The organism is Burkholderia sp. AW33-5, from assembly GCF_053427615.1.
In genome coordinates, this window is the sequence record NZ_JBSAXA010000033.1 from 1 (window position 1) to 43,037 (window position 43,037).

General features: G+C 65.8%; 30 protein-coding genes. 4 read left to right on the forward strand and 26 right to left on the reverse strand.

What is annotated here, in order from left to right:
* Positions 1-285: 285 nt before the first annotated feature.
* From ACV22V_RS30110 to tssJ, 18 genes are read right to left on the reverse strand one after another with little or no spacing between them, the layout of a single operon-like run.
* Entirely contained in the window at positions 286-963 is a 678-nt protein-coding gene (locus tag ACV22V_RS30110) for a hypothetical protein (protein WP_448016362.1), read from the reverse strand.
* A 1-nt stretch (position 964) separates the two neighbouring features.
* Positions 965-5,596, reverse strand: a complete 4,632-nt coding sequence (locus ACV22V_RS30115; RefSeq protein ID WP_448016363.1) for an RHS repeat-associated core domain-containing protein — start codon at positions 5,594-5,596, stop codon at positions 965-967.
* 21 nt (positions 5,597-5,617) lie between these two features.
* Positions 5,618-6,883 (reverse strand): hypothetical protein, encoded by a 1,266-nt coding sequence (locus tag ACV22V_RS30120; protein ID WP_448016364.1) that lies wholly within the window; start codon positions 6,881-6,883, stop codon positions 5,618-5,620.
* 15 nt (positions 6,884-6,898) lie between these two features.
* Complete coding sequence (tssI, locus tag ACV22V_RS30125; RefSeq protein ID WP_448016366.1) at positions 6,899-9,103, reverse strand: type VI secretion system tip protein TssI/VgrG; 2,205 nt, start codon at positions 9,101-9,103, stop codon at positions 6,899-6,901.
* A complete protein-coding gene (gene tssH, locus ACV22V_RS30130) occupies positions 9,100-11,772 on the reverse strand; it encodes a type VI secretion system ATPase TssH (protein WP_448016367.1) in 2,673 nt (890 codons plus the stop codon). Before tssH ends, tssI begins: the two co-directional genes overlap by 4 nt.
* Before the next feature lie 12 nt (positions 11,773-11,784).
* Positions 11,785-12,909 (reverse strand): type VI secretion system baseplate subunit TssG, encoded by a 1,125-nt coding sequence (gene tssG / locus ACV22V_RS30135; RefSeq protein WP_448016368.1) that lies wholly within the window; start codon positions 12,907-12,909, stop codon positions 11,785-11,787.
* Positions 12,906-14,777, reverse strand: a complete 1,872-nt coding sequence (gene tssF / locus ACV22V_RS30140) for a type VI secretion system baseplate subunit TssF (protein ID WP_448016369.1) — start codon at positions 14,775-14,777, stop codon at positions 12,906-12,908. The genes tssG and tssF overlap by 4 nt, the downstream gene beginning before the upstream one ends.
* A 4-nt stretch (positions 14,778-14,781) precedes the next feature.
* Positions 14,782-15,330 carry a type VI secretion system baseplate subunit TssE gene (gene tssE, locus ACV22V_RS30145; RefSeq protein WP_448016370.1) on the reverse strand — a complete coding sequence of 183 codons (549 nt, stop codon included), beginning with the start codon at positions 15,328-15,330 and terminating at the stop codon, positions 14,782-14,784.
* A gap of 16 nt (positions 15,331-15,346) precedes the next feature.
* Entirely contained in the window at positions 15,347-15,838 is a 492-nt protein-coding gene (locus ACV22V_RS30150) for an Hcp family type VI secretion system effector (protein WP_059525502.1), read from the reverse strand.
* Between the two features lie 59 nt (positions 15,839-15,897).
* On the reverse strand, positions 15,898-17,415 hold the full coding sequence (gene tssC, locus ACV22V_RS30155) for a type VI secretion system contractile sheath large subunit (RefSeq protein ID WP_448016372.1): 1,518 nt from the start codon (positions 17,413-17,415) through the stop codon (positions 15,898-15,900).
* Positions 17,408-17,962: a type VI secretion system contractile sheath small subunit gene (gene tssB, locus ACV22V_RS30160; protein ID WP_059525499.1), complete on the reverse strand. Its 555-nt coding sequence runs from the start codon at positions 17,960-17,962 to the stop codon at positions 17,408-17,410. The genes tssC and tssB overlap by 8 nt, the downstream gene beginning before the upstream one ends.
* 59 nt (positions 17,963-18,021) lie before the next feature.
* Entirely contained in the window at positions 18,022-19,146 is a 1,125-nt protein-coding gene (gene tssA / locus ACV22V_RS30165) for a type VI secretion system protein TssA (RefSeq protein WP_448016374.1), read from the reverse strand.
* Positions 19,133-21,487: a protein kinase domain-containing protein gene (locus tag ACV22V_RS30170; protein WP_448016376.1), complete on the reverse strand. Its 2,355-nt coding sequence runs from the start codon at positions 21,485-21,487 to the stop codon at positions 19,133-19,135. The genes tssA and ACV22V_RS30170 overlap by 14 nt, the downstream gene beginning before the upstream one ends.
* A 58-nt stretch (positions 21,488-21,545) precedes the next feature.
* The gene (gene tagF / locus ACV22V_RS30175) at positions 21,546-22,241 is read right to left on the reverse strand and encodes a type VI secretion system-associated protein TagF (RefSeq protein ID WP_156437139.1); all 696 of its coding nucleotides are present in this window, start codon (positions 22,239-22,241) and stop codon (positions 21,546-21,548) included.
* Positions 22,223-25,852: a type VI secretion system membrane subunit TssM gene (gene tssM, locus ACV22V_RS30180; protein ID WP_448016377.1), complete on the reverse strand. Its 3,630-nt coding sequence runs from the start codon at positions 25,850-25,852 to the stop codon at positions 22,223-22,225. Before tssM ends, tagF begins: the two co-directional genes overlap by 19 nt.
* 1 nt (position 25,853) lies before the next feature.
* Complete coding sequence (locus ACV22V_RS30185; protein WP_448016378.1) at positions 25,854-27,173, reverse strand: DotU family type VI secretion system protein; 1,320 nt, start codon at positions 27,171-27,173, stop codon at positions 25,854-25,856.
* A 15-nt stretch (positions 27,174-27,188) separates the two neighbouring features.
* Positions 27,189-28,571, reverse strand: coding sequence for a type VI secretion system baseplate subunit TssK (gene tssK, locus ACV22V_RS30190; RefSeq protein ID WP_059690086.1), 1,383 nt, complete (start codon positions 28,569-28,571; stop codon positions 27,189-27,191).
* Positions 28,568-29,083, reverse strand: coding sequence for a type VI secretion system lipoprotein TssJ (gene tssJ, locus ACV22V_RS30195; protein ID WP_448016379.1), 516 nt, complete (start codon positions 29,081-29,083; stop codon positions 28,568-28,570). Before tssJ ends, tssK begins: the two co-directional genes overlap by 4 nt.
* Before the next feature lie 631 nt (positions 29,084-29,714).
* Here tssJ and ACV22V_RS30200 point away from each other — a divergent pair.
* On the forward strand, positions 29,715-30,101 hold the full coding sequence (locus tag ACV22V_RS30200) for a TssQ family T6SS-associated lipoprotein (RefSeq protein ID WP_448016380.1): 387 nt from the start codon (positions 29,715-29,717) through the stop codon (positions 30,099-30,101).
* 47 nt (positions 30,102-30,148) lie between these two features.
* The gene (tagH, locus tag ACV22V_RS30205; protein ID WP_448016381.1) at positions 30,149-31,561 is read left to right on the forward strand and encodes a type VI secretion system-associated FHA domain protein TagH; all 1,413 of its coding nucleotides are present in this window, start codon (positions 30,149-30,151) and stop codon (positions 31,559-31,561) included.
* A gap of 168 nt (positions 31,562-31,729) precedes the next feature.
* On the opposite strand, the gene ACV22V_RS30210 is transcribed toward tagH, so the two are convergent.
* The 8 genes from ACV22V_RS30210 to ACV22V_RS30245 form a co-directional block, all read right to left on the reverse strand.
* Positions 31,730-33,175 carry an NAD-dependent succinate-semialdehyde dehydrogenase gene (locus ACV22V_RS30210; protein WP_059690083.1) on the reverse strand — a complete coding sequence of 482 codons (1,446 nt, stop codon included), beginning with the start codon at positions 33,173-33,175 and terminating at the stop codon, positions 31,730-31,732.
* Positions 33,176-33,336: 161 nt separating this feature from the next.
* Positions 33,337-34,656, reverse strand: a complete 1,320-nt coding sequence (locus ACV22V_RS30215; RefSeq protein WP_448016383.1) for a c-type cytochrome — start codon at positions 34,654-34,656, stop codon at positions 33,337-33,339.
* 15 nt (positions 34,657-34,671) lie between these two features.
* Positions 34,672-36,894: a molybdopterin cofactor-binding domain-containing protein gene (locus ACV22V_RS30220; protein ID WP_448016384.1), complete on the reverse strand. Its 2,223-nt coding sequence runs from the start codon at positions 36,892-36,894 to the stop codon at positions 34,672-34,674.
* 1 nt (position 36,895) lies between these two features.
* A complete protein-coding gene (locus ACV22V_RS30225) occupies positions 36,896-37,351 on the reverse strand; it encodes a (2Fe-2S)-binding protein (protein WP_059525474.1) in 456 nt (151 codons plus the stop codon).
* Between the two features lie 136 nt (positions 37,352-37,487).
* Positions 37,488-37,787, reverse strand: a complete 300-nt coding sequence (locus ACV22V_RS30230) for a putative quinol monooxygenase (protein WP_059525472.1) — start codon at positions 37,785-37,787, stop codon at positions 37,488-37,490.
* A gap of 93 nt (positions 37,788-37,880) precedes the next feature.
* The gene (locus ACV22V_RS30235) at positions 37,881-38,939 is read right to left on the reverse strand and encodes an NADP-dependent oxidoreductase (protein ID WP_448016386.1); all 1,059 of its coding nucleotides are present in this window, start codon (positions 38,937-38,939) and stop codon (positions 37,881-37,883) included.
* Between the two features lie 203 nt (positions 38,940-39,142).
* On the reverse strand, positions 39,143-39,763 hold the full coding sequence (locus tag ACV22V_RS30240) for a TetR/AcrR family transcriptional regulator (protein ID WP_059525468.1): 621 nt from the start codon (positions 39,761-39,763) through the stop codon (positions 39,143-39,145).
* A gap of 123 nt (positions 39,764-39,886) precedes the next feature.
* Entirely contained in the window at positions 39,887-40,897 is a 1,011-nt protein-coding gene (locus tag ACV22V_RS30245; RefSeq protein ID WP_448016387.1) for a DNA-binding protein, read from the reverse strand.
* An 815-nt stretch (positions 40,898-41,712) separates the two neighbouring features.
* Between ACV22V_RS30245 and ACV22V_RS30250 the strand changes: the two genes are divergently transcribed.
* Positions 41,713-42,159 (forward strand): hypothetical protein, encoded by a 447-nt coding sequence (locus ACV22V_RS30250; RefSeq protein WP_448016388.1) that lies wholly within the window; start codon positions 41,713-41,715, stop codon positions 42,157-42,159.
* A gap of 271 nt (positions 42,160-42,430) precedes the next feature.
* Positions 42,431-43,037 (forward strand): hypothetical protein (locus ACV22V_RS30255; RefSeq protein WP_448016389.1); only part of this gene is annotated, 607 nt, incomplete at its 3' end.

Sequence of the window (43,037 nt, forward strand, 5' to 3'; positions counted from 1 at the left end):
GTTCTTCGTCGGCGAATTATTCACGCCGGTTGTTGTCGCGACGAAGCTGGACATTTGCTCTTGCAGCTCGAACTGGATCACATCGGCCATCACCGTTGGCTGTACATCGAAGATCTGCCCTGCATCCTGATGCTGCAGCGACTGGACCGGCGTGCGGTTCACGCTTTGGTAGCTGATGAGCGTTGCGGACGGTCCCTGCCTTGAGAGTGAACGTCGGTCGCCTCGCAGATCATGATCGCTACAGCCAGGCTATCAGGGCCAAACCGTTGCTCAAGAATTAACTACTCATACAGCACCTTTTGATGCCCAAATTGTGCTTTCGCCTGATTTTATTGTTTTTAGTGTTCCATCGGTGTCGTAGTAAAAATCATAATTTGATTGTGCTGAGGCGCCAGTCGTCCATAGGTGAACGGATTTTATTAGGCCAAGGTCATTGCGATAATATAGATATATGCTTTTTGCTTCATTTCTGCCGATTGTAATGGCGGCTTGCGTATTTTTGTCCAGATAAAATATTGAGCTAAGGCTAATGAGTTTTGCTGGCTTTAAAATGTTAAAATTTGAGTCGATATAGTGATAACCATGGACAATTGTCACTTCTCCATTTGACCTGTTAAATCTGGATGTGTTGATGGGGCTATTTTGTGGTTTTGATGGAGCTACTGTTATTAAGTGTTGATTGTCAGAAAATCCAGAGCTATACGCGCCATGAAGTCGTGCCTCGAAAAAATTCGGGTATTTCTTCTTTAACAATTTCCCGCTCGAGAAACCCATGAGCTCCATCTGATATGGAGGCTCGTCAAAAACGGGGCCAGTAGAATATCTCCAGTCATCTACTGTTGAAAGTGTAATGCGGCATTCTTCCATGAGAGCCAAATCATTGCCATTGGCATTATATTTTTCCTGAATTTCTGCTGATTTCATCTGGATGAAATCTATGTTCATGATGTCAGTCGTTGCCATGCTATCCTCCGCAACCTTTAAATGTATCTCTCCAAGAGCCCGCCTCCATTCTTCGACCGATGCCCTCGAGAATCGCAGAAATATCGAGCCCCTTCTTCTCCGCATTACTTAATATGCGGTGCAGGAATTTCTGTTGTTTTGGGCCATGGAGATGATCGCCTCCATGGTAAGCGCCTGTCGCTCGCGCAAGAGATCTATTGGGTGTTCCACTGTTATATGCGGGGTGAGATGGCACCGAAACCTGGGTGGCTGCAGTTCCCCAAAGTCGCGCCCCATTCTCCGCTGCATCTATGTCAACACCATTTCGATCTAATATCTCTCGATTGAGCCTCGAGTATTTTGATTTTCCACTATTTTCCTCGACTATATGGTGCGGCGTTTGCCCGGCAGCAACAACTCGCCCCGCGGCCGCCAAATTTCTGGCTAGTTTGTCAGCCGTTAACCCAAGCGGATCGATCCATCCCATTATGTTGGGTGAAAATTGATAGGGATTGATGCCACTGTATAGGCCAATCGGATCTTGTGAGATAAAGCAATCTACTTGCGGATCAAAATAACGGTATCGATTGTAATGCAATCCGATTTCTTCGTCGTGATATTGCCCTTGCAATCTGATCGGCTGGCCGACAAATTTGGAGTTGGGATATGCAATTTTCTCTGTTGAGTTGCACTCCCAAACTACGTTCCCGCTGGCATCGTGCATGCGTAATGGTGCTCCATTCCGATCGTTCTGGTGGAAATACATCGTCGACGTGAAGTAAATCGGCTGCTCAGTTATATTCGCCGACATTCCACTTGGCGCTACTTGACTATGTACAACCCCCAGTGGCTCGAACGTTTCTGGATAATAGATCCACTCACACAGGTGGTCGATGGTGGCGCGCGATCCACCGCACTGATCTATTTCGAGGTCAGCGATGGCCTTTTCGCCTTCAGCACTGCTGTGCTCCCCTAGAAGCGTATTGCCATCCCAGAAAAATCGGGTGATACGCGAAGGCGCTCCGGCGGCCGTTGTACCTGCATATACGATCTTGCGAACTCGCCGCTGGAACGGATCATACTCATACTGTGCGTAGATATGGCTTTGGTCACTACCAGTTGACATCGCAGTTCTTCGAACTGCCACTGTTTCCACCAGTTGCCCAAACGCATCCCAACTCAGTGTTAGATCCTGCCTAGACTCCTGCCGACGCGTTAAATTTCCTGCGCGGTCATATGAGTAATAGCAGCCATCATATTCACCTTCGCGCACCCATGTATTAGACTGGAGTACATCGACTGCACCAATCGGGCGACGCTCGCGGATACGGGTTTTTAGCAGGTCACCGGCAGGATCACGGAGGAATCGACGCAGCTGTCCAGTAGGATCGATGCGCGCAGTGACCCGGCCCATGGGATCGTAAAGGAAGCGCTCCGTACCTAGATGTGAATCGCGCTTTTCAATCAGTTCGCCGTTCGCGTCATACGCATATTCACTCGCAAACAGCACACCGGTATTCGCCAGCACAGTTTGCTGCGAGGCGAGTTGACCACTTGCCTCATATGATAGCTCTCGACGCAAATCTGCATTCAATTGCTCGACGCACACCTGCCCGATTGTATTGCGCTCAAGCATGATCGGCATGGCATCGTCTATCTTGATCGACGTCGCGGCATCCAGCACGTCGTATTGGTAGCGCACTGTGTGCTCGACGACGCCGCTGCCTACGATGAGCCGCGTCCTGCGTTCTGTCCTGTTTCCGGCAGCGTCATAATCGTTTTCAATCGTGAAGTCGTTACCCTGCCGTTCCACGATCACTCGGCCGTCCACGTTATAGCGAAACTCAACGCGGCAAGATGGGTTCTCAGCGAGTACGAGATCACCGTGTCGGTCGTACTCAAACCGATCGATGTGCTCGGCGGCCGCATGCGCCGCTATGGGTGTTCGCCGTTCCGTCAGTCGGCCGAGCCGATCGTATTGGTATTGGATCGTTCGCCCGAGCGGATCGATACTGTCGAGCAATTCGTCCGTCGCGCCATACCGATAACGTCGCGTTTGTCCCCAGTAGTCAGTCTCTCCAATGATGCGCCCCAACGCGTCCCGATCTAACGAGTACAACTCGTCGCGTTCGTTGACGACGCCGATCAACTGCTCCTCAGTGTTGTACTGATATTCGATCGAAGTACCATCCGGCGCAATGCGTCGAGTGACCTGCCCAAGCGCAGAATAAGCCATCTGTGTCACGTGGCCCATCGCATCGCGATATTGAATCAGATTCCCATCCGGGTCGTACATGCAATGCACGTCGCACCCGCCCAGTTCGATAGCTCGTATCAGGTTACCGTTGCGGTCGCACTCGTAGCGACTCGTCCGCCCAAGCGCATCGACAGCCTCGACGACATTTCCACGCGCATCGTATTGGTACTGCGTGCGATGACCGAGTGCATCTGTCAGCGCAGCCAGATTGCCATGCTGATCATATTCCAGAAGCGTCAATGCACCCCGCGGCCCTTTGTACTCGACAGGCTGCCCGTAGATGTCATACGCGTAGCGTGACGTCGCCCCCGATGGGGTGATCCGTGTAAGCAAATTGCCGTGCCCATCCCACTCGTAGCGCCACTGCCTTCCGCCTGGTAACGTCACGCAGACGGGCCAGTGATCTGCATTGCATTCCGTGCGGATCGTGCTGTTATCGGGCAGTGTCTGCGTGATGAGATTGCCATACTGATCGTAGGCCCAAGCGGTCGTGTGGCCGGCGGGATCGATTTTTGCGGTCGTTCGCCCCTGCGCGTCGTACCGGAAGCCGGTTACGCCGCCGAGCGGATTGATTTCGGCCACGGGCATGACGCGTTCATTCAATTGTATTACCGACATATGTCCGCGTGAATCGACAATGCGCGTCTCCATTCGCTCGCGATCGTATCCGAAGTGATAGTCTAATAGTCCGCCGTTACCCCACGCATGATCTACGCGCCAAACACCGTCAGAACCGACACTGTGATGGTAGTAGAACGATACGCCTCGTGCGCTCGTGTGGCTCACCATCCGGTGATTGTTTTCATAGTCGAAACGGTGTGGTTGCGCCATCGCGTCAACGGAGGCGCGCAAGTTCCGTTCGTCATCGTGCTCATACGTGACCAGCGGATGAGCTTGGCTCTCGCCATCGAGAAGCGTCAAGCCGATCACCAGATTCACATTACCCTGACTGCTCGCATCGGCATGTGCAAAGTCTCGTAGGTCGCACTTGATTACGCGTTGTGTCGCCCCGCCGCACGTCCATTCCACAATATGCGTGACGAACCCATGTTCATCTCGCTCAAACAACCATGCGTTCTCGTTGAGGTCGGAAATACGTTCGACATACAACGTCAATCGAGCGTTGTCTTGCAGGGCCGCGATCATCTGCACCCACTGCCGCGAGAACGAAAATCTATACTCGACGCTCTCTCGCGTACGCAACACTAATTGACTGTCTTGTCTGTACAGAGCATATCCATACTGCCAGTCATACACGCGTGCCGACCATCCCTCTGATGTGGGTAGCGTATCGAATGCAGTTGTGTGGTCCTGAAAATAGGCTACCGTGCCCGTCTTGCCGTCGTGCCGCGTCAGTTCCAATCGAATGTCAGCCGGCGTCTGCCAACCGACACCGACTGCTCCATCATGAACGTTGTGACTCGTGTAATGCCTGTCCCATACGAGCGGCAACCGCCCTGCCACCGTGAAATCCCGCTGCTGAACGACAACCTCCCCCGTCGTAACATCCACCGGTTCAGCCTTCAACACATTGCACCGCAAGAACCCCGACTTCAATTTCAGCTTATCCGCCAGCGCTTTCGCCCACTTCGATCCCTGAAACGCCTTGAACAACCCCTTCGCCGCCGCAGCCATGTTCATGATCGGCGGCCCGCCTACCAACACCGGCCGCCCTGCCGGAATCGGCAACATCACCGAACTCGGCATCGACGGATAAGTCCGATCGGTATGCGCGCTGTTATGCGGCGGCGGCTCCATTCCGACCGACCAGCAACTCAACGCCTCCAGCGCCATGTACGACATCGGATCGTTGTTGGCGAGCACCGTCTTGCTGCCCATGAACGATTCCCCGTCGTTCGACGGTTCAACTTTGTCAGGCGGAGCAAACGATTCTCCAAGCGGGAAATGCAACCCCGGTACGTGATAAGCATGCGTCCCGGCCGTGGCCCGCATCATCCCGTTCACAAAAATCGGCCTGCCGCTGCTTCCCCCCGACCCGACGTTCGAACCAAGATCATCGCTTATGCGGTTCTTGATCTTGTTGGCCTCTTTCGCCAGCCGGATCCCCTCAGCGACAGTGGGGTCGTCCTTGAAGTCCGGCAGCTTGCCGCCACCCATCAAGTCATTGACCTGCTGGTTCGCCTCATCGGCCAGATGCGCCAGCTTCTCCACATCTTCGGGATGATCTTCGATGTATTCGGTCACCTTCTCCTGCACGATCATCATTGCAATGCAGCCGACCACGGCCTTTGCCGCTTGAACGTACTCACGCAGATCGAGCATGAACCCGACATGAGGGTGCGGCAGGAACACCGGCGGTGTCCCAGGAGTAACCAGCACCGAATGAACGTCGACGCCGACGACTGGATCGAGATGCTTGACGGCCGGAAGTGCCACGATTTCAGCCCTCGTTCGCGCTCAGCGCCCACCACGCAACGCCGCGACTTTCTCGCTCAACGCGTTGCGTCGCCGGTCACGCACATCCAGCTGCGACACCATCCATTCGACGACCATCGGCAGATTGCTGTTCGCCCGCATCGGCTCGTCGATCATCAATCCCGCATCGAGCGCATTGAATCCCGCCTCCAGCGCATGTTCGCGCTCCCCTGCGCGCGCCCAGCACACGGCGCTCATCCGCCACGCCTCGACCGTCATCAGTCCATCCTTCGCCGCCGTGGTCGACGCGACCGCACGCTCGTAGCAATAAGCCGAGTGCGCATAGTCCTTATGCGTCAAATGCACGCTCGCCTCGCCGAACAATCCGTTCGCGACGAGCTTGTGTCCGGCCGGATGCCCAGCCTCAACCGCGCGCATGCCGCTGCTGGCGGCGCTCTGGTAAGCCTCGATCGCCCGCTCCCGATCCCGCCACTTCAGATACGCGGCACCCGCAATCAGATGCACGACGACGCATTGATCAAACCACTGCTCGCGCTCAGCAACATTCAGTGCCGCCGCGCGCAATTCCTCCAGCCGAGCAGGATTACCGCCTTCGATCATCTCGGTCAGCATCACGAAATGCCGTCGAAATTCACCGCTCGGCCCGCGCTCGCCCGACTCCGCCAGCAATTCGCGCGGAACGCTCGCCATCGAATACTTGCCATGTACGACGCGCACCGCCGCGCGATGCCGTTGCACCAACGCAGCAAACGGCGCGATATCGATACGAGGCACAACAAAACGAACGCGCTCGCCAAGCTGCGGCGCGACCGCCATGACCGACAACAAGCCATCCATCCACTGCACCCAAGCCGCTTCATCCCGCACTTTCGTCGGTTCCAGTACGAACACCATCGCCGGAAAAACGTCCGGATGGTGCTGCATCAGGCTGTCGGCAACCGCGAACAGATACAGCAACGGATCCTTGTCATCGTCGTACGGCGCTTGCCAATCGGCCCGCACACCGTGCGCTTCGGATCCTTCACGCCGGCTGTCATAGAACGCAATGAGTTCGTTCGTCAGCGCCTTCGCATACCCCGCTTCATTGACGAACGATGCCCGCATCGTCCTGACCGCACACGACGTCTCGTCCTGAACCTGGAAATACAGCCGCACGAGCTCCGCATCCGTCTCGTCGGTCTGCCAGATCATCAAGCGCGCGTCGCGTTCCTTCGCGAAACTCATCCAGTCGGTGTGCGCGTCCATGAACCTGCGCTCCACGGGGTTGGTCGGCTGCCAGTTCTGCATTCGTGCGCGCCTCCGTCACGGATTCAGTTTCAGGACGGCGCCTTCGACCGTGTGCTCGGCAGTCGCCGACGACGTCACCGTCTTGCCGTTTACGATGTGGCTGTTGGTGCCGGTCGATGTGACGTTAACACCCTGGATCGTGATCGTTCCGTCGCGCTTCATCACGATGCTCGAATTCCCGCAGACGAGCGAAAGCTGATCGCCGGCGTTGACGGTCACCTGATGCTGCACGTTCGTCGTATGGTTCGCGCCGACGTTGACGGTGTGTTCGCCGCCGACCGTGTGCGTATGGGCTTGGGCGATCGTGGAGGTCCGCGTACCGATCTCCTCGGTATGCGCCGACGCAACCAGTGTCTTCATGTCGTGCGACGTCGTCTGATACATCTGGCCGACGCTCAGTGTCTTTGCTTCGCCGATCGTTTCGGTTTTGCCATGCGTGACTGTTTCAGTGTGGCTGCCACCAATGGTCGCTTCGCGATCCGACGCGATCGTCACGGTCTCCTTCTTCCCGACCGTTCGCGTCCGGTTTCCGCCCACCCCATGCGTCTCATCAACCCCGATCTGCGCGACCCGGTTCTTGCCGATATTCACCGTCTCGTTCTGCCCCACACTCCGTTGCCGGTTGTTCTTCACCTGCATCGTTTCGTCGTTCCCGACGGTATGCGTATGGTTGTTCCCGACGGAAAGTGTGTGATCGGCCTCCGTCTCCGCATCGAAATTCCTTTCCGCATGCATCCACAGCTGCTCGGCGCCCTTCTTGTCCTCGAACCGGAATGCGTTGGCATGGTCGGTCGTCCCGCCCGGTGACGACCGCGATAACAATCCGCTCTGCGTCGCACTGCCCGGCAACCCCCACGGCGGCATCTTCTCGCCGTTGTACACACGCCCCGTCACAATCGGCTCATCCGGATCGCCGTTGAGAAAATCGACGACAACCTCATCGCCGACACGCGGAATCTGCACGCCACCAAACCCACCGCCGGCCCAAGGACTCGACACTCGCACCCAGCATGACGAATCCTGATTGCTCTGCCCGTATCGGTCCCACCGGAACTGCAACTTCACCCGCCCATACTGATCGGTCCAGATTTCCTCCCCCGGCGGCCCGACCACGGTAGCCGTCTGCGGCCCGTTCGTCCGCGGCCGCGGCGTTTCACGCGGCGATCGATAAGGCAGGCTCGATGGCTGCACGAGCATCATCGTCTGATGCACCACAGCCTCCGCGCCCTGATCGCTTGCATACGCGTTCTCCTGGAAACGGTACCGACACCGCACGATCAGGTACTCGCGGTTCTGATCGGCACGCGGGCAATGCGCAAGCGTGAACAGATAGCCCGGCGCGGCGCCGCGCACGTCGGTATCAGCACTCGCCCGCTCATGTTCGGCCTGCTGCTCCTCGAGCCGCACGCGGCTGTAATGCGCACCAGGCGCATCGTCGCGATACCCGCCCGGCCATTCGAACGACGCAAAACTGTCGTGATCATGCCCACGCGGATCGACCTTCTGCGCGGAAAGATCCGCACGCGGCTTCGTATAGTCGTAGTCGGTGGTCTGATGCTTGCCGACGCTCACTTCCTGCGCGGGCAGCCAGCCGTCGATGTGCTCCTCGTCGGCGATCGCGGTGCGATCCTGCGCGATGTACGGGATCGTTTCGTAGCCGGGCAACGCGACGTGCGACGACATCGCGTCGCACAGCACGAGCGTGTGATTGTCGGCCGCGTGCCGGAAATAAAAATAGATGCCCTCGAACTCCATCAATCGCATCACGAACGCGGCGTCGGTCTCGTTGTATTGCACGCAGAACTCACGCGGCACGTACGCATCGGTCAGCTTGTTTTCGATGGGGAAGCCGTAAGGCGCGAGCACCTCCTGCACGATGTCGGGCACGGTGCGATTCTGGAAGATCCGGCAATCGGAGCGACGCGTCGCGAGCCACAGCCACGGCCGCACGACGAGTTCGTAACCGTAGTGCCGCTCGGCACGCCGGCCGACCAGCGTCGCGCGCGCGACGATGCCGTTCAGGTAGCGCATTGACAGGTCCTGCTGCTCGATCCGCACGGTCACGGGCTTGCCGAGCATGTCCTTCAGCGACAGGCTGTGGCTGTCAGCCAGCGCCTCGATCCGGAATTCGAACAGGCGGCCGAGTTCGTCGCTGCCGTCGAGCGTGTGGAACTTCAGGTCGTCGCCGTGCGGGCTGTCGAGTGTGAATACGCGATTCACGTCGTTCCCTCCTCGTCGAACCGGTAAGCGAATTCGCCGCCGGCGGCGCTCACCTCGATCGACGTCAGCGCGCGACCTTCGAGCGTGGCTTCGAGGATCGCGCGGCCGATCCGCGGCATCACGGTATGCGTGAGGATCGCGTCGACCATGCGGCCGCCGGATTCGATCGTCCTGCAGCGCGCGACGATCAGCGCGGTCGCCGAATCGGTGCAGCGCAGCCGGATCCCGTGATGTTGGTCGATCCGCTTCTCGAAGCGCCGCAACTGCAACTCGACGATGCGCGCGAGCGTTGCATCGGTCAGCGGGTAGTACGGCACGACGGTCAGCCGGCCGAGCAGCGCGGCGGGGAACACGTCGAGCAGCGGCGCGCGCAGCGCATCGGCAAGCGTCTGCATGTCGGGCAGGCGCTCGGGGTCGCGGCACAGCTGCATCACGCGATCGGCGCCGACGTTCGACGTCAGCAAAATCACGGTATGCCGGAAATCGATGTCGCGCCCTTCGCCATCTTCCATCCAGCCCTTGTCGAACACCTGGAAGAAGATCTCGTGCACGTCGCGATGCGCCTTCTCGATCTCGTCGAGCAGCACGACGCTGTACGGCCGCCGCCGCACGGCCTCGGTGAGCACCCCGCCCTGCCCGTAGCCGACGTAGCCGGGCGGCGCGCCCTTCAGCGTCGATACCGTGTGCGCCTCCTGGAATTCGCTCATGTTGATCGTGATCGCGTTGCGCTCGCCGCCGTACAACGTGTCGGCCAGCGCGAGTGCGGTCTCGGTCTTGCCGACGCCGGACGGCCCGCACAGCAGGAACACGCCGTGCGGTTTGGTCGGGTCGTCGAGCTTCGCACGTGCGGTCTGAATCCGTTCGGCGATCAGTTCGACCGCATGGTGCTGGCCGACGACGCGTTCGCCGAGCGTCTCGGCGAGCTTGAGCACGGCCTGCGTCTCGTCGCGCACCATCCGGCCGAGCGGGATGCCGGTCCAGTCGGCGACGACGGCGGCGACCGCATGCGTGTCGACGGCGGGCAGCACGAGCGGTGCGTCGCCCTGCATCTCGGCGAGCGCCTGCTGCGCGGCAGCGAGGCGCGACAGGACATCGGCGCGTGCGTCGTCGGTGAGCGCGCGCGACGGTGCGTCATCGAGCAGCGCGGCGCGCGATTCGACGATCGAGGCCAATGCGTCGCGCTCGGCTTGCCAGCGCGTATCGAGCCGATCGAGCTCCGTCTGCACGGCGGCAAGCTCGGCATCGATCGCATCGCGCCGCGCGGTGTCGCCGCTGCCGAGCGCGCACTCGCGCGCGATCCGTTCCCGCTCGACGCGCAGGCCGTCGATGCGTCGGCGCGCATCCTCGATCGGCGCGGGCACCGCGTGCTGGCTGACGGCGACGCGCGCGCAGGCCGTGTCGAGCAGGCTGATCGCCTTGTCCGGCAACTGCCGCGCGGGAATATACCGATGCGACAACGTCACGGCGGCCTGCAGCGCATCGTCGAGCACCAGCACGCGGTGGTGGGCTTCGAGCTTCGCGGCGAGGCCGCGCAGCATCGTCACGGCGGCGGCCTCCTCGGGTTCGAGCACGTGGACGAGCTGGAAGCGCCGCGTCAGCGCGGGATCCTTCTCGATGTACTGCTTGTACTCGGACCAGGTGGTCGCGCCGATGGTGCGCAGCAGGCCGCGCGCGAGCGCCGGTTTCAGCAGGTTCGCGGCGTCGCCGGTGCCGGCCGCCCCGCCCGCGCCGACGAGCGTATGGACTTCGTCGACGAAGAGGATCGTCGGCCGCTCGGACGACATCGCTTCGTCGATCACGCCGCGCAGGCGGCTCTCGAATTCGCCCTTCACGCTCGCGCCGGCCTGCAGCAGCCCGATGTCGAGCAGGTACAGCGCGACGTCTCGCAGAGACGGCGGCACGTCGCCGGCGGCGATGCGCAGCGCGAAGCCTTCCGCGACGGCGGTCTTGCCGACGCCGGCCTCGCCGACCAGCAGCGGGTTGTTCTGCCGGCGCCGCAGCAGGATGTCGACGATCTGGCGGATCTCGGCGTCGCGCCCGACGACGGGGTCGATCTCGCCTGCCCGCGCACGGGCGGTCAGGTCGACGGCGAAGCGCGCCAGGGCCGCGCCTTCCGCGGCTGGCGCACCGCGCATCGCGGCGTCGCCGGAGCCGGCGCCCGAGCCCGGATCGGCACGCGCAGTCGGTTGCGCCTCGGGCGAACCGTCGACGATCGATGCGAGTTCGTCGGCGAGCACGTCGGGCACGATGCGCTCGAACTCGCGTGCGATCGCGTACAACACGTTGCGCAACTGCGGCGTCTTCAGGATCGCGAGCAACAGGACCGCGCCGCGAATCCGCGTCGCGTCGTATTTCAAGGTCGCATAGACCCACGCGCGCTCGACCGCGTCGTCGATGTGCACGGACAGGTCCGACACCGATCCCGCGCCACGCGGCAGCCGATCGAGCGACGCGACGAGCCCGCGCTCGATCGCGGCCTCGTCGATCTCGAACCGGCGCAGCACGCGCTGCAGGTCGCCGTCGGGCCGCTGCAGGATCTGCTTGAGCCAGTGCGCGAGCTCCACGTACGGATTGCCCCGCAGCCGGCAGAATCCGGTCGCCTGCTCGAGCGTTTCGTAGAGGAGCGGGTTGAGCTTTCCGAACAGGTTGACGCGGCCGATATCGGACATGACGGTTCCCGTTTAGGCGGTTTCGCGATGAGGGACGGCGCCGGTGCGCGGCGGCCCGCCACGGCGCGCGTCGTAACGGACGACGAGATCGCGGGCGGGCCCCGCGTCGAGCCGCTGCCCGAGCCACGCGGTACGGCCGAGGCCCTGCGGCGCGCCGAGCGCGATCGCGGGCACCGCGTCGGCCGCCAGTTCGAGCTGGACGTCCCAGTCGAACTCGATGCCGACGTATTCGCGCACCCAGTGCGCGAGCTGCCGCGCGTGCGGGCCGCCCGGCAGGAAGCGCCGGTACGCGTCGAGCGACAGCGGCCCGAGCACGATCCGGAAATGGGACTGCGCGTCGCGCACCGCGATGCCGAGCGCGACGCCGCCGACGCGCAGGGTCGGCCGCGTCGCACGGATCACGCAGCGCTGCGAGCGCTCGATCGCGACCCAGCGCGGCACGTGCTCGACGATGCGCGCGTCGACGCCGAAATGGCTGCTCAGGATCTGCACGAGCCCTTCCGGGTTGCGCGTGTGCCGTACGAGATGACCCGCGTGGAAATAAAGCGCATGCGGCGCGAGCGTGTCGGCGGCCGTGCGTTCCGCATCGGCCTGCGCGGCCGGCCGGTCGTCATGCGCGGCGCGCCCGATGAGGCTCGCGACATACGCGTCGAACCGTGCGCGCCCGGGACGATCGAGGCTCGCCGTCGGTTGCGCGTCGGCCCATGCGCGGTAGAACAGCAGGATCAGCCGGTGATGAAACAGGTCCGCGAATGCGGCGAACGTCGGGTCGTCGTGCTGGGCCGCGCGCTCGTGCGCGTATTCGGTCAGGTGGGTCGGCAGCGGACCGTTCGGTCCGAACAACCCGAAACCGTGGATCGCGATGCGCGGCCGCGTGGCGCCGCCGTCCCCATCGTATGCGCCGGCCACCATCGACGCCGCGAACGCGAGCGACGGCTGTTGCCCGAGCCGCACCGGTTCGTCGCGCGGCCGCGCGGCATGGCCGAGCGGTGCGCGGCCGGACGACAACGCATCGAGCCAGCGCAACGCCTGGAACAGGTCGTAACCATGCGGCGCGGCGCGCAATCGCGCCCACCACGCATCGCGGCGGGCGGATTCGACGGCCGATCGAGCGCCGGGTGGCGTGCCGTGCTTCATATCGCGGGCCGCCGGCCGATGCGCGCGGGCCAGTGCGCGAGCGTGCCGCGCTGCACGCTGGTCAGCACGCATTCGGCGAACGCATTGATCGAAACATGCCGCGCGAAGAACTGTTCGAGCACCGCGCCGAGCAGGAACGGGCTGTCGCCGGAAAACGCATGATCGTCGACGGTCACGTCGACCTGCACGCCGCGTCCGAACATCAGCGGGCCGAGCGCCGGCAGCCGCCGGAACACCGGCGAGAACGCGACGCGCCGCACGCCGTCGATCTGCCGGCGCATCGCGGCATCGGCCGGGTCGGCGTGCAGGCCGAGCAGCTCGCGTAGCGCATGTGCACCCTCGTCGTCGTCGAGATCGGTCAGCGTTTGCCGGGCGAGCCCGAGATGACGGACGAGCCGCCAGGCCGTCTGCGCGTCGGCGATCGGCGGGCGCGGGCGCGACGGGCCGCGAATCGCGACGATGCGCTCGACGGGCGCCGAAATGCGCAGCGTGAACGCGTTCGCATCGCCCGGCGGCAGCAGCAGCGCGAGGTCGCGGTTCGTGCACAGCGTGTCGACGGACAGATAGCGCATCGTCTCGTCGTACGGCGCGCACTGGCTGTCGACGAGCGACACGTAGGTTTCGCTGCCGACGTAGCCGGTGCGCGTGCCGTTCGCGCGTGCCTGCGCGGACACCAGCCGAGGCTCGCGCCGTACCGTGTAGTACGCGCCGTAGTTGCCGTCGTCGCGCGCGAACGACGCATGAAACGGCCGGAATTCGCGCGACTGGCCATCGTCGCGCTGCTCGCTCGCAAGCCGCTGCACGGCATAGACCTCGTGATCGAGCGGCCGGCTGCGGTCGACGACGACATGATGCTCGCGCGCGCCCGGCTGCAACAGGATCCGGTCGCCGCGACGTGCGAACAGGTTCACGGCCGGTGTGCAGTTCAGCGCCAGATGCCGCGCATCGACGGCCGCTTCGAGCGCGGCGTCGTGGCGATCGAACAGCACGGTCAGCTCGCATTCGTCGCCGGTGGCGCGCGCGAGCGCGGCGCGCAGCCCGCCGATACTGAAGAACAGGAAGCGCGCCGGAAACGCGAAATACTCGCGCAGCAGCCGGTAGCCGTGGAAACTGCGCCCGTCGTCGGGCAGGATCGCCTGCGCCGGATCGAAGCCCTCATGGACGATCGCATCGGCGTCGAGCGTATGCAGCCAGCGCGGCGGCTGCCCCGGGTCGTGGCAGACAGCGCCGAGCGCATGCGCGGCGATCAGTTCGAGCAGGTGCAGCGCGTCGCGTTCCGGGCCCGCGAGATGAAAGGTCAGCCGCTCGAGCGGCAGTTGCGACAGCCTGGTGCCGCCACGCGCCTTGAGCCGGATGCGCAGCGCGCCGCGCACGTCCTGGCGTGCAGGCACGGCGCCGCGCGGCAGCCACGACGGCGCGCCGGTGACGGCCGCATCGGTCAGCTCGAGCGGCCACAGCGTCAGGTCGTGCGCGGTACGGAATTCACATGCGGTCTGCTCGGACGCGGCGGGTCGCGCGCGCAGCGCGGTGCCGGCCGGCAGCCGCCAGCCCTGTGCGAGGCTGCCTTCGTTGAGCATCGGCGCGAACCGCACGATCGCCATCGACGGCAATGGCGCGAGATAGCCCGGATACACCGCGTCCAGCAGCGCCTGCGTGAAGTGCGGAAACTCGGCGTCCATCTTCAGCTGCACGCGCGCGGTGAGGAAACTGAAGCCTTCTAGCAGCCGTTCGACGTACGGATCGGGCGGCCCGGATTCGGTGAGCCGCAGTCGTGCGGCGACCTTCGGAAATTGCTGCGCGAATTCGTCGCCGAGCTCGCGCAGGTACGCGAGTTCGCGGTTGTAGTAGTCGAGCAGGCGCGTATCCATCGTGTCAGTTTCCCGCCACCGACCGCAGCGACATCGCACCCGTCTCGAGATCGAGGTCGGAGCGCAGCACGAATTCGACCGGATGCGGGATCGACCACAGCGTGCCGCGAATCTCGAACAGCAGCACGTTGTGACGCCGTTCGCCGGCGCGCCCGTCCGATGCATCGGCGACGCTGCGGACCTCGACGCTGTCCGGCGCGATGCGTGGCTCGAAGCGCACGATCGCGTCGCGGATCGACGCCTCGACCGACATCCGCTCGACGCCCGACATCGGCTTGCCGACGAGCGGCCGCATCCCGTAGTTGAGCACCGAGGCCTGCGCGTGCGCGAATGCGGCCCAGTCGACGAAGCCGTCCTCGGCATTGCGCGTATTGAGCAGCCACGCGAGATCGCGCAGCACGGCCGCACGCAGGCGCTCGGCGCCGATCCCTTGCGTGCCGGGCGGATCGGCCGTGCGCTGCGGCGCGTCGTCGGTCAGCCGGTCGAGCAGCGCGGGCTGCAGCCGGTCGCGCACTCCGGCGTGCCGGCCGGCGCGGGCTTGCGGGTCGTCCATCGTCATCGCTCCGCCGTCACATCTCGGTGTTTTCCTTGATGTTCCAGCCGACCGACACCTCGGCGCCCTTGCCGCCGTTGTCGTTCTGCTGCCAGTACTGCTTCTTCACCTTCGCGGCCTGGAAGCCGTAGTGCATCATCAGCCGGTCGGCCGCGTCGCCGGGGTCGATGCCCGCGACCTGCGCGGACGTGACGAGCACTTCCTGCAGCGTCACGCGCATGAACTCGACCTGCGTGCCGCCGGTCTTGCACGCGGAGATCTCGACCTTCGGCAAGTGCTTGCCGCTCGCGCAGTTCTTGACGATTGCCGGCGCGCCCTTGTCCATGTACGCGGCCACGACGAGATCGTTGAAACTCGCCTTGCCCGCGTTGCCGCCGCTGCCGCTCGCCATCGCGCCCGGCTGGCTCGCGCCCCACGTGAACGATTCGATGTCGGTCCAGCCCTTGTGCTGCGCGTCCGCCGATTCGCCGGTCACGCCGTCCACCTTCATAAACATTGCCACGCCCATTGCCGTCTCCGTTTCGGTGCGAAATCACGTTGAATGCCGTATCGAATGCCGCGTGCCGCTCACTCGTTCGCCGCCTTCGCCGACGGCAGCCGCGAGATGAGCCGCAGCGACACGGTGAGCCCTTCGAGCTGGTAATGCGGTCGCAGGAAAAACTTCGACGTGTAGTAGCCGGGGTTGTCCTCGACCTCGTCGACGACCACCTGCGCGGCCGCCAGCGGCTTGCGCGCCTTGGTTTCCTGGGACGAGTTCACGGGGTCGCCGTCGACGTAGTTCATGATCCAGTCGTTGAGCCAGCGCTCCATGTCGTCGCGCTCGCGGAACGAGCCGATCTTGTCGCGCACGATGCATTTCAGGTAGTGCGCGAAGCGGCAGCACGCGAACAGGTAAGGCAGGCGGCCGGACAACCGCGCGTTCGCGGTCGCGTCGGGGTCGTGATACTCGGCCGGCTGGTACAGCGACTGCGCGCCGATGAAGGCCGCGAAATCCGAGTTCTTCCGGTGCACGAACGGCATGAAGCCGTTCTTCGCGAGCTCGGCTTCGCGGCGGTCGCTGATGGCGATCTCGGTCGGGCATTTCTGGTCGACACCGCCGTCGTCGGTCGGGAACGTGTGGCTCGGCAGCCCTTCGACCGCCCCGCCCGACTCGACGCCGCGAATCGACGAGCACCAGCCGTACAACTTGAACGAGCGGTTGATGTTCGCGGCCATCGCGTAAGCCGAGTTTGCCCACGTGTAGCGGTCGTGATTCGCGGCGTCGGTGTCTTCCTCGAAGTCGAATTCGTCGACGGGATTGGTGCGCGCGCCATACGGCAGCCGCGCGAGAAAACGCGGCATCGCGAGGCCGACGTAGCGCGAATCCTCCGACTGCCGCAGGCTGCGCCAGCCCGCGTATTCGGTGTTCTGGAAGATCTTGGTGAGGTCGCGCGGATTCGACAGCTCCTGCCACGAATCCATCTGCATCAGTTCCGGCGACGCGCCCGCGATGAACGGCGCGTGCGCGGCCGCCGCGATCTTCGACAGCTCGCCGAGCATCTCGACGTCCGGCGGGCTGTGATTGAAGTAGAAGTCGCCGACGAGGCAGCCGAACGGCTCGCCGCCGAACTGCCCGTATTCCTCCTCGTAGATCTTGCGGAACAGCGGGCTCTGGTCCCATGCGACACCCTTGTAGCGCTTGAGCATCCGCGCAACCTCGTTGCGCGACGCCGGCAGAGCCTTGATCTTCAGCAGCTCGTCGGTCTCGGTGTGCGTGACGAGGTAATGCAGGCCGCGCCATGCACCTTCGAGCGTCTGGAATTCGTCGTGATGCAGGATCTGGTTGATCTGCTCGGACAGCTTCCGGTCGATTTCCGCGATGATCTGCTTCACGCTGCCGTATGCGTCGGTCGTCATGCCGACCGTATGTTCGAGCGCCTGTTGCGCGAGCGTGCGCACCGCGCGCTCGACCGATTCGCGCGCCTCGGCGGTCTTCGGCTTGAACTCCTTCTGCAGCAGCGCGGCGAACTCGCCGTGCGCGACGGCCGGCTGCGCGGCGTTGCGGGTATTGCGAGCTTCTGCGCGGGACTGGACGGGGTCATTCATCGCGGGCCTCCGGTTGGGTCGCGTCGCCGGCCTGCGCATCGGCGCGCGGTTCGCGCACGAGCGTCTTCAGCAGGTCGGGATCGTTGATCGCGCGCTCGATCAGTTGCTCGGCGCCGTGCTTGCCGTCCATGTACGACAGCAGGTTCGACAGCTCGGTGCGCGCATCCAGCAGCCGGCGCAGCGCGTCGACGTTGCGCGCGATCGCCGCCGGCGAGAAATCGTCGATCTGCTCGAACGTCATGTCGACGTTGAGCATCCCTTCGCCCGTCAGCGTGTTGGGCACCTGGAACGCGACGCGCGGCGCGACCGACTTCATCCGTTCGTCGAAGTTGTCGACGTCGATCTCGAGGAACTTGCGCTCCGGTAAATCGGGCAGCGGCTCGGCACGCTTGCCCGCCAGGTCCGCGATGACGCCCATCACGAACGGCAGCTGCACCTTGCGCTCGGCGCCGTAGGTCTCGACGTCGTACTCGATCTGCACGCGCGGCGCCCGATTGCGCGCGATGAACTTCTGTCCGCTGCCTGCCGCCTTGGTTCTGTCCGTCATCGTCCGCTCCTTCACATCGATCAGATTGCGTGTACGTCGCCGCCGCCGGGCGGCTTGCCTCATTCGCTCCGCTCGCCGCTCAGCAGGTCCAGCTTCGGCAGGCTCTCCGGAGCGAGATCCCGGATGATTTCGTAGAAGTCGAGCGCGAGCAGCCGCTGCGCACGCCGCAGCAGCAGCGGCGCCGGGTGGCTCGGCTCGTGCAGTTCGAAATAGCGGCACATCTTGTCGATGCCGAGCCGCACGTCGTCGCGGCTCGCGACCTCGGCATCGCGCCAGGCCTGCCCGTTCGGCAACGCGGCCGGCGTGGACGCGGCGTGCGCGGCGCCGGATGCAGCCGGCGCCGCCGGAATCGAACCGTCCGCCGGCCGTGCCGCGTGCATCGGCTCCGGCTCCGGCATTTCGTGCACGATCCGTTGCAACGCCTTTTCCGTGTCGCTTGCATCGGGCGACCATTCACTGCCGAGCCGGTCCGTGACGTGCGCGCGGATCGCGTCCAGCGCGCCCAGCACCGCGCGCACCGCGTCGATCGGCACGCGGCCGTCGTCGCGTGCGGTCGACAGCGCGGCGACCAGGCCGTCGCGGCTGACTGCGGCAGGGCCGCCCGCTTCGTCGCGCCCGTCGAGCGCGCGTTCGGCGTCGCGCACGCTCGGGCCGCCGTCGAACAGCGGCTGGTGCCGCGCCGCGCGCGCGCATTCGTGCGCGCCGGCGACATCGGCGAGCGCGTTCATCCGCAATGTCGGATCCGGTTCGCCATCGGCGTCGAGACGCGGATGCAGGTCGTCCCACCAGCGCCCGATCAGGCCGGCGACGACCGCGAGCCCGTCCGCGTAGCCCGGAATGCCGTGCTGCTCGGTCCAGCTGCGCGCGAGATACGCGGCGACACGCAAGTCCTTCGTCCGCTCGCCCAGCGCGAGCGCAAGGCGCTCGACCGCGCGCCAGTCGGGCGTCTCGGCCGGAATCACGGTGTCGCCGTATTGCTGCTCGGCGCGCGGTGTCGCCCGCTCCTGAAGCTGCAGGAAGTCGGCGTCGTATTCGAGGTTCGGACCGCACGGGGCTTCGGGCGAGACCTCCGCCAGCAGCCGGCCGATCAGCTCGGCGCGCGGCGTCGCGGCCGGCAAACCGGGCGACGGCGAGGACAATGCGGCGGCAGCCAGCGCCGCCTGGCTGACGTCATTCGAATGCATAGTCGATGTTGACCGGTTTGCTGCCGAAGTCGATCGCCACGGTGCGGTGCAACGGCGGCAGCGAGCCGTTGCGGATCTCGATCTGATAGACGCCCGGTGTCAGCGACACCGAGCGCAGCGGGGGGCTCGCGCCACGTCGTGCGCCGTTCACGTACACGTCGCCCCACGGACGCACGTTGAAACGGACCTGGACGGTCTCCTGTTTCGGCGGGCGCTGCTCGACGGCCGGCGCGTTGATCGCGGCAACGGCCGTCGCCGCTTCCGATGGCGACGCCGGCGCGGGCACCGGTGCGGTCGACGGCGGCGCAGCGGCCTCCGACGGCGGCACGTTGACCACGCGCTCCGATGTGTCGAGGCTGCCGGCCGGCGCGATGGTCGCGCTCGAACCGGCTTGCGACGGCGTGACGCCGGCGATGTCCGTGGCGGTCGTCGCGACCTGCGGCGCGGGAATGGCCGCCCCCGCAGCGGGCGTGCTGGCCGGCGCGGCGGCCAGCGAGGGAGGCGGCACCTGCGCAGACGATCCGGCCGGCAGGCTCGACGGCGGCACGACGATCGGCGTCGGGCCGCGCTGCGCGAGCATCGCGTCCGACGCCGCGCCCGAGGACGCAACGCCCGCCAGCGGCTGGCTTGCCCCCGCTTCCGGTTCGCCCGCGACTTTCGCGGGACGCGACAGATAGGTCGCGGCGATGCCAACGACGATCATTGCTGCCAGCGCGCCACCCACGTAGATCTTCGTGCGCCGGTTGCCCGCCGCGATGAACGATGGGCGGCGCGGCGGGTGGATCGGAGGCGATGCACCCGGCGACGGCGTGGATGTGGAGGCGCCAGCAGCGCCAGCAATTGGCACTGCCGTTCCGTTCAGGTTTCCTGTATCCGTTGCACGGCCCTGCCCGCTGTCCGCCCCGGCGCTTCCCGATCGCACGCCGGCATCCTCACGCGCTTCAGGCGTCGAAGCCGACCGCTCGTCGTTCGCCCCTTCCTTTGCACGCCCCTCATCACCTTCACGTCCGTCGGATCGCCCGGTTTTCGCGGAAGCCGACAACACCTGCGATACGGATGACGAAGCAGTTGCAGACGTGGGCGAGGCCGATGAATGCAGGGCTTGCGCAGCCGCCGTCGACGCCAAAGGCCCGCCATCGTTCGGCTTGTCGCCAGCCCCGGCGGACGCGATAGACGCCGTATCGGAAGTGCTCGTCGGGCCTTCAGGCCGCTCAGGCTGCGACGACCGCACATCCGGTGTTGCATCGCCCGATGCCGTCCCGCGCTCACCGGCCGACGTATTTCCCGTCACCGCAGCCGCCCCCGAAACACCGGAAGCCACCTTCCCTGCTCCGCCGCCCCCGGCATCGGCGGCCGGCGGCACAACGGCCGCACCATACCCGCCGCCCGTCCGGTCGAGATCGCGCAACCCGAGTTCCGCCGCGAACGCCGCGACCGACTCCGGCCGATCCGGGATCCGCAACTGCAACGCGTGATCGATCGCCGCGAGGAACGCCGGGCTGTACACCTCGCCAGCCGGCAACTCGCGCGACGCGAGCGGCCGGTACGTGTCCTTGATGCTGCGCACGACGGCCGCGGGCGGCAGTTCACCGGTGATCAACGCGTGCATCACCGCGCCGAGCGCGTAGAGATCGGTCCACGGCCCCTGGCTGAACGCGGGGTCGTCGGTGTATTGCTCGATCGGCGCGTAGCCGGGCTTGATCATCATCGCGCCGTCGTCGACGAGATCGCCGATCCGCTTGCGCGCCGCGCCGAAGTCGAGCAGGATCGCGCTGCCGTTCGGGCGGATCAGCACGTTGTCGAGCGCGACGTCCCGATGGAAGCACTGCGCGCGATGCAGCGTGTCGAGCGCGCCGAGCAGCGCGCCGACGATGTTGCGCAATTGCGTCTCGCTCATCCGCGCACCGCCGTCGAGCAGTTGCTTGAGCGTGCGCCCCTCGTAGAACGGCATCACCATGTATGCGGTGCCGTGGCTCTCCCAGAAATGCAGCACCTTCACGAGCCCCGGATGGTCGAATTGCGCGAGCAGGCGCGCCTCGTTGAGGAACGCGCCGCGTCCCGCGTCGAACGCCTGGGCGAACCGCTCGGAGCGCAGCGACACGGTGTAGTCGCCGCCGCGCGTCGCGAGCATCGACGGCATGTATTCCTTGATCGCGACCGCGCGCCGCAACGTGCGGTCGAACGCGCGATAGACGATGCCGAAACCGCCGATGCCCAGCACCTCGTCGAGCTGCAGCTCGCCCAGGCGATGACCGAGCGGCAGCGGCCGCACCGTGAATTCGGGCGCGTCGCCGCGGGTCGCCGTGTCGTGCTCGTTGTCTCTCGATGAAGGGTCCTTCATGTCTACCTCGCGATACCGCATCCGTATTGCCTGCATTGCCTGCCGCCGACCGGCACCGTCAGCTACCGCCGAACAGCGTCAGGAACAGCGCGTTGTCGGGTGCACCCGTATGCGCATGCGTGCGCAGCGGCGAGCCGTCGGCGCGATTGGTCCACCAGAAGCTCGTCCCGCCATGGGGATCGAAATAACCGGACAGCCCGGGCCACGCGGCGAGCGCCGGTCGTTCGGGCAGCGTTGCCGGCATCCCGTCGACGACTTCCGCCGGCGGCCCGCCGCCCGGCGCGAGCCGCACGCGGTCGAGCGTCTCTTCGAGGTCGACCGGCGCGCGCGCATGACGGATCGCATCGAGCAGCGCATGGCCGATCTGCCAGTAGAACGCGTCGGCGGCGTCCGGCAGTCCGTTCCAGTAATCGGCCGCCGGCATCGGCAGCGTGACGATCACCGGGTAGTAACGCCCGACGCGGTCGCAGCTCGGCGCGAGACAACCTGCCTGCACGCACGACGCGCCGGCGCCCGCCGGCACCAGGAAATTCCAGACCGGCGCGACCGTGTAGTGGCGCGCGATCTCGTCCGGACCGCGCTGGCGCATCGCGGCCATCCCCTGCTGAAGCCAGCGTTCCCACCACTGTGCGAGTGCATGCGGCAGCCGGCTGTTCACGAAGTCGCCGGCGCCGGGAATCTTTCCGTACCAGGCCGGGGCGTCGCCGTCGGCGCGCGTGAGCGGCGGCAGGCGGCTCATTGCTTCGGAGGGCATGTAAAGGACTCCATCTGGGGCAGCCTGAACGGATTGCGGACACTGCCCGCATTCACCTGCAGCACGAGCGGTTTGCCGTCGACGGTGAAGCGCGCGACCATCTGGTCCGACCCGCGCCCGGCCGACACGGCCGCGCGGTCGAACAGCCGGTGCAGCGCCCATGGCCCGTTGGTCGTGAAGCCGTCGGTCGCGCCGGCCTGCCCCGACGCCTGCAGGCGCACCTGGTTGCTGCCGCGCGTGCCCGGCCAGTCCACCGCGCTCTGCACGAGCGGGCCGTGCGCATAACGGACGATCTGGCCGTCGACGTCGAGCACCATTTCCGTGAGCGACGGGTCCATTTCGAGCGGCTGGATCTGCATCTTCAGTTGCGCCGTGCGTGCACCGCCGCCGAAATACACGTCGCGGATCACCGCGGCCTTCTCGAACGACGAAAGCATCGCGGCGGCCGCCGGATCGGCGTCCGCATTGCGGTTCGCGAAACGCCACGGGTGCGACGTCGTATCGACGATCGACTGCAGGTTCTTCTGGAAGAAGTCGTCCATCAGGCCGCCCGGCGCGAACATCTGCGCGAAATCCGCCGGTGCGACGTCGCGCGACGATCCGCGCGCGAACGGATAGCGGCCCGCGATCGCCTGCCGGCAGAAATCGCCGACGTTCGCGCCGGCCCGCTGCGCGACGCTGCGCTGCTCGACGGTCGCGACGCTGCCGTTCGCGACGTTCGACAGGTCGTCGAGCACTTCACGGAACGGCGTGGGCAGCCGACCGGCCTGCGCGCGCAGCCGCGCGGGCGCGTCGGACGGCGGCGGCTGCGCGCCGCTGCGCAGCGCATCGTCGGTGGCCGTCAGGTACGTATAGAGCGCGTCGATCGACTTCAGCACCGCGTCGAACGCCTGCGCCTGGTCGCCGCTGCCCGGCGCGAACGCGCGCAGCCCGGCGAAGTGGCTGTCGACCACCTGCTCGGGGCTCGCGGGCGCCGCGGCTGACGGATTCGCGTCGCTCGCGCCCTGCCCCGCGAAGATCTGCGACAGCGAGCTGCGCGCCTCGTCGACCTTGTCCTGCGCGCGCGACGCGAGATTGCGCGCGCCGCCCGGCGCATCGCCGAGCGCCGTGTCGCGCGCGAGCGCGATCATCAGCCGGGTGAGCGGCGAATCCGCCGACGACAGCGCGCGCGCGACCTGGATGCTCTGCGCGAGCGTCGCCGTGCGCTGCAGCTTGATGTCGGCGAGATAGTCGTCCCAGATCTTCAGATAATCGTTCAGGTACAACTGGCGGATGTCGCGCGCCCATGCGGCGGCGTCGTTCGGCCCGGGGATCTCGGACAGCCCGAGATTCAGCACCCACACCTCCTCGCGCCCGTATGCGTCGACCTCGCCCGCGAGGCGCGGCGCGAACACGTTCCGATAGCCGTTGCGCGTATACAGGCCCGGCACGCCTTCCGACAGCGGCTTGCCGCTCTGGCGGCGGAACACGAGCGACGCGTCGGGCCCCACCGCGCGCGCGACGCTGAAATCGAACGCGGACGTCGCCGGCCGCAGCGTGCGCGTGAGCTGGCGATACAGCCGCTGCGAGAACGGCACTTGCCGCAGCCGGTCGCGCACGTCGGCCACGAGCCGCTCGTTCATTGGATACGGCGACACGGCCACCCGGTTGCCGAACAGCGCGGCGAGATGCGCGCGCAGCGCCGAGCGTTCGGCCGGCGAGAAATCGGGCGGCAGCGAGCGCTCCATTTCCAGGTCGACGACGGCCTGCACGAACGCGGGATCGTAATGCGCGCTGTCGTACAGCATCAGGTAGGCCTTCAGCGCCGCATACGCGTAGTCGGTTTCGTCCGGCCGCGCATCGCTCAGCGCGGCCTCCATCCGGCGCGCGGCGATCGGCAGCAGCACGTCGTCGAGCGCGCGCCGGTACACGGCGTCGACGGCCTCGTCGATCTTCTCGCCCTGAAACAGCCCCCAGCGGTACGCGAGCGGCGGATGCGAGCGGTCGACGCCGCCGGCATTCGCGAGCCCGCCGAGCGCATCGAGCACCGGCAGCAGCCGCGCGATGTCGGCCGCATCCGAGAACTTCGCGCCGGCGATCTGCGCATCCACGGCGGGCACCTGCTGCGCGATCCGGTCGAGATACGCGCGATTGTTCGCATAGCTGCGCAGCCAGGCGGCCAGCACGACCACGCTCGCGAGCGCGAGGAGCGCATAGCCGGCGATCTGCAACACGCGCCGCTTCTGATGCCAGCGCAGGTCGCTGCCGGCGAGCGCGGCTTCGCGGAAGATGTGCTCCTGCAGCAGCGACTTCAAGAAGAAGCTGCGTCCGGTCGAGCCGACCTGGGCAACCGGCGGCACGCCCTCGATCTTCAGGAAGCGCTTGATGCCGCTCATCACGCGGTCGAACGCGGTGCCTTCCTGCGTGCCGCTCGTCAGGTACACGCCGCGCAGCATCGGCATCGGCTCGAAGCTCGACACGGAAAAGACTTCGGCGACGAATTGGCCGAGCATGTCCTGCAAGTCGGCGACCTGCTGCGGCAGCAGATACGCCATCTCGCGCTGGCGCGCGTCGGTCTGTGTCGCGAGCAGCTCGGGCAGCCCGTCGTTCAGCCGCTGGTGCAGCAGCCGGTATTCGCGGTCGAAGGCGGCGCGCAGGTCGAAGCCCGGCGCCTCGCTTTGCGCGAGCGGGAACGTGAAACCCCACACCTGCGCGCATTCCGCGCGGCCGAAGCCGCCGAAATACTCGGCGAAGCCGGCCAGCAGGTCGGCCTTCGTCACGAGCAGGTAGACGGGAAACCGGATGCCGAGCTGCGCCCGCAGCTCGAGCAGCCGCTTGCGCAGCACCATCGCGTGCTGCGTGCGCTCGGCTTCCGACGCGCCGACCAGGTCGGCGACGCTGATCGTCAGCATCGCGCCGTTCAGCGGCTGGCGCGTGCGGTACTTCTTCAGCAGCTCGACGAAGCCTTTCCACTCGGCTTCGTCGAGTGCGCGGTTGCCTTCATGGGTCGTGTAGCGGCCGGCCGTGTCGATCAGCACCGCGTCGTTCGTGAACCACCAGTCGCAGTGCCGGGTGCCGCCCACGCCGCGAATCGCGGCACGGCCGAACTGCTCGGCAAGCGGAAAACTGAGCCCGGAATTGACGAGCGCGGTCGTCTTGCCCGAGCCCGGCGCACCGATGAACACGTACCACGGCAACTGGTACAGATACTGGCGCGACATCCGGTCGAACCAGCGCGCCAGCCCCTTGCGCGCGGTGTCCGCCTGCCCGAAGCGGACCTTCTTCAGCAGCGCCGCGGCCTCGTCGAAGCGGCTGCGCAGCTCGTCGAGCTGGGCCTTGGCCGGATCGTCGGCGTTCGCCGGCCCGGGCGCGGCCTCGCGCAACTGGTTCAGCAACTGCACGTTCAGGCGGCTTGCGTGCCAGCTTCGCCACGCCACGCGTGCGCCCCACGCGGCGAACAGCACCGCGATCGTCGCCGCGCGCGCCCAGCCGCTCTCGAGCGGGCGGATCTCGGCGAACGCGAACAGCGGCCCGGCGAGCCACACGAAACACGCGAGCACGACGAGACCGGCGAAGGTCCAGATCTCCCGCGACGGCAACGGCCGGACGAAACGCGCGACAGCCTGGTTCATGTCAGTGCGCTCCCTGCGTCGCGCCGACGGCGGCACTGCCGGGCGCCGGCAGCAGCGTGATCTCGACGCGCCGGTTCAGCGCGCGGTTCGCGGGCGTATCGTTCGGCGCGACCGGATCGAGCGTGCCGCGCCCCTCGGCCGCGAGTCGCTCCGGATGGTCGAGGCGCGCGGCGATCATGCCGCGCACGGCCTCCGCGCGCTCGCGCGACAGGTCCCAGTTCGACGCGAAGCGTGCCGTGTGCACCGGCGTGTCGTCGGTATAGCCGGTCACGCGCACGTTGCCGGGCACCTGGTTGAGCGCATCCGCGACGCGTGCGAGCACCGGCGCGTAACGGTCGATCACCGACGTCGAGCCGGACTTGAACAGCCCGTCGCCGCGCAGCACGATTACGCTGCGATCGGCGTCGTCGCGCACCGACACGAGGCCGGCCGCGATCTCCGGCGCCAGGAACTTCGCGACGCGCGGCGCCGCCGCCGGGCGCGGCGGTGCCTGAGCAGGCTGCAGCTTCGGCACGTGCAGCGCGTCGATCGACGCGAACAGCCGGTCCGAATGCCCGGCCAGCGCGATGCGCAGCCCGACGAACACGCCGAAGCCGATCAGCAGCGCAAGCGCCACACAGACCCAGAGCGGCACGACGAAGCGACGCGACACGTCGCGCGTGACGACGTCGCGCCAGTGCGGCGACAGCGCGGGCTCGAATTCGCCGCGCACCGAGCGGATCGTGTGAGCCAGATGCCAGCGCAGCGCGTCGAGCTCCGCATGACCGTTGTCGAGCACCCGATAGCGGCCCTCGAAGCCGAGCGCGAGACAGAAATACAGCAGCTCCAGCAGGTCGAGGTGCTGGCGCGGCTGCTGGGACAGGCGTTCGAGCAGGTGGAAGAACTTCTCGCCGCCCCAGGTTTCGTTGTGGAACGACACGAGCAGGCTGTGCGACGACCACACGCTGCCGCCCCACGGCGTCAGCGCGGCTGCTTCGTCGAGCGCCGTGCACAGGCAGTAGCGCGCGCCGATGATCGCCTCGGACGGCACGCCGGCTTCCTGCGCGCGCGCCTCGAACTGACGGATCTCGACGACGAGATGCTCGCGCAGCCATGCCGGATTCGGATGATGGACGGTCGAGCGGATCTGGGGCACGAGATTGAGCAGCGGGTTGGCTGCCGCGACGAGCGGATTCGTGCCGCTGGCGGCCCAGCGGCCGGGGCGCGGCTGCGTGGCCGTCGGCCCGGCCGCGCCGGACGCGGCCGATGGATGCATGCCGCCCGGATTCGGCGGCACGAACCCGCCTGCGCCGGCGGAAATCGAATCGGAGGAAGAATTCATCGCGCTGCCCCGCCCTCACCCGCGAATCGCCCAGAACTCCATCGAGAGCCCCGGAAATTCGCCGGCGAAATGAAATGCGAGACCGCCGGAGCGCGCCAGCTGCTTCCACAGCTCGCTGCCCTTGTCGATCTCGAAGTACGTATGACCCGCGTGATACGGGATCTGCCGCGGCGCGACCGGCAACTGGCGCATCGTGATGCCCGGCAGCTGCAACTGCACCAGGTCGCGGATCCGCTCAACCGGGCCGAGCTTCGCCTGCGCCGGAAACCGCGCGCGCAGGCTGTCGGCCGGCACGTCCGCGCGCACGGCCAGCACGAAGCCGGCCGTGTCGCGCAGCGCGGGATCGGCGAGCGTCGCGACCCGGATGCCGTTGCCCGCGTCGCGCAGCTCGATCTGGATCGCGTTTTGCTCCAGCACCGTCGACAGCGACCGGCGCAGTTCCGTCATCAATTCGGCGAAGCTCGTGCGCAGGTCGTCGTGCACGTAGACCGCGAGCGATTGCGGGCGCCGGCCGGCCGCCGTGAACGTGCTGAGGTCGCATGCGAGCTTCAGCCAGTCGCGGAACAGCGCCTCCGGATGCGTCGCGACGTCCTGTTGCGCGTGCCAGGTCAGCGCCAGATAGCGGTTCACCAGTTGCAGCAGCAGGAAATCCGCGACTTCCGATACGCCGCCGCGCCCCGGCTCCGACAGGCGCTCGGCCAGCGCGTCGCTGCGCTGCGTCAGCAATCCGTGCAGCTCGCGCGTGTATGCCAGCAACGCCGCGTCGCGCTGCGCGACCAGACGCGGCGGAATGTAGCCGTCGTCGACGAGCAGCCGCGCGTCGGTGCGCCGCTCGACGATCCGCACGACGCCGAGCGCATGCCAGTCGCCGGTCAGCTCGGTGTCGAGCATCAGCCGGACGTTCAGGCGCCCCGTTTGCAGCAGTGCGGGGCCGAGCGCGACCGCGTTCGCATCGGCCACTTCGTATTCGCGGACGACGTAGCGCGCGACGTCCGCGCCGCCGTTGCCGCTTGCGTTCCCGCCGAACGACACCTCCTCGCCGCCGCCGCGCCACAACGGCAGCGCGAGCACGACGAGCTGGTCCTTCGCATCCGGCGGCACGTCGAGCGGCTCGGGCAGATCGTCGGGATGCGACAGGTCGAACGGCGTGCCGTCGCGCATCACGCCCGCCGCCGCGCGTAGCGCGACCTTGCCGAGCGCGAGCTGCTCCCGGTCGATCTCGAGCGTGTCGAAGCCCCAGTAGAAGCCCTGCAGCGGCAGGCAGCGCAGCGCGACGTAGCGCTCCCAGTGCCGTTCAAGCTGCTGGAAATGCTGCGGCCGAAGGAACATCCCTTCGGTCCACACCACGCGCTGACGCAGTGCGGCGACCGGCGTCGCGGACATCGTCGGTTCGGTCATGGGCGCCCCCGCGTGTCGTTCAGCGCGAGACCGCCGTTCCTGACCGCGATCGACAGCTTCCACTCGCCGGGCGACGTCTGCCAGAACTTGTATACGTTGAGCTGCTTCGCGCGCGGTAGCGGCACCGTAAGGCGCCAGCGGTTCTTGTCGAGCATCCGGTATTCGGCGATCACGCCGACCGCGCCGGCCTCGACGTTGCCGCGGTAATGCAGCGTGCGCGACTCGCCCGGGCGCAGGATCACGCGGTCGGTGCCGAGCAGGTCCGCGCCGAGGATGTTCTCGGGCTTGTCCTGCAGCGAGAAGAAGTCGGCGCCGTCGAACGCCGATGCCGCGCGCAGCTGGAACACCTTCAGCACGATCGGCGAAGGCTTGCGGTTGAGGTCCGGATTGACGTCGGGCGCCACGTCGACGGTGATCGCATACGGCACCGCGGCGGCACGCTCGGTGGCGCCGCATCCGGGCAACAGCAATGCACATCCCAATACGATGAACCCGCTCGACCGCCAGCGCATATTTCATCCTCGCAGCGCAATAATTCCCCCGTCGATTTCCGTACGCGAAACCGACACCTCTAATTAAAAGGGGACAATTAATTGACCGGTAATTATGTGACTTGCATATCCTTCCGCTTAAATTTCACTCGGCAATTTATTCTTGCAAAAAGACGGGTCAAATCGCCAATTACGGAACGAGATCGAAATTGGGGAAATGGCGATGAATTGGATTGATTTCCGTCATTTTGAAAAGGCGCGTTAATCCGACCGGTTCGCCGCGGCGGCCCGGTTCTATTGCAGGTTCACTTGCGGTATGGACGTTGAACCCAAGCCTGACGGCCGTCGGCGGTCGGTGGCTACGCCCTGCGGGTCGTGTCACGCTGTTTGCGCTGCCCGAACGGAGGGCCGGCTTTTCCGATCATTGACCGGCGCCGGGCAAACAACTGACGAATCCCAAAAAGCACAGCGAACTATAGAATCGATTTTATGGATTAACAAGTCGAAAACCCGGAATCGATTTGAGTGAAAACTCGGGCGCAATTTCCAAAATGAAACAAAACGTAACGGCGACATCGCCCGCCTTGATTGGCACTAGAATCCAACAGCGCTTGTGCACCACCCTCCAATAACGCAAATATTTCATTTCAGAATGAAAGGCCGCTCATCGATCGTGATTTTCCTCGGCGCCTTGCTGCTGGGAATCGGCGGGTGCAGCACGTCCCCCACGCAATCGGCGGCGCGCGCCGCGGTCGACAGCGCGCGCGCGGCGTACGGCGCCGGCGACTACGGACGCACGATCGCGATCCTGAGCCGAGCGAAGGAGATCGACGGGGCCGATACCGACACGCAGGTCACCGCGCACAAGCTGCTCGCGTTCAGCTATTGCGTGACGAACCGCATCGCGCAGTGCCGCGCCGAGTTCTCGAAGATTCTCGACCTCAACCCGCGCTTCGACTTGTCCCCCGCCGAGAAGGGACATCCGATCTGGGGGCCCGCGTTCGAGTTCGCGCGCCGCAGGCATGCGTCGTCATCCTGACCGAACCGGAATCCCCGCCAGCGTTTCCTTACCGAGCGACGTATGACATGCAACTGATCGTGATCGAACATGCCGGCGAGCCGGTCGAAAGCGACACCTACGACGCCGTCGTGTTCCACCCGCCCGGCGGCACCATCGGCCGGGCAACCGACAACCATCTCGTGCTGCGCGACGACACCCGGCAGATTTCCCGGCTGCAGGCCCTGTTGCAGGTCGGTGACGATGCGTGCCTGCTGAAGAACCTGAGCAGCGTGTCGACGATCGAGGTGAACCGCGAGCCCGTCGGCTATGCACAGGAGCGCCCGCTCAATACCGGCGACATCATCCGCATTGGGCCGTACGTGCTGCGTGCCGAGCGTGATGACGGACATGACGCGCCGGTCGTCGACATGCCGACCGCCTCCAGCGCGAGCGCCGACCCGCGAGGCACGTCGGGAACCGCCGCGCACGCGCACGTCGACGCGAAGACGACCGGCAACCGGTTGTGGGGCCTGCTGCAGGATCGCCTCGCTCCGCGTGGCAAGGCGGTGGACTCCGGCACGCGATCCGGCACGGCGGCGCGCAGGGAGGCGGCGCAGCCCGCGAGCCGCGCCACGCCGGCCGCGCCGTCGCCACGTGACCTGAATCAGTTGTCGACCGACCCGCTCGACTTGTTTGTACAGTCGTCGCCCGATATCGGTGGATCGGGTTCGACGTCTCCGCCCGAACGCGGCGAGGCGGATCGCGGCGCGTCGTCGTCCGCGACGCAAGCCGATCATGCGCCCGAGTGGACGCAGCACGTGCGTGTGCAACCGGCGACGGCGCATGCCGAGCCACGTCCCGTCGATGAGCCTGCACCGCAGGCGAACCGCGTGCCGACGCCCGACGAATTGCTGAACGCGTTCTTCGAAGGCGCCGGACTCGATACCGCCGCCGAGTCGCATCAATGGTCGGCCGAACAGCTGTACATCGCGGGGCAGTTGCTGGCGCTGTTCGCGAACGGCACGGTCGAGCTGCTGTCGTCGCGCAGCATCCTGAAGCGGGAGGTGAAGGCGCACATGACGATGCTGCTCGATCGCGAGAACAATCCGCTGAAGCTGCTGCCGGACGGCGGCGCCGTGCTGCGCCAGATGTTCGGGCTGCCGCTGCCCGGCTTCATGTCGCCGCAGAGCGCGGTCAGCGACGCGTTCCAGGATCTGCACGCGCACCAGATCGGCATGGTCGCCGGCATGCGCGCCGCGCTGATGGACCTGCTGACGCGCTTTTCGCCGCAACGGCTGCGTGAGCGCGACGATGCGATGCGCTGGTACGAGAAGCGCGTGCCCGCGCTGTACAAGGCGAGGATGTGGGACCGCTACGCGGCGACGCATCGCGACACGGTGTTCGCGATCGAAGACGATTTCGCGTCGGTATTCGGCAAGGCGTTTCTCGCCGCGTACGACGCGGAGGTGGAAAGCTATCGCGGCAGCAGCCGGCATTGAGCGGCGGGCGTCGCAGGTCCCGTGCACGACGGGAACGACCGCCATTCCCGGGCGAAGCCGACCGCCAACGACGCAGAAACAACAAGGCCGGGCAGAACGCCCGGCCTTCGGCAACGCTACCCGCGTGCGCACCGCACAACCGGCGGCACGCGCGTGGCCGAACGGTCGTCAGACCGCCATCACCGTCACCGACTTCGTGACGAGATACGGCTCCAGCGCTTCCGGCCCGCCTTCCGACCCGTAGCCCGAATCCTTCACGCCGCCGAACGGCATTTCCGGCCATGGCGTCGCCGGCTGGTTGATCCACAGCATCCCGACTTCGAGACGCTGCGTCAGCAGGTGCACGTTCGCGAACGAGCGCGTGAACGCATAGCCGGCCAGCCCGAACGGCAGACGGTTCGCTTCGGCGATCGCGTCCTCGAGCTTGTCGAAACCACGGATCGCCGCGACCGGGCCGAACGGCTCGTTGTTGAACACGTCCGCTTCGAGCGGCACGTTCGCGATCACGGTCGGCGCGAAGAAGTTGCCTTCCGAGCCGATCCGTTCGCCGCCGGTCTCGATGCTCGCGCCGACCTTGCGCGCGTTCTCGACGACCGACGCCATCGCGGTCAGCCGGCGCGGATTCGCCAGCGCGCCGAGCGTCGTGCCTTCCTCGAGGCCGTTGCCGATCTTCAGCCCCTGCGCATGCTGGACCAGCGCGCGCGTGAATTCGTCGCGAATGCTGTTGTGCACGAGGAAACGCGTCGGCGAAATGCACACCTGGCCGGCGTTGCGGAACTTCGCGCCACCGGCGGCCTTCACCGCCAGCGCGACGTCCGCGTCCTCGGCGACGATCACCGGCGCGTGGCCGCCCAGTTCCATCGTCGCGCGCTTCATGTGCTGGCCGGCGAGCGCCGCGAGCTGCTTGCCGACCGGCGTCGAGCCCGTGAACGTCACCTTGCGGATCACCGGGTGCGGAATCAGATACGACGAGATTTCCGCCGGATCGCCGTACACGAGACCGATCACACCGGCCGGCACGCCCGCGTCGACGAACGCGCGCAGCAGCGCGGCCGGCGACGCCGGGGTTTCTTCCGGCGCCTTCACGAGGAACGAGCAGCCGGTCGTGAGCGCGGCGCTCAGTTTGCGCACGACCTGGTTGACCGGGAAATTCCACGGCGTGAACGCCGCGACCGGACCGACCGGCTCCTTCACGACGGTCTGCTGCGCGCCGAGATTGCGCGGCGGGACGATCCGGCCGTACACGCGGCGGCCTTCGTCCGCGAACCATTCGATGATGTCGGCTGCCGACAGCACTTCGACACGCGCTTCGGTCAGCGGCTTGCCCTGCTCCTGCGTCATCAGCTGCGCGATCGTGTCGGCGCGCTCGCGCACCAGCGCGGCCGCCTTGCGCATCGTCGCCGCGCGCTCGTGCGCGGGCACCTTGCGCCATGCTTCGAAACCGCGCTGCGCCGCGGCCAGCGCGCGGTCGAGATCGGCGATGCCCGCGTGGGCCACCTTGCCGATCGTCTTGCCGGTCGCCGGGTTCACGACGTCGATCGTCTTGCCGCTCGCGGCGTCGACCCATTCGCCGTCGATCAGCAGTTGTGTATCCGTATAAGTCACGTTAGCCATCCAGACACCCCAGTTTTGCGTCGATAAAACGCGCGCTGCCGCGTACGGCCGCACGCCGGTTGACAGAAAGCACCATGTTGCCGGGCGCCCTGCCCCCGGCAACCTTCGACGACGCGCACGCGGCACGCATGCCCGTCGTCATCCGCCACGTTCGGCCGCGCTCAGCGCGCGGCCGCCGTCGCCTTGCGGAGTTTCGCGACGTCTGCCGCCTGCACGGCCGGCGCGCCGTTGTTCCAGCCGGCGCGCATGAACGTCAGCACGTCGGCGATCTGCTGGTCGTTCAGCTGGTTCGCGAACGCCGGCATCGGATACGCGGATGGCACGCCGCCGATTACGAGCGACTCGCTGCCGTTCAACGTCACGTTGATCAGCGACGATGCATCGGCCTCGAGCACGTTCGGATTGCCCGCGAGCGGTGCGAGCAGCGGCGCGTAGCCGCGACCGTCCGCGCCGTGGCAATTCATGCAGAAAGCGTTATACACCTTTGCGCCCGGATCGTTTGCCGGCCGGCCCAATGCGACCTGCGTCGGTTTCGGGTCGTAACGGTAAGGCGGCGCGCCCGTGCCACCCGCCGCCGGCAGCGATTTCAAATAGCGCGAGATCGCCGCGAGATCCTCGTCGGTCAGCTCCTGCGTGCTGTGGTTGATCACGCTGACCATCGAGCCGAACGCGGTCGCATGCTGGTTCGCGCCGGTCTTCAGGAACTGCGCGACATCCGCATCGCTCCAGCGGCCGAGCCCGGTATTGTGCTCGCCGGTCAGGTTCGACGCGAACCAGTTGTCGATCGGCGCGCCCGACAGGAACGCCGACCCGCTTTCGTCCAGCGCCTTCTCCTGGAAGCCGACGCCGCGCGGCGTATGGCACGATCCGCAATGCCCGAGCCCCTGCACGAGGTACGCGCCGCGGTTCCACGTCGCGTCCTTCGCCGGCTTGTCGGTGTACGGCGTCGTGTCGAGGAACACCGCGTTCCACAGCGCCAGCGGCCAGCGCATGTTGAGCGGCCACGGAATGTCGGACGCGCGGTTCGCCTGCTTCACCGGCTCGACGCCGTGCATGAAGTACGCGTAAAGCGCCTTCACGTCGTCGTCGCGCAGCTTTGCGTACGACGGATACGGCATCGCCGGATACAGGTGATGGCCGTCCTTCGCGACACCCGAGCGCAGCGCGCCCGCGAACTCGGCCTCCGTATAGCCGCCGATGCCCGTGTCCGGGTCGGGCGTGATGTTGGTCGTGTAGATCGCGCCCATCGGCGTGACCATCTTCAGGCCGCCGGCGAACGGCGCGCCGCGCGGCGCGGTGTGGCACGCCACGCAATCGCCGGCCTTCGCGAGATATGCGCCGCGTGCGACCAGCGCGCTGTCGGCGGGCGTCGTTTGCGCGGCATGCGCCGCTGTGCCGGCCATCAACGCGGACAGCGCGATCAACGATGCGCCGAGCGTGCGAGCGGCGCGATTCAGGCTGTTCGGGGTGAGGTTTCGCATGGTGTGTGTCTCCCCTCAAGCCGTCTTCAGCTGGTTGCCGACCGGGAGCTTGCGCAGCCGCGTGCCGGTCGCCGCGAAGATCGCGTTCGACAGTGCCGCCGCGGTCGCGGCGGTGCCCGGTTCGCCGATTCCGCCCGGCGCCTCGGCGCTCTTCACGAGATGCACGTCGATCGGCGGCGTCTCGTTGATGCGCATCATCCGGTAGTCGGTGAAGTTGCTCTGCACGACGCGGCCGTCCTCGATCGTGATCTCGCCATACAGCGCGCCCGTGATCCCGAAGATGATGCCGCCCTGCACCTGCGCCTCGATCGTGCCCGGATTCACGGCCATCCCGCAGTCGACCGCGCACACGGCACGCTTGACCTGCACCTCGCCGCCCTCCACCTCGACGTCGATGACGATCGAGAAGAAGCTGCCGAACGCGTGCATCACCGACACGCCGCGGCCTTGCCCCTTCGGCAGCGGCGAGCCCCATCCGGCGGCCTTCGTCGCGACGTCGAGCACGTTCAGCGCGCGCGGCGTCTTGCCGAGCAGCGCGCGGCGGTACTGCACGGGGTCGGTCTTGGTCTGCGCGGCCAGTTCGTCGATGAAGCTCTCGACGACGAAGGTGCTGCGCGTCGGGCCGACGCCGCGCCAGAACGCCGTCGGCACGTGACGCGGCTCCTGCCGCACGTAATCGATCAACTGGTTCGGCAGGTCGTACGGCAGGTCGGTCGCGACTTCGACCGCGTCGGGGTCGACGCCGTCCTTGAACGCGGGCGGTGCGAAGCGCGCGAGGATCGACGAACCGACGATGCGGTGCTGCCACGCGACCGGCTTGCCGTTCGCGTCGAGGCCGGCCGAAATCCGGTCGTAGTAATACGGCCGATACATGTCGTGCTGGATGTCTTCCTCGCGGGTCCACACGACCTTCACCGGCGCATTGACCTGCTTGGCGATCTTCACGGCCTGGCCGATCATGTCCGTTTCGAGCCGCCGGCCGAAGCCGCCGCCGAGCAGGTGGTTGTGCACGACGATCTTTTCCGGCGGAAAGCCCGTGAGCTGCTGCACCGTGTCGCGCGCACGCGTCGGCACCTGCGTGCCGACCCAGATTTCGCAGCCGTCGGCGCGCACGTGCACCGTGCAGTTCACCGGCTCCATCGTTGCGTGCGCAAGGAGCGGCTGTTCGTAGACGGCGTCGATGCGCGTCTTCGCATTCGCGAACGCGTGGCCGACGTCGCCGTCCTTGCGCGCGACCGCGCCCTTCCCGTTCGCGGCGGCCTGCGCGAGATCGGCGACGATGTCCCTGGTCGATACCTTCGCGCCCGCACCTTCGTTCCACTTCACGACGAGCGCCGACGCGCCGCGCTTCGCGGCCCACGTGTGATCGCCGACCACCGCGACCGCGTTGTCCGCGCGCACGATCTGGCGTACGCCCGGAATCTTCCGCGCGGCCGACTCGTCGACGCTCGCGACCGTGCCGCCGAACACCGGGCTGTTCACGATCACCGCGTACAGCATGCCGGGCAGACGCACGTCGAGCCCGAACTGCGCGGTGCCGTCGACCTTCTCGGGCGAATCGAGCCGCTTCACCGGCTTGCCGATCAGCTTGAAATCGGCCGGCTGCTTCAGCGCGACGTCCTTCGGCACCGGCAGCTTCGACGCGGCGTCCGCGAGCTGGCCGTACGATGCGCGCCGGCCGCTCGGGGTGTGCCGCACTTCGCCGTTTTCCGCCCGGCAGGTGGCCGGATCGACGTTCCATTGCTTCGCCGCCGCGGAAACCAGCAGCGTACGCGCAGTCGCGCCCGCACGGCGCAGCGGTTCCCACGCGTAGCGCACCGATGTCGAGCCGCCCGTCAACTGGCCGCCGAGCAGCGGATCGAGGAACAGCTTCTCGTTGGGCGGCGCATGGTCGAGCGTGACGTTCGACAGCGGCACTTCGAGTTCCTCGGCGATCAGCATCGGCAGCGCCGTGTAGACGCCTTGCCCCATCTCGACCTTCGGCATCACCAGCGTGACCTTGCCGCTGCGGTCGATCTGCACGAATGCGTTCGGCGCGAATACGCCGGCGCGCGCACTTTCGTCCGCATCGCCGCCGATCACCGAGCGCCGTGCGTCATCGCCCGCCGCCGGCAGGCTGAAACCGAGCAGCAAGCCGCCGCCCGCCGCCGCGCCGAGCGACATGCCCGCCTTCAGAAACGAACGGCGCGACACGCCCGCGCCGACGGCCTTCCCTGCTTCGATGAGTCCTCGCGACATGTCACGCCCCCTTCGCAGCTTGCTTGACGGCCGCGCGAATCCGGTTGTACGTGCCGCAGCGGCAGATGTTGCCGGCCATCGCCGCGTCGATGTCGGCGTCGCTCGGGTTCGGGTTCGACGCGATCAGCGCCGTGGCCGCCATCACCTGCCCCGACTGGCAGTAGCCGCACTGGACGACGTCGAGCTCGCGCCACGCTTCCTGAACCTTCTGCCCGGCGGGGGTCGCGCCGACGGCTTCGATCGTCGTGATCCTGCGGCCCGCGACGGCCGCGACCGGCAGCACGCACGAGCGCGCGGCGACGCCGTCGAGATGGACGGTGCACGCGCCGCATTGCGCGATCCCGCAGCCGAATTTCGTGCCGGTCAGACCCACGACGTCACGCAGGACCCACAGCAGGGGCATGTCGTCGGGGGCGTCGACCGTGCGGTTCTCGCCGTTGATATTGAGGGTGACCATTCAGACTCCGGGGCCGATGTATTGGGGAAGCGGCGCGAACGATGCACCGCGTTGTCGTTGTCATTGCCGTCGCGTCATGCGTGACGGCTGCCGCGCGGCCGGGGCGGGAGCGAGCCGCGACGACGGTGCTGCGTCGTTACTCGGCCACGTCGATGCCCGACAGCACCTTGATGACGGGCGGCGCCGCGAACCAGTCGGCCGACTTCACGCGGAATTCGGCGAAATACGGGCTGGCGAGGTGCGCGTCGAACGCGGCCTGGTCGTCGTAGATCTCGTACAGGTGCAGGTTCGGCGAACCGTCCTGCTCGCGGAACAGGTCGTAGCGCCGGTTGCCCGGTTCGACGCGCGTCTTGGCGACCATGCTGCGCAATTCGGCCTCGGCGGCCTGCGCGTGTTCGGGTTTCAGGAACAGGGAAGCAATCACGTGAAGCGCCATCTTGTCACTCCTTTCGAAACGGAATCGAGCATGCCACAAGCCGGCGTCTCGCGACGCCAGCGTGCAATCGTTGTGTGTCGTCCTGCGCCGGCGTCAGGCCAGTTCGTCCGGGCCCACGCGCACGACGACCTTGCCGAAATTCTTGCCGGCGAGCAAGCCGATCAGTGCTTGCGGCGCGTCAGCCAGGTCGGGGACCACATCCTCGAGCGTCTTCACCTTGCCCTGCGCGACCCACTCAGTCATCTCCTTCAGGAACGACGCATAACCGGTCGCATAGTGATCCAGAATGATGAACCCCTGCATCCGGATGCGCTTGCGCAGGATCGTGCCCATCAACGCCGGCACGCGGTCGCGGCCGCTCAATACCGCGGTGTCGTCGTACGCCGCGTCGTTGTAATGCGCGATGATTCCGCACACCGGCACGCGCGCATGATCGTTGAGCAGCGGCCACACCGCGTCGAACACGGCACCGCCGACGTTCTCGAAATAGACGTCGATGCCGTTCGGGCAGGCGTCCTTCAGGCGGGCGGCAAATTGCGGATCGCGGTGATCGACGCACTCGTCGAAGCCGAGCGTGCCCTTCACGTACGCGACCTTGTCGGCGCCACCCGCGACGCCGACCACGCGGCAGCCCTTCAGCTTCGCGATCTGGCCGACCACCGCGCCGACGGCCCCGCTCGCGGCGGCCACGACCACGGTTTCGCCGGCCTTCGGCTCGCCAATCGTCAGTAATCCGGTGTACGCGGTGAACCCCGGCATGCCGAGCACGCCGAGCGCATGCGACGGATGCGGGAAGTCGCGGCCGAGCGGAATGAGATCGCTGCCGTCGGACAGCGAATAGTCCTGCCAGCCGCCGCCGGCGACGACCAGGTCGCCTTCGCGATACGCGGGCAGGTTCGACGCCACGACACGGCTGATCGTGCCGCCGACCATCACGTCGCCGAGTTCGACCGGCGGTGCGTACGACGGCGCGTCGCTCATCCGGCCGCGCATGTACGGGTCGAGCGACAGCCAGACCGTGCGCAACAGCACCTGGCCGGCGCCGGGCACCGGCACGTCGCCGGTCTCGGTACGGAAGTCGTTCGGGGTGGGCGCGCCGACCGGGCGCGCGTTCAGGATGATTCTGCGGTTTGCTGCCTTGCTTTGCGGCATGGGAACCTCCGTCAATTGGAAGGGACGTGCGCCGGGCACGATCGGATCAACTTGGACAACCGTGATGCGTGAGGCCGCGGGCCATGCCGGCCAATCGGCCGGCGAAGCCGCAGCCTCGCGGGTAAGGCAACGGGACTTCAGTGTAAGTAGACCAGTCGTCTAGCGTTCGTTCAAAAAACAAGGCGCGCCTGCGCGCGCCCACGTTACGACTGCGCTCCATCTGGCTCGAAGGACGGCAGGTTCAGCATCCGCCGTGTTTCGAGCATCGCGCGTTCAAGCGGTTTGCGGTTGCGGTGAATCTTCTCCAGCAGCGTCGCACCCAGCCACAGCTCGTAAAGGATCGCGGCCGTATGCGCCGGATCGTCGACGCCGCTCAGCGAGCCGTCTGCCAGCCCGGCCTCGATCCCGCCCGCGAGCCGCTCGATGATCTGGCCGGTGCCGCGCCGTAGCACCGCGCGCATCGCCTCCGACAGATCGGACACTTCCGCGCCGAGCTTCACCGCGAGGCACTTGCCTTCCGGATCGTCCGCGCACTGCGTGTGCAGCCAGTTGCCCCAGTACGTCATCAGGCGCTGCGCGCCCGTGCCGGCCTGATGGCCGAGCAGGTTGTCGAGATGCGCGAGATAGCCTTCGAAATACGATTCGAGCAGCGCCTCGCCGAACGCCTCTTTCGAGCCGAAGTAATGGTAGAACGAGCCCTTCGGGATGCCCGCCGCGGCGAGAATCTCGTTCAGACCGACCGCCGAGAACCCCTTGTGGAGCATGATCGGCTTCGCGATATTCAGGATGTGCTGGCGGACTTCCGCGCCTGAAGATGCATTCATGATGGCGTATCTTAGCAACGATTAGACCGGTCGTCTAGTAACGTCGAGCCGGCAAGTTGAGCGGCACTTTACCCGAATCGCGCCGCGTCGCGGATGCGTTGTCGCCGCACCGTGGCGTCCATGTCACGCGGGTTTGGGAATGCGCTTCCTGGCGACCGGTTTCGCCGCGCGCAGGCTGCCACCCGCCGCCCGCCCGGGCGCCCTGCGCACGGGCGGGCGTGATGCGCGTTCGGCACGCAATGCGTCGAGCTCGCCGACATACGCGACATTGGCCGCGCGGGCGCCGTCGAGCTGGCCTTCGAGCACGCCGCAGCGGTGCTGTGCGTCGGCCAATTGCGCCTGCAGCGCCGCGAGATCCTTACGGTGCTGCATATCGCGCTGTTCAGCGCGCGTCGCGGCTGCGTCGAGCTCCTTTTGAACGCGCGCGGCGGCGAGCCGTTCGCGGTCGATCTCCTGAAGCGCCCGCTTCTCCGATGCACGCAAGCGTTCCTCTGCCCGACCCGCGTCGTCGCGCAACCGGTCGAGCTGCGACGTGAAATCGGCACGCGCCTGCGCCAGCGCACGATCGGCGTCCGCATTGTCGGACTTCAACCGTTCGACCTCCGCCTGCAGCGCGCGGCGCGATGCTTCGTCGGCCGCCCTTGCCTGCTCGAGCTCCTGGATGCGCACCTGGGCCGCCAGCAACGCGCTCGTGCGGTGCTCCAGCGCGGTTTCGGTGCGTGACAGGTCGGCCTGCGATGCGGCGACTTCCGCCTTCGCCGCCGCCCGTTCAGCTTCGACTTCGGCGCGCAGTGCATCAAGCGCTGCGGCGGCATCGGTCGTCGAGCGGCTCCACAACGCGGCGACGAGCTCGCCGGCCGCAGCCTGCAGGTCGGCCGGCAGGTCGGGATGCTCGATGCGCACCCGGCTCTTCTCCCGCAACTCCGTCCAGAACTCGCCGAGAACCGCCGTCGGCGTGCTCATGCTGCCCTTGCGCACGAGCTGGTACAGACGGTTCGCGGTGGGCGTGATGCCGAAGCGGAAGAACATCAATGCGCAGACCTCGCGATACAGCTCGCGGGTTTTCGGGAAATCGGCCTTCAGGCGGTCGATTTCGGCGATCAGGCGGGAGTCGTCGGTGGTGAGGTCGGGCATGGCGGGTTGAGTCGGTAGTTTCGTGAATAATATAACGTAAACCGTTAAATATCCAATCATGCGCCTCTTCTAGTTTGACATTATTTCTATAATGTTGATGTTTTGCGGACGCGCTTCGTTATTTCCGAATGTCGCCGTCCGGTTGCACAATTTTGTAATCGCTTTTTTGCACAAATTTGTAACTGTCACCCCGTCAACAGGAATGTGCTGAATCCCTAGGCCTTATCCAGTAAGGCTTAGGGGGGGCTTCTTGTCACATTCGCAGGCATGAATCGAGACCGATGCTTGCCGCTTGAAGATGACCTCGTCTATTTGAGCGGCTTGCGGTCACTGTCTTCACAATGTCGACAGAGCGTCTGGAGACGGTCGCAGGATCGCGGCGGGCAGTTAAGCACGGTGAACGCGCGGCAGCCACGAATCGCGGGAGAGCAGTGCTGCCGCTGCCATACAATTGACGGTGCCCCCTTTGCGGTCTGGTCTTCATCATGGAAAATCAAGCTGCCGAGGGATGAGTACCTCTGTTCGCGCGCATCCGTGAGAGGCGGCGAGCGAACGCAGGAAGCGATGCTTTTCATCGCGCCCTCAATCGTGCGGAGCGCGAAGTTTCGCCGTGGCACAGGCGAATTTTGGGTGTGCGCAGCGATGACTCCAGACCATCCTCAAGCGGTCTGCTCACGCAAATTTGTAACCACGCCGGCGAAACAGTGAAGCGCAGTGCATAGGATCGCGGGCGACTCGGAATTTCCGTAAACTACATGTGATACTCGCGTACCGGCACCCACTGGGGAGATTGCGTGACATCCTTGCGCTTATACGTGGACACCGAGTTCACGGATTTTTTGGATTGCGACCTGATCAGCATTGCGGTCGTAGCTGATGATGGACGTGAATTCTACGGAGAGCGATCGGACTTCGATCGAGGCTGCTGCAGCGAGTTTGTGCGAGCGGCTGTTCTGCCGCAACTCGGCCAGTATCCAGATCGAGTCTTCACGCGCGAAGGCTTGCGAGTCGCGTTGCAGTCTTGGCTAGACCAATTCGCTGGCGAGATCGAATCGCGCCTGCTGTGCTTCGACTATGGTGGTGACTGGGAACTGTTTGTCGACTTGCTGGGCGAAGCTCCACCCGATTGGCAAGCCTGCCATGTTGGCGCAGAGATACTGGATCAACAGCAAATTGAGATGTACTTCAAGGAACATGGTGGTCGCCATCATGCTCTTCATGACGCGCGCGCAATTCGCTCCGCGGCCCGCAATCTAAGTTAGCACGTCATACGCAGACATTAGCTGCAGAATGGTGAGTGGCGCCATTCATGCGGTGCACATCTTGCCCTTCACGCCTCGAGAAGTCGACCCAATGCAAAACTGGGCGAAATTGGTCCACTGAGAAGCCGTCATGAGACGAGTTGAGCGAAATCAACCCGCTGCTGAAACCCGCCGCATCTTACGCGAGCGCCTGCAAAGGTTTCTGCCAGCAAATACCGTATCGACCGGGAGGTTAGATGGCCCTGTACGACCGCTAGTGTCCGATGTGGAATTGCTGAAGCTCCTCTCGAATCTCGAATTTCATCCTGGTTCTGATATTTCCAGAGCGAGAAATCTTTATGATGAAGCTTCGAAAACTGTATCGACTGCGTTCAATACAGCCGCCTCATCTTCCGTTCTCGAGAAAGAAGCATCGGCCGAGGTTGTACTGACGCCCGAGAGAAATTCGACTGAGGTGTCGAGAAATCACGTTTCACCAGAGAATTCATCTGGGAAAGAAGCGCCATCGGCGGAGCCCGGCGATGGTGCGATACGATGCGATCCGCCCGTTAGCATACGAATCAATCGGACGTTGCCAAGTCTCGATGGCCTTTCGCCAGCACCTTCATTCGATCGGCTCATCGAGTTGGGTTGGATACGAACGTCGTGGGGGCGCTTCATGGTGCCGCACGACATCGTCATGGCCGTTCTTCGTGACCGCCAATTCGCGGATATGCCCATTAGACGTTTGATCGATCTGCACAGTCAGGATCTCTGGCGGCTTAGAGACGGATTCACTCCGAGTGGGATTCTGGGACAAATCGCTGCCGAGGTGGTGGCACACGAGCAAGGCCCAAGTCAAATAGTCTGCGTGTCGCCAGCATGGATTGCTGCGAGGC

Coding starts and splice junctions, on each gene's coding strand:
- ACV22V_RS30110 (WP_448016362.1), bottom strand. CDS start 963: ATGGCAACGACTGACATCATGAACATAGATTTCATCCAGATGAAATCA.
- ACV22V_RS30120 (WP_448016364.1), bottom strand. CDS start 6,883: ATGCAGAACTGGCAGCCGACCAACCCCGTGGAGCGCAGGTTCATGGAC.
- tssH (WP_448016367.1), bottom strand. CDS start 11,772: ATGTCCGATATCGGCCGCGTCAACCTGTTCGGAAAGCTCAACCCGCTC.
- tssG (WP_448016368.1), bottom strand. CDS start 12,909: ATGAAGCACGGCACGCCACCCGGCGCTCGATCGGCCGTCGAATCCGCC.
- tssF (WP_448016369.1), bottom strand. CDS start 14,777: ATGGATACGCGCCTGCTCGACTACTACAACCGCGAACTCGCGTACCTG.
- tssE (WP_448016370.1), bottom strand. CDS start 15,330: ATGGACGACCCGCAAGCCCGCGCCGGCCGGCACGCCGGAGTGCGCGAC.
- ACV22V_RS30150 (WP_059525502.1), bottom strand. CDS start 15,838: ATGGGCGTGGCAATGTTTATGAAGGTGGACGGCGTGACCGGCGAATCG.
- tssC (WP_448016372.1), bottom strand. CDS start 17,415: ATGAATGACCCCGTCCAGTCCCGCGCAGAAGCTCGCAATACCCGCAAC.
- tssB (WP_059525499.1), bottom strand. CDS start 17,962: ATGACGGACAGAACCAAGGCGGCAGGCAGCGGACAGAAGTTCATCGCG.
- tssA (WP_448016374.1), bottom strand. CDS start 19,146: ATGCATTCGAATGACGTCAGCCAGGCGGCGCTGGCTGCCGCCGCATTG.
- ACV22V_RS30170 (WP_448016376.1), bottom strand. CDS start 21,487: ATGAAGGACCCTTCATCGAGAGACAACGAGCACGACACGGCGACCCGC.
- tagF (WP_156437139.1), bottom strand. CDS start 22,241: ATGCCCTCCGAAGCAATGAGCCGCCTGCCGCCGCTCACGCGCGCCGAC.
- tssM (WP_448016377.1), bottom strand. CDS start 25,852: ATGAACCAGGCTGTCGCGCGTTTCGTCCGGCCGTTGCCGTCGCGGGAG.
- ACV22V_RS30185 (WP_448016378.1), bottom strand. CDS start 27,173: ATGAATTCTTCCTCCGATTCGATTTCCGCCGGCGCAGGCGGGTTCGTG.
- tssK (WP_059690086.1), bottom strand. CDS start 28,571: ATGACCGAACCGACGATGTCCGCGACGCCGGTCGCCGCACTGCGTCAG.
- tssJ (WP_448016379.1), bottom strand. CDS start 29,083: ATGCGCTGGCGGTCGAGCGGGTTCATCGTATTGGGATGTGCATTGCTG.
- ACV22V_RS30200 (WP_448016380.1), top strand. CDS start 29,715: ATGAAAGGCCGCTCATCGATCGTGATTTTCCTCGGCGCCTTGCTGCTG.
- tagH (WP_448016381.1), top strand. CDS start 30,149: ATGCAACTGATCGTGATCGAACATGCCGGCGAGCCGGTCGAAAGCGAC.
- ACV22V_RS30210 (WP_059690083.1), bottom strand. CDS start 33,175: ATGGCTAACGTGACTTATACGGATACACAACTGCTGATCGACGGCGAA.
- ACV22V_RS30215 (WP_448016383.1), bottom strand. CDS start 34,656: ATGCGAAACCTCACCCCGAACAGCCTGAATCGCGCCGCTCGCACGCTC.
- ACV22V_RS30220 (WP_448016384.1), bottom strand. CDS start 36,894: ATGTCGCGAGGACTCATCGAAGCAGGGAAGGCCGTCGGCGCGGGCGTG.
- ACV22V_RS30225 (WP_059525474.1), bottom strand. CDS start 37,351: ATGGTCACCCTCAATATCAACGGCGAGAACCGCACGGTCGACGCCCCC.
- ACV22V_RS30230 (WP_059525472.1), bottom strand. CDS start 37,787: ATGGCGCTTCACGTGATTGCTTCCCTGTTCCTGAAACCCGAACACGCG.
- ACV22V_RS30235 (WP_448016386.1), bottom strand. CDS start 38,939: ATGCCGCAAAGCAAGGCAGCAAACCGCAGAATCATCCTGAACGCGCGC.
- ACV22V_RS30240 (WP_059525468.1), bottom strand. CDS start 39,763: ATGAATGCATCTTCAGGCGCGGAAGTCCGCCAGCACATCCTGAATATC.
- ACV22V_RS30245 (WP_448016387.1), bottom strand. CDS start 40,897: ATGCCCGACCTCACCACCGACGACTCCCGCCTGATCGCCGAAATCGAC.